We start from the raw sequence: 57,671 nt of genomic DNA, 5'->3' as shown, positions 1-57,671 counted from the left end.
CCATTCAATGTAGCAGCCGTATCCCGAAGTCGGATCATTGACAAACACATGCGTAACAGCACCGACGATCTTGCCTTTTTGAATGATAGGACTGCCGCTCATTCCTTGTACGATGCCACCTGTCTTTTCCAAAAGGCGTTTGTCCGTAACTTTGATAATCATCCCTTTGGTTGCAGGAAAATGCTGCTTGACCACGTTTGCGATCTCAATATCGAACTCTTCTACCTTTTGACCTTCCACGACAGTAAGAATTTTGGCTGGCCCTTCCTCTACCTGCTCAGCAAGAGCGATTGGTAACGGCTCCTGATAATAGCTGCGTTTGGGCTCGTCCTTCATTTTGCCGAAAATGCCAAAAGGGGTGTTTTTCGTTATATTTCCAAGAACTTCACTTTCGTTGTAGAAACGTGCAAATTTCTCCCCTGGGTTGCCACTTTGTCCTTTTTCAATCGATGTGACACTTGCTTGCACGATCTGGCCATCTCCTACGACAATGGCTTGACCAGTATCAACGTCGGAAATGACGTGCCCTAATGCCCCGTACGCTTTTGAATTTGGATCATAAAAGGTCAGTGTCCCTACTCCTGCCGCTGAATCCCGAATATAGAGACCCATACGGTATTCACTGTCTTTTTTATCTTTTGCCGGGTGCAAAGTGAGCGATAGCTTTTCCTTGCCACGAACGACAAGCAATTGAACGGAATGATTCTTTTTCCCCGTTTCGTTAATCAATTTCTTTACGTCGTTCATGTCATTGATGTACATGTCGTTCATTTTGATAATCATGTCACCGACGTGTATACCTGCCTGTTCACCTGGAGAAAACTTGTTTTTCCCATCGTCTACTAAATGATGACCGACAACCAAAACACCCGCTGTTTGCAGCTTCACCCCGATTGACTGTCCACCAGGGTACAACCGCAGATCTGGCAATACATTAACTTTTACAGCAGTCAGCGGAATGTTATGCCACTTCACCTGCAATTGGGCTTCCCCAGCCCTGCGCGGTTCTACAGACATAGGCCTGCTCAAATCAACGGATACCTCACGCGCCTCTGTCCCGTTAACGTGCAAAATATCAGGATTGCTATTGATTAGCGTGCCCATTACCGGCACAGAGACCCGCAGTTGCTCGTGGGACCCTTCCATCAAACGCAATTCACGGGGAAAGGAGGACAGATCGCGGAACGGGGTGGAACTCACGACAAGCGCCGTGATGAGGAGAAGGAGACTTCCCATCCATTTTCTTTTGTTTTGTCGGATCACCAGTAATCACTCCTACCGTTCCCTACCTACACCTACAAAACAAAACGGTCAGGTCCATTTTGTTTGACCGAAAGCGGTCATGAGGGACACCTCCACCTTGTGTACCTTTAATGTTGCCACCAGCCAAGCGGATTATGTCAGGAAAATAACCCACTCAAAACATTAGAAAACCAGCCTTCACAACCCCTTGACGAGACCACGTTGTTCTTCCTCCAATAAAAAAAGACCGCCAACCAAATTAACTGACGGTCTTTCGTTCACGGCCGAGGAGGATCATCTCGCGCGCATGTTCTTCTGTTTTTGCTGTGACCTCTGCCCCGCTTAGCATACGAGCCAGCTCTGATACCCGTTCATCATCAGACAAACGATTGACCCGCGTCTCTGTTTCATTCTCGCTCATTTCCTTTTTAATCAGAAAATGCGCATCTGCCATGGATGCGACTTGTGGCAAGTGAGTAATGCACAGGACCTGGCGCTGCCCAGCGACTCGGGCGAGCTTTTCTGCTATCGCTTGAGCTGCTCTTCCGCTTACACCCGTGTCGACTTCATCAAAAATAAGGGTCTCCACTTGATCCGTGCCTGCCAAAATCGTTTTAATGGCCAGCATGACGCGAGACAACTCCCCACCAGAAGCAATCTTCGCCAAGGGACGCAATGGTTCTCCCGGGTTAGGTGAGATTAAAAACTCAATCTGATCCATTCCATTCGCATCTACAAAGCGCTTGATTCCGTCGATTTCTACCCCATCATCATCCGGTGTCTGTCTAACGTCGATGGCAAAACGAGCCCTCTCCATGTGCAGTTCTTTTAGCTGCTGCTCGATTTCTTGTGCGAGCTTTCCTGCACATTCGGAACGAATAACCGACAGCTCCAATGCCTCCACTGCCAAATCGGCTGCCAGCTCCTGCAATTGCTTTTCCACCTGCTGGAGACGATCTTCGTAGTGATGCATGTCATCCAATTCATCCTGAATCGTGGCCGCGTACTCCAAAATATCGTCTACGCTTTTGCCATACTTGCGTTTTAGCGACTGGATTTGATCAAGGCGGCGCTCTACTTCTGCCAGCTGTTCCGGTTCAAAATCCATTTGGTACGATAATTGACGAAGGTTATGCACCACATCTTCTATCTGATAGTATGCCGATTGGACTATCTCCAAAATCGGAACGAGCTGTTCTTCGTAGTTCACACCACGCTCGAGCTCTCCCATCGCATGTCCCAACCAATCCATGCCCTTCTGGTCACCATGTAATGCGCGGTATGCATCTTGAATCGTTGAATAAACTTTTTCAATGTTCATCCACTTTTTCCGCTGCTGCATGAGCTTCTCGTCTTCACCAGGCGTAAGGGTTGCCGATTCAATTTCATCGAGCTGATATTGCAACAAATCGATACGCTGTACCAGCTCTCGATCGTTGCGGGCCATACGCTCCAGATCTTGCTTTGTTTTGCGGTACGCCGTATACAGGGTACTGTACTCTTGTTTCGCAGCTCCTAACGCACTTTCCCCGTACGCGTCAAGCCAATTGATATGCTTGTCAGACTGCATCAGCATATGCGTATCGTGTTGTCCATGTACCGTAACCAGCCATGGCCCTAACTCACGCAGCATTGCGAGAGTCACGAGCTGTCCATTGATTCGAATGATACTCTTCCCTTGGTTCGAGATATCTCGGCGTACCACGAGCATTCCATCTTGCTCAATCTGGACGCCGACATTCTTGCAAACGTCAAGTCCAGGGTGACCAGGCGGCAATTCAAACAGTCCTTCCACTTCTGCACGAGGCTCACCATATCGGACAAAATCAGCCGACGCCCGGCCCCCTAACAACAGTCCCAGTGCATCGATAATGATGGATTTACCGGCACCAGTCTCCCCTGTCAGGATGTTTAAGCCTTTTTGGAATGAAACCGTCACTGATTTGATGATGGCAAAATTTCGGATCGAGAGTTCCACTAGCATCGCGAGCGACCACCTTCTACAACATTTCCATTAAGCGTTTTGTCACTTCATTGGTATTCTCTTTGGAACGGCAAATAATCAGGATGGTGTTGTCGCCACTGATTGTCCCCATAATTTCTTCCCAGGGAAGGTTGTCAATCAGTTCAGCTACCGCATTCGCATGTCCCGAAAGTGTCTTCAGTACAATAAAATGATCGGCCTGGTCAATGCTAGTAAAGGAATCCACAAGCATGCGTTTCAGCTTTTGCAGTGGATTGAATTTTTGTTCAGCAGGCATTGAATACTTATATCGTCCATCAGGGAGCGGCACTTTTACCAAATGTAGTTCCTTGATGTCTCGGGATACAGTCGCTTGCGTCACGTTAAAGCCAGCAGTCCGCAAGCGGTCCACCAGATCATCCTGTGTTTCCACCTCTTGATTACTGATGATATCCCGAATACGAATATGTCGTTGCCCTTTGTTCATATGGATTACTCCCATTCCCCTTGTAATTTCGTTCGTATCGCTTCGAAAAAGCCACCTTTTTTCCACTTAATCAGCGGAGTAACACACGGTGACTTTTTAATGTAAATCTGATCGCCGCCCTCGAGTCGATAGCCAAACTGACCGTCAATGGACAGTCCCATCTCCTGATGAATGGCATCCACTTCGACCCGGATCGTTTGATTGCCTGACAATACCATTGGTCGAGCCGTCAAGGAATGAGGAGCCACTGGTGTCAGTAATAGCATGTCCACATTGGGAGCCACTATCGGACCGCCTGCAGAAAGTGAGTATGCCGTTGATCCTGTCGGCGTGGAGACAATGACACCATCTCCACTGAACGTCGCGACGTACTCATCATCCAAAAAGACTGCACATTGAATGATCCGGCAAAATGACCCTTTGGCAATCCCTATATCATTCATGGCCGTGTATGTCCCCAGTGTGATTCCTTTTCGCACCAAACAAGCTTCCAGCATCGCTCTCTTTTCAATGTCGTACTTTCCTGAAAGGAGATTGTCGACAGCCTGAGGCAGATGCTCCGGTTCCGCTTCCGACAAAAAGCCCAACGTGCCTAAATTGATTCCAAAGATCGGGATAGAGTGACCGGCAAGCTGGCGAGCAATTCTGAGTAGCGTGCCATCGCCTCCCAATACACAAACCAAATCCGCTTGGTTCCCCATCTCTTCTACAGATGTGCCCAGTTCTGGATGCCCTACATCTAATGCGATATGATCATCCAGGAATACTTGCGCCCCTCTGTCCTCCAGTAAATACAACAGTTCCCGTGCAACGATACGTGCTTCGGGTTTTCCTTTGTTCGCTATGATTCCAATTTTCTTCACGTGGTCCACCCCAAAACTGGTTGGTTGGAAATCCTTCTTGAACAACCTCATATACAAGTATACAACTTCACATGCATAAATAAAAAGCCTCGATTGTGACAAAACTCCCGAGGCTTTGGTTTTTTATCCTATTTCAAATTCGCATGAGCAGACGCAACTACCTCTGTTACGCATTTCAGCCAAGCTTCCGAATCCATGCCGCTTTCACTTTTTTGGACATGCATAACAAATTCAATGTTTCCTTCTCCCCCTGTAATGGGAGAGTAATCCAAGCCCTTTAGCGCGAAACCCAATCCACTGGCAAATTGACCGATGTCAGTCAGTACGCTTTCGTGTACGTCTGGATCACGAACGATTCCATTCTTTCCGACTCTATCCTTGCCAGCTTCAAATTGAGGCTTGATCAGAGCGACGACGTCACCGCCATCCGTCAGAAAACGGTACAGCACTGGCAAGATCAATCGCAACGAAATAAACGATACGTCAATCGATGCGGCGTTTGGCCGTTCATGTTCAAACGCATCCGGGTCCATATGACGGAAATTCGTCCGTTCCATGACGACCACTCGTTCATCCTGTCGCAAGCTCCACGCGAGTTGTCCGTACCCGACATCAATGGCGTATACAAGCCGCGCACCGTTTTGTAGCGCACAGTCCGTAAATCCGCCAGTGGACGCCCCGATGTCCATCATGACACGATCCTTCATGTCGATTTCAAAGACACGTAATGCCTTTTCCAGCTTGAGGCCACCCCGACTCACATACGGGTGTACCTCGCCCTTCACCGTAATCGCAACATCCTCGGCAAATTTGGTTCCCGGCTTGTCACAGCGGTCGCCAGCTACCTGCACAAGACCTGCCATTACGGCTGCTTTTGCTTTTTCTCTGGTCTCATAATGGCCTCTTTCGACCAAGAGAACATCAATCCGTTCTTTTCTTACACTCATGCTTCCACTACGCCCTTCGAAATTGGCATCAAGGATCGGACACGAGCAGCGATATGATCAGCTGTGAGCCCTACCTCTTGCCGCTGTTCCTTCACACTTCCATGCTCAACAAAATAATCTGGTACCGCGACAACCTGTACATTCATGCCGTGATAGCCTGCACGACTGTAGCATTCAATGACAGCGCTGCCGAAGCCGCCCATTTCACTGCCTTCTTCAACCGTAATGATATCGTAGCCTTCCTTTGCCAGACGGAATAGAAGCTCTTCGTCCAACGGCTTGCAAAAACGTGCATTGACCAGCATCGGTTTGATTCCTTCTTCTTGAAGCTGATTGACCGCCGCCTCAGCAATTTCGAATACGTGACCGAACGAGAGAATCGCCACGTGTTTGCCTTCGCGTACAATCTCCGCTTTTCCGATTGGGAGCACTTGCAGTTCTTCATCCATATTGACGCCACGAGTCGGCAATCGCGGATAACGATAAGAGATCGGACCGCCTTTATATTCCACTGCTGTCTTCATCATGTGACGCAGCTCATTTTCGTCCTTCGGTGCCATGATGACCATATTCGGAATGATTCGCATGAATGCCACATCGTACATCCCTTGGTGTGTCTCCCCGTCTGCTCCGACGAGTCCAGCACGGTCAACGGCGAAAATCACATGGAGCTTTTGGCGTGCGACATCGTGGATTAACTGATCATAGGCTCTTTGCAAGAAGGTCGAATAAATCGCAAAGACCGGCTTCAAGCCTTGTGTCGCTAATCCTGCCGCAAATGTACATGCGTGCTGCTCTGCAATCCCAACGTCAAACAGTCTGTCAGGATACTTCTGTCCAAATGGGATCAAGCCTGAACCCGCTGGCATCGCAGGAGTCACAGCCACAATGGAATGGTCTTCATCCGCAAGCTTCATCATGGTATCAGCAAAAACGGATGTATACGTTGGTGCAGATTTCGGTGTATCACCTGATTCGATTTTATACGTACCGATTCCGTGCCACTTGACCGAGTCAGCCTCAGCTGGCGCATAGCCAAGTCCTTTTTTCGTGATAGCATGGATCAATACAGGTCCTTTTGTATGCTTGGCCGTTTTCAATGTATCGAGCAACAGCTCCATGTTATGTCCGTCAATCGGACCAATATACGTAAAGCCGAGTTCTTCGAAAAGAACGCCAGATACGAGCAGGTACTTCATGCTGTCCTTGAAGCGCTCAGCCATATGAGCCAATTTGCCCCCTACAGCCGGTATCGATTTCAACAAGCCTTCAACTTCATCCTTCGCCCACTGATAGTTCTCCGTCGAGCGAATTTTCCCCAAGTAGTTGTGCAAAGCACCAACGTTTGGCGCAATAGACATCTCGTTATCATTTAGCACAACGATGACATTCTTGCGCTCATGACCGATGTGGTTCAAGGCTTCTAAAGCCATACCGCCTGTCAGCGCACCGTCACCAATCACAGCAACGACATGGTTCTTTTCCTTTTTCAAATCCCGCGCAGTCGCCATCCCCATTGCGGCAGACAACGAAGTACTGCTATGCCCGGTTTCCCAGACGTCATGCGGGCTTTCCACCATTTTAGGGAACCCGCACAGACCTTTGTACTGGCGCAAGGTCGGAAACATCTCCCGGCGTCCTGTCAGCATCTTATGTACGTAGGCTTGATGTCCGACATCCCAAATCAGCTTGTCTTTTGGACTGTCAAAAACGTAATGCAGAGCTAGCGTCAGCTCGACAACTCCCAGATTCGGCGCGAGATGTCCGCCTGTTTTCGAGAGCGTTTCGATTAGAAACTGACGGATCTCGGATGCCAATGTATGTAACTGCGGTTGCGTGCACTTTTTCAAGTCTTGAGGATCATTTATAGTAGTAAGCAGCATTGGTATTCCTCACTTTCCACTGTTCGTTCTCCGGCGATTGTGCATGCTGCATATCAATCAAGCCACTAGAAAACCCGGCTTTCCTTATTGCTATAGCCGATTCCGCTTATTTTCAGCTTGATTCATTATAACGGTTTCTTAATAAAAACACCACTTTTGATCAACATATACGAATATGAAGGCGATATCTTGTATTTTCTGGTAAGATAATTTTGAATACATACTCCGAACAAAAGAGGTGACGTCCGTGAAGTTCTCACAAATTCAGTATGAGCGCATGGATATGAACGAAGTTGAAGGACAATTCACGCAATTGTTGGAAGCGTTTCAACATGCTTCAAGCTTCTCCGAGCAAGATACAATCATGACTCAATTGAACAAACTGAGACAAGAAGTGGAATCTGCGCGGTATGTCGCACAAATCCGCCACACGATCAATACAGAAGATTCCTTCTACAAGGCGGAGCAGGACTACTGGGATGAAGCCACTCCTGTATATACCGGCATCGTTTCCCGCTATTATCAGGCGATCGTCGATTCTTCCTTCCGCGCTGAATTGGAGCAAAAATGGGGAGCACAGCTGTTTCGCATCGCGGAGAGCACACTCCGTACATTTTCGCCAGAAGTCATTTCTGATTTGCAGGAAGAAAACCGTTTGGCCAGTCAATATGTCGCACTGAAAGCTTCAGCCAAAATCATGTTTGAAGGAGAAGAGCGAAACCTTTCAGAGATGGTTCCTTTTACAATTGCGAAAGATAGAGACATGCGCAAACGTGCGAATGAAGCGAAGTATGATTATATGCGGCAACATACGGACGAATTTGATCGCATCTACGATCAGCTCGTCAAGGTACGCACACGCATCGCCAAAAAACTCGGCTTCAATAGCTTTGTGGAGCTAGCTTATGCACGTTTGAACCGTACCGACTACAATGCAGAAATGGTAGCCATTTTCCGCCAGCAAGTGCTTGAACACATCGTTCCAGTAGCATCAAAGCTCGTCGAACGTCAGCAACAACGCATTGGTGTCGATACACTTGAGTATTACGATCTTTCCTTTGATTTTGCTACAGGGAATCCAAGCCCGAAAGGCCCACCGGAATGGATTGTGGAAAACGGGAAAAAGATGTATGCCGAATTGTCACTTGAAACGGACGAATTTTACAACTTCATGCTGGATAATGACTGTTTAGATTTATTGAGCAAAAAAGGGAAGGCAACTGGCGGCTACTGTGAATACATCAGCCAATACAGGCTCCCCTTTATTTTCGCTAACTTTAATGGTACGTCCGATGATATCGACGTACTTACACACGAGGCAGGACATGCGTTTCAGGTGTATGTAAGCCGAGATTTTGAGGTGCCTGAATATCATTTCCCAACCTATGAGGCGTGTGAAATACATTCGATGAGCATGGAGTTTTTGACGTGGCCATGGATGGAGCATTTTTTCAAGGAAGATACCGACAAATACAAATTCTCACATCTGAGCAGCGGACTCCAGTTCATACCGTATGGCGTATCTGTTGATGAGTTCCAGCATGTTGTCTACGAGAATCCAGATATGACCCCTGCGGAGCGTAAACAGGCTTGGCGTGAAATTGAGCGCAAGTACCTACCGCATCGCAATTACGCACAAAATGCGTATCTTGAGGAGGGCGGGTTCTGGCAGCAGCAAACCCATATTTTCCAAAGCCCCTTCTATTACATCGACTACACACTGGCCCAGATTTGCGCGTTCCAATTTTGGAAACGATCTCAATCTGAACCAAAACAAGCTTGGGAGGATTATTTGACGCTTTGTCGCGAAGGCGGAAGTAAATCGTTCCTCGAGCTGGTACAAGTGGCGAAGCTCTATTCTCCATTTGAGGACGACTGCATTCCATCGGTGATTGGCGAGATTGAACAATTCTTAAATAGCATTGACGATAAAAGCTTGTAATCGGTAGGTATGCAAAAAAGCTGGCAGTTCCCGTACGGGTTGCCAGCTTTCCCTTATTTATTGCGATCACGCACGTAGTCTGCCAACGGACTGAGTGCAGAGTTCTCGATTCCAGCATCCGCAAGCGCTGCTTTTGCCTCGGTAATCAATTCGTCAAGACGCGCCTTCGATTCGGCTAGACCAAGAAGTGATGGGTACGTTGCCTTTTCCCGATCCGCATCGCTGCCAACTGCTTTTCCCAGCGCTTGGGCATCCCCTTCCACATTCAAGATGTCATCCTGAATTTGAAAAGCAAGACCTATGCAAACACCATAGCGTGTCAATGCTTCCATTTGGCCTTCGGATGCTTCTGCGAGGTAGCCTCCTCCGCGCAAGGCTCCGATCAAGAGATCACCTGTTTTGTGACGATGGATAAATTCGAGCTGATCCAGATTAAGGCGCTTGCTCTCCCCTTCAATATCAGCCATCTGTCCGCCGACCATGCCAGTTGCTCCTGCACGTTTTCCCAGCTCCGCAATTAGGTTCACGGTAGTAGCCGCTGAAACATCGGTGCGATCCATGTAAGCTTCTGCAATGTATGCAAACGCACGCGTCAGCAAGGCATCTCCTGCGAGAATGGCTGTTGCTTCACCGAATACTTTGTGATTAGTCGGTTTACCGCGACGAAGATCATCGTCGTCCATCGCAGGGAGATCATCGTGAATCAAGGAGTACGTATGTATCATTTCCAGGGCAACTGCAAATGCCACGCCCCGTTCAATCGGCTTATCCAATGCTTCGAGGACCGCCAACACCAGCATAGGACGCAACCTTTTTCCGCCTGCCATGAGCGAATACTTCATGGATTCGTACAAGTTTTCCGGAACTCCTTGCTGCTCAAGGGCTGGCAGGAGTCTTTGTTCTATATAAGCGGTCTTTTCCACCAAATAACTCTCGAATGTATGCACGCCGATCATGATTCTCCTTCCACGCGAAACGCCTTCTGCTTTACCTGTCCGTCTTCTTCCACCAACTGGGTAATCTTCGCTTCGATTGCATCCAGCTTTTGACCACAAATTCTGGAAAGAGTTACTCCTTCCTGATATAAGGTAATCGCTTCTTCGAGGGGAATATCTCCTTCTTCAAGTCGATTGACGACTTCTTCCAGGCGCTTCATCGCGTCCTCGAACTGCATATCAGTCTCTTGTTCTGTTTTCTTGCGAGCCACTCTGCTTCTCCTCCTCCCGAATCACTTTTTCCACACGTGCTGTCGCACTGCCATCACTTAATCGTACCATGATCTCATCGCCAGGAGCAAACTGTTCCACTGATTTCACGAGCCTGTCATGGGTGTATACGAGTGAGAATCCACGCTGCATGACCTTCAGTGGACTCAATGCTTCCAATGTAGCTATACGAGCTGCGAATGCCATTCTTTTTTGATTGAGGCGCCCCAGCATCCGTTCGTCCAAGGTGGCGCGGAGCTTAAACAGATTTTTTCTTTTATCTCCAATTTGATCAGCAAAGCGATAGCGCTTGATCTGTTCATCTAATCGCGTATAGCGTTCGCGTCTTCTGTCCAGTAAATGCTTCATGGATTGACGCATCCGCAAGTGTGCCCGATCCAATCGTTCTGCGGCTTCCTCCAGCCTCCGCTCCGGTTGGCGCATCGCATACGAATTGCTCAAACGTGTCAAACGGTTTCTCTGCTCTGTCATGGTACCACGTAATGCTCGATGCATCCGTATCTCGAGCTGCCGCACTCTTTCGACCCATTCCAAATAATGCGGTACAGCCAATTCAGCTGCGGCTGTCGGCGTAGCTGCCCGTACATCTGCTACGAAGTCGGCGATCGTCACATCCGTCTCGTGTCCTACAGCGGAGATGACGGGAATGAGTGAAGTAGCGATTGCCCTCGCGACGTTTTCATCATTAAACGCCCAGAGCTCCTCGATGGAACCTCCACCACGCCCTACAATGAGAACATCAATGTCAGGCTGATCGTTCATGATCCGAATAGCGGAGACAATCGATGCAGGTGCATCCGCACCTTGGACAACGGCTGGTGAAAGTACGATTTCTGCTTGCGGATACCGTCTGCGAATCGTCGTGCAAATATCTCGGATGGCAGCTCCTGTCGGAGAAGTGACGACACCGACACGTTTGGGAAAACGCGGGAGCATCCGCTTTCTCTCTGCTGCAAACAACCCTTCTTGCGCCAATTTTTCTTTCAGCTGCTCGAATGCTAAATAAAGCGAGCCAAGACCGTCTGGCTGCATCTCTTTGGCGTAGAACTGATACGCGCCATCCCGTTCGTATGCAGAAATAGACCCTCGCACAATCGCTTTTGCTCCATCTTTGGGCAAGAAACGCAGGAAGCGATTATAACTCGCAAACATGACGACTTTGATGCGTGACTGCTTGTCCTTTAGCGTGAAATACATATGACCGCTGGAATGGTGGGTAAAATTGGAGATTTCTCCTCTCACCCATATATCTTGCAGGTGGGGTTCCTTTTCCAGCACCAGCTTAATATAACGATTAAGATCACTGACAGATAAAATATCTTGTAATGCCATGCGGCCCCTCCTTTACAAAAACTTGGCTTTGCCGTGCATGCAACAAGGACTATGCAAAAGAATGGATAAAGCTTATGCCTTATCCATTCTATAATAAGTTGCCGATTTTCTTCTATTGTTTTGCTTGCTTTTTCGCCGCCGCAACAGTATTTTTCAGCAGCATCGTAATCGTCATCGGGCCGACACCGCCTGGAACTGGTGTGATAAAGCTAGCCACTTCTTTGACCTCGTCGAACTTGACATCTCCAACCAGCTTACCCGTTTCAATGCGATTCACACCAACATCAATGACGACAGCGCCCGGTTTAACATGCTCCTTGCCGATCATATGAGCCCTACCAGTTGCAACCACGAGGATGTCCGCCTTTTGGGTGTATTCCTCGAGATTTTGCGTGCGAGAATGACACATAGTTACCGTAGCATTTTCCTGTTGCAACAGCAAGGATACCGGCTTACCAACGATGTTGCTGCGTCCGATAACCACTGCGTGTTTGCCTGCCATCTGGGTGCCTGTGCGCTTGATCAATTCAATAATTCCATGCGGTGTGCAAGGAAGCATCGTATCATTTCCCAATACCATGTTCCCTATGCTAATCGGATGGAAACCGTCCACATCTTTTTCAGGAGCAATGGCTTCAATGACCGCATGCTCTGAAATATGAGCAGGAAGAGGAAGCTGAACCAAAATCCCATTAACGTTCGGATTTTCGTTCAACTGTTGAATGATAACCAACAACTCTTCCTCTGTGATGTCAGCGTCCTTCCGAATGATGTCGGATGAAATACCGACTTCCTCGCAGCCTTTTGCCTTACCCCGTACATAAGAGTGAGAAGCTGGGTCGTCTCCTACAATGACAACAGTCAAACCCGGTACGACCCCTTGTTTTTTCAATTCAGCTACTTCGTTCGCCAATTCGGCCCGAATACTCTGTGCGACTTCTTTTCCCTGGAGAATGGTTGCAGCCATGGAGAAAATGCCTCCTTTATCAACGTCGATACGTTAAGTGTACCGATTTCTCCCCCAGCTGTAAAGGCGAATTATAAAAAGTTCTTATTTATTTAATGTTCGCCTTTCGCTTCATCCAACCCAACATTGCGACTCCATAGGCATTATCACCGGAGTAAACAGGGTCACAGAAGTACAGCTTCGCCTTCACGGCAGGGTGTTCCAGGCGTTTGATCAGCCGCTCACGAATGTAATAATTAGCAGCTACTCCTCCGACAATCAAGATGTCCTTCGGGTAGCCTTGCTCTACTGCATGGCGCAAGGACTTCCCTAGTGCATTGGCAATACATTGCTCTGTCGCTCGCGCAATCTCAGCAGGGCTCGTACTCCCCTTCTCCACTTCCCGTAAAAGCGATGCTTCTGGACCAGAAAAACTAAAGGAAAGTCCGTCAACTGCCGAAGAAACCCGAAACTCACCTGTTGCTCCCTTTGCTAACTGCTCCAATGCAGGACCTGCAGGAAAGGACAGACCAAGTGCCACACCAATCCGATCGACCAGTTGACCTGCGTGCAGATCGATCGTCCCACCGATTTTCTCAATGGTATAACCGGCTGCATGACGGTCGCACAACAGCAACTCGCTGGTACCTCCAGACAAGTGCACAGCCAAAAAGCGGTCTTCTGTCGGACGCACCTCAGCAGTGTATTCCCCTGCCGCGATATGTCCCTCTTGATGAGTCGTCAAGTGCAGGGGAACTCGCAAATAAGTCGCCAGCGATTTCGCCAAGCCCTCTCCAACTTTAAATACGGGCATATACGATCCGTCTTGCGGGCGAGGCTTCTCGCTCACACAAATCGCTGCAATCTCGTAGTCCTTCCACTTCATCTCTTCACTTAATTCCGGCAGGTTCATCACATGCTGAAAGACGGCTTCGGATTGTTGCAGTCCGCGCTTGCCCTCCTTTACTTTCAAAAGGCGTTTTGCTTCTGCGACAATTCGGCCGTCTTCCTCAGCCAAGCACAGTGATGTCCGGTAATTGCTCGTGTCGATTCCCAACATTACCTTACTCATGCTTGTATCTCCTACCTATTACGCCTGCTTGGTTTCACGTGATTGCAAGAAGCTCGACAACACACCGTTAATGTACCGGTGGGACTGCTCGTCGCTAAAGAGCTTCGCGACCTCAATCGCTTCGTTCATCACGACTTTGTCAGGTGTGTCTTGCTCAAACATGATCTCGTAAAAAGCCAGACGAAGAATAGCGCGATCTACATTGGCGATGCGTTCCAATTGCCATCCACGCAGATACTTCTTGATCTCTGCATCAATCTCAGTCAAGTTTTTCAATACACCATCGAGGAGATAACGCAAATACTGTGCATTTTCCTCGGATTCTTCCATGACGAGGGCAACCGCATCTGTTAGCGGAACCTCTGCCATATCAATTTGGAAAAGACATTGAACTGCTTTTTCTCGTGCTGTTCTTCGTTTCATACCATTCATTCACCTACTAATTAAAATGAGCTCGGACTTTTCTTCTTTCACCGAAACTTGCCTGGCAAAATCTTGTCGAGTATTTCACGCAAGTCTTCTTTATGATCGAGCTTTCGTCCAATATAATAACCGGTCCCGACAAACACAACAAAAACCAGTGTATCCCAAAATCCCACGAGAAGGTAGATGATGCCTAAAAAAAGTCCGGCAAAAACCCCCATTAGCTTCCCCTTGTGTTCCCACATTAACTCCCGCATCATTTACTTCACCTTCTATTCCACCCGTTTACGAGACGAGTAGTTTTCCTGCTGAGCTACTTCCGTCACGACAATGGTCACCTCAGAAATGACAACACCAGCAATCCCCTCGACTTGCTCCTTCACGTCAGCTTGTAGCTTCTGTGTCAGTTCAGGCAATGGCGTTTCTCCATCTACCGAAACACGCAGGGTGATAATATTGCCGCTCTCGAGTGCTTTGACTGTCGTTTTCATATCGCGCACGCCTTTTACTCGGCGGGCGGCACGCTCTGCAATGGTCTGGATCGTCTGAATCGTAATGTTGACCTCACCCAAATCACTGCGCTGACGGATTCCCCGTTCTACTTTAGGCTTGTTAGAGCGGAAAGAACTGAAAAAGAAGCGAAGGCTGACTACGAGGAAAATGATCGCGACAATGAGATAGGTGATGTTCGTACCCGCCAGCATCTGATCCACATATGGACGGAAAAATTCTTGCGAGATCAATCCGCTGGTCGCTGCTATCGCGATGCAGGACAAAACAATGAGCGCAAAGCTATAAATCGTCAAGATAAAGCGGTCAAACAAGTTCACAAGCACCTCTCCTTTCAGCCATGTTTGAAAAAGGAGACAAACACGGCACGCTCCAGAAAACTCCATGAATTTATGCTCTACGCCTAAACAAAAATCACGTTTTCAAATGAGGAAAATGCCCCCTGTTCGTAGGGGGCATCCATCCGCTGCTTGTTAGCGCACGCGCTGGTGTTCTTCAACCGGTACTGGAGCCGGTACTTTTTCTTCTGCTTTCAATTCAACATCAACGATATGTACGTTTACTTCCACTACCGAAAGACCTGTCATGCTCTCAATCGCATTGCGTACACTATCTTGAATATTTCGAGCGACTTCCGGGATGCGATGTCCGTATTTGACAATGATCGAAACATCCACCGCCGCTTCGCGGGAGCCAACCTCTACACGCACACCACGTGCTATATTTTTACGGCCTAATCGTTCAGCTATTTCTCCTACGAAACCGCCGCTCATTTGCGCTACACCTTCTACTTCGGACGCCGCCATGCCGGCGATCACTTCCAACACTTCGGGAGCGATCTGGACTTTACCAAGTTCTGTTCTATCTAAGTCTGGAGTAAACTCTTCCATGCTTCGCACCTCCCTCTAATTTGTAATTCATTATACCAAGCACACCGTATTTTTACAAATCAGCCCTACTTACTCTTCATCCAGGTTCAAGTCGTAGGTTTCCAAGAATTTCGTATCGAAATTCCCGCTGACAAATACTTCGTGCTCTAATACCTTCAAATGGAATGGGATCGTTGTCGTAATACCTTCTACGACGAATTCACCCAACGCACGCTTCATACGGTCAATTGCTTCGTTACGATCCTTGCCCCACACGATCAGCTTGGCGATCATCGAGTCGTAGTATGGTGGAATGGAATATCCCGCATACGCTGCACTGTCTACGCGCACACCAAAGCCGCCTGGCGCCAAATATTCCGTGATACGACCTGGCGAAGGCATGAAGTTTTTCGCAGGATTCTCAGCATTAATGCGGCATTCAATAGCCCAGCCATCCAATACGATATCCTCTTGCGTAAAGGACAATGGTTGGCCTGCCGCTACGGTCAGCTGCTCCTTGATCAGGTCAAAGCCAGTCACCAGCTCGGTCACAGGATGCTCTACCTGAATACGCGTATTCATTTCCATGAAGTAGAACTTTCCATGTTTGTCCAACAAAAACTCGACAGTTCCCGCACCGTGATAGGAAACGGCTTTTGCCGCCGCAACAGCAGCATCCCCCATTTGTCGGCGCAGCTCTTCACTCAATGCTGGAGATGGCGCTTCCTCGATCAGCTTTTGGTGACGGCGTTGGATGGAGCAGTCGCGCTCACCCAGGTATACGGCATTGCCATGCTTGTCAGCCATGATTTGAATTTCCACATGGCGCGGGCCTTCTACGAACTTCTCCAAGTAAACACCTGGATTGCCAAAAGCCGTTTTCGCTTCGTTTTGCGCCTGACGGATCGCTTTTTCCAAATCTTCATCGTCAACGGCTACGCGCATACCGCGTCCGCCGCCACCCGCCGTCGCTTTGACCATGACAGGATAGCCAATCTCGTTTGCGGTAACGACAGCGTCAGCCACATCTTCGATCAGCCCTTCCGTACCTGGTACAGTAGGTACACCTGCCGTCTTCATCGTATCCTTCGCTGTGGACTTGTCCCCCATCTTCACAATGGCTTCTGGGTCTGGACCGATAAAGGTAATGTTACATGCGGCACAAATCTCGGCAAAATCGGCGTTTTCTGCCAAGAAGCCATAACCAGGATGGATGGCGTCTGCCCCTACCTTGGTCGCTACACTCATGATGTTTGCTATATTCAAATAGCTTTCCTTGGATGCCTTGGGACCAATACAGTAGGCTTCGTCGGCCAGCTTCACATGAAGCGCTTCACGATCCGCTTCGGAGTAGACGGCGACCGTACGAATGCCCAACTCGCGGCATGCACGGATAATACGCACGGCAATCTCCCCGCGATTGGCAATCAATACTTTTTGAAACATTCCGCTCTCCCCCACCTTATTCTGGCTTCACCAAAAACAATGCTTGGCCATACTCAACCAATTGGCCGTCTTCTACGAGCACTTTCACGATCTCTCCGCTTACTTCTGCTTCGATTTCGTTAAAGAGTTTCATGGCTTCCACGATGCAAACAACTTTGCTCGCATTCACTTTGTCACCAGCTTGTACGTAAGCCGGCTTGCCTGGTTCTGGTGCGCTATAGAAAGTTCCTACCATTGGAGATACAATCTTGTGGAGATTAGCGTCATCCGCCGCTTGTACAGCTGCTGCTTTCGGAGCTTCTGCTGCGACTGGCGCTGCCGCGACAACTGGCTGAGCCGGGATATGTGCTACGGGTGCTGCAACAGGAGCTTGAACCGCTGGTTGCGTGACGACAATCGTTTCCGTACCATTGGATTTTTTCAAAGACACCTTGGCACCTTCTGTTTCCAAGTTAAATTCTTGAATGGATGATTGATCAATTAACTTAATAATTTCACGGATTTCATGCATTTTCATTACGAACAAGCACTCCTTCTTTTCTTTCAATAGAGGTTCGTGAAGTCCAGTATGTATCCTTTTGGCAAACCATAAATCCATGGTAGCCTGTTGCCTAAACCACGTCAAGAAAGGATTTCCCCGCTTCTTTTCTAACAGAAGCGAGAAAATCCTTACCATCATGCCCCATTCTCCTATCCGTTATAACGAGAAAGTGCCGTAGCTTGATTAGGATGCCTTGTATTGTACGTTAATGTTTGTCGCCGGGATATTCAGGTGTTGCTTCACGTTGGCAATGATTTCCACTACCTCGTTTGCGCTCAATTTATCTTTTTGTACAATGACTGTCGCAATGTCATTTTGGACAGTAACGACCGCATCCTGATAGCCGCTCGCCTTGAGCATTTCTTCAGCAGTCATCGTAGCACTTTCCATATTGGACAGTTCTTCAAACTTGGCCATCGCTTCAGCGACTGCCTGCGGAGAGGACTCCGTGCTGTTTACGATTGCTAGCTGTTCGTCTTTTTGTTGCGCCAGCATGGCTTCGCGTTTCATTTTGAAACCTTGGAAGATTTCACTCGCCGTTTCTGCTACTGGGACGACCGTGTTCGATGTGGCTGGTTTTGCTTCTGGTGCAGTAGGAGTTTTCGCTCCTTGTGTGCCAGTTTTTCCTTCTACAGGGTTTGCTTTTGGAGCTTGATCGACAGGCGTTGCTTGTGGGGCGTGATCAACTTGCTTGGATTCAACCACCACACCGGAAATTTGCTCTTGCTTCTGGACAGCGTGCTCTTGTCCTGATGTTGGGACCTGATCTTGCGGTCCCTTCACCAAGTAATATCCAGAGAGCACAACCATGACAGCAAGCATTGTCAACAACCAAACCGTTTGCTTTCGCAGAATCATTCGCCATTACCTCCTACCCTTTTTTGGGCAAAATGGATATTTTATAAGCGGGAACATCCAAAACCTTTTGAACGGCTTCAGTGATCCACGCTTTAACCTGGATGTTATCGGCCCCTTTCGCTACTACCAGGACCCCGCGGACTTTCGGCTTCAACGTCTTCACAATAACAGGGGCATCTTGCTTGCCGCCTTGCACGATGACGACCTGCTCATCTCGTGACTGATCATTTTGATTGCGGGTTGCCTTTTCTTTGTCCATTTCCTGATTGGTTGAGGAACGAATGTTGCGATTTTTTTCTACAACCAGCTCTGGTGTTGATTCCAGATTGACCATGACCTGTACTTCACCGACACCGACAACAGAAGCGAGGATCTCGCGAAGCTGTGTCTCGTAAATGTTTTCATACTCTGCAATGATATCTGTAGTCGGTGATCCCCCCAACACCTGGGAAGTTGCATCGCCTCCAGGAGAACCCTGGGCCTCACTCCCTATATCTCCAAATCCGAGTGGCTGGTCTTTTTCCACTCTGAGAAAGTCCGTCAGAATCATGATGGCTACGCCAATTCCCAATATGACGATGAAATAATGCAGCGGCTTTAGCTTTTGGTTTTTCCCCTTGCTCCCCACCACGATTTTCTTTTCTTCCTGCATCGTCTCGCCTTGTTTCTTCATGAGCAGACTTTTCAGCTTTTCCCACAATTGGTTCATTGTTTTCACCTCGCTTCACTGACTGTATCCGCTACTGTTTCTCTCTTTCTCTCGATTCGTCTTTGATGACGACCTGGCTCTTCGAAAGCCCCCACTCTTTGGCGACATCGTTTGTGATTTGCGCGTAAAGTGGATTGTCATAATGAGCTGTTGCTGCCATATCTGCTTTGGGATCAGGTTGCATTTCAATGGGTTTGCCGATCGTAATCTCAACAGGCTGGACAGGCTGGACAGGCTGGACAGGCTTAATCGGTTCAATCGTGCTCTGCCCTTTTTGCTCTTCCTTGTTCGCGTCACTGACTACCAGCTCGATTCGTTCAAGGATTGGCTGTTCCGGATTTTGCTGATTGACGGTAATCGTGACATCATCGACAGTTACGCCGTACTGCTCTTTGACACTGGCTTTTACCGAGGACGCTACCTGTGACTGAACGTAAGCCGTCATCTGTTGGTTTTGTTGACCAAGCAGCTTGTCAGTGATGCGTTTCCATTCTGCCGAAGCAGGCTTGTTCAGCTCTTGTTGGTATCGATCCAGACGAAAGGCCAGATCTTCCTGCGAGAGACTGAACAGACTGAACACGGGAGAAATGATCGTCAGCAAGAGAATCAAGCCCATCACCATTTTTACGTAGCGTTGCAGTGTCGTATTGGGCAGGATCAGATCGAGGAAGGCAGCCAAAAGGACGAGCAGGATAATTTTTTTCAACCACAGGGTTAACCACGTCATTTCATCACCTACCGAACCATCATGGAGATGTTGCCCGCCGCAATCATGATCGTAATCGCTAGAAAGAACATCAAGCCGACCGTTGCCAAAGCAGCGAAGACGAACAATAGACTTTTCCCAATCGTACCTAGCGCACTGATGATTGGGCTGTTTCCAAGCGGTTGGAGTACGGCAGATGACAGATTGTAAATCAGAGCCAGTACCAGTATCTTCAAAGCCGGAAACGCGCATAGCATGATCAGGATCAAAACACCCGCCAAGCCCACGGCATTTTTGACCAGTAACGAGGCATTGAGTACAGTATCTGCCGCATCGGAGAACACACGACCTACTATCGGGATGAAATTGCCCGTGATGTATTTCGCTGTTCGGAGAGTGACCCCGTCCGCAACGGCTGAAGTCGCTCCTTGTATGGAAATGATGGCGAGAAAGATTGTCAGAAATGAACCAAGGACACCCATTGCAATATTGCGTAGCAAGGTCGCTAACTGCGTGACTTTGTACCTCTCTGAAAACAGGCTGACGATAGAGAGCATCGCAGAGAGGAACAGAAGCGGGAACACGACGTAAGAGATCATCATGCCGCTTGTGTTGATCATGAAGATAATCAGCGGGTGAAACATTGTGGCGGATGCCAGATTGCCTACCGAAGCGAGCAGCGCGATGACGAGCGGGATCATGGCCAGCATGAAATCAGACATGTTCGCGATTGCGTCTTTTGCATAGGTAATGGCAACATGAAAGCTGTTGATCGCAAGTACCATCAAGACGAGATACGTAATCGAGTACGCCACTGTCGATACCGCATTGCGTTCAAAGGCGTTCTGCATCGTTTCGAGAATCATCGCGAAGACCGTAATGATAATGATGGAGCTGAGCAGCTTGCCATTCATCAAAATCTCATGAAAGATGAACTTGCCCATTCCTTGCAGGACTCCTGAAATACTGAAGTCACCTTGCTGCATGAGGATTTGGATAAAGCCTTCCGATTTCAAATCGGGCAAGTACCCTTTATAGTCGCGCAACAACTGTTTCCAATACTGTTCGACTCGGTCTAGCTGCAAGTGATCGACCTGTTGTTGCACGATTTGATTAATCGGACCGGCTGCGGGTGCCACAGCGGGTGTCGCAGTAGCTGACACAGCAACTGGAAACAAGGCAAGGAGCAGGAACCAGAACAGGATCAGCTTGCAAGTGTGTGCCATGGACATCCCACCTCCCTTATGCCGGCAACAAGTCGATCACTGTTTCGATAATGATTTGGATGATTGGTACAGCCATCACCAGGATGAGGACTTTTCCAGCGAGCTCGATTTTCGAAGCAATCGCACCTTGTCCAGCATCTCGGGTCATCTGTGCACCGAATTCAGCGATGTAGGCAATTCCGATGATTTTTAGAATCGTTTCCAGAAACACAAGGTTCAAATCTGCTTGAACCGCCAATCTTTCCAAAATCCGAATAACCTCTGCTATTTTTCCGACGAGAAAGTAAAAGATGATGACCCCGCTCGCGATCGCCAGCAAAAAGGCGAACATCGGCTTCTGTTCCTTAATGACTAGCGCGAGAATCGTAGCCACCAGTCCTAGTCCGACAATTTGTACAATCTCCATCTGGAGCCCCTCCTCAGTTGAACAGGAAGACGCGTTTTACCTCGGAGAACAAGTCACCGATGTAATGGGACACCATGTACAGGACAATGATGAATCCGACCAGAGTTGCCCAATGCGCAATATCTTCCTTGCCCGCCTGCTTCAGGACCGTATGCAGGATGGCTGTAATGAAACCTACTGCTCCTATCTGGAAAACAGGTGTCAAATCAAAATCCACTGTGAACACCTCGCCTTTAGAACATCAGGATGACGACCAAGAGTCCACCTAAAAAGCCCAAACTCTTGTACATTTTTTCGTACTTTTCCTGTTCCGCACGAGCCTCCTCTTCCAGCCCTCGCAGGTGGGTGACAGCTAGGCGCAAATGCTTTTGCTGGTCTTCCCGATCGGATGATCCGAGTACCTGACCTAGACTCTCAAGCACCTCTCGCTCTTGTCTGCGCAAGGCGGTTTGGGTCCAGAGTCTATTCATTGCTTGTTGCAAGGCTTCCTCAGCCGAATGCGCCTTTTCTGTCTGTAGGAATTCCGCGGCCATAAGAAATACTTTCCCTACCTCTTCGGAAACGCGATGACCGACCTTCACAAACGCTCGCTGTAATGGAGTCATCCCGAACACGATTTCCGTTTCGAGCATTTGTAGAGCAACGAGCAGAGCCCGAAGCTGGACGGGACGATTCGCGTAATACTTGCCGATCTGCCAACCAACCATCGACGCCGAAAACAGAATGAGTACGGCTCCCATCAGCTTGACCATGCAGCCTTCTCCCTTTCAACCAGGTTCATGCTTTGATCGTAGATGGCCTGGATCGTTCCGACACCTTTTGCGCGGCTGAGTACGATATAGCGCGAAAAGGCACCATATCGAATCAGCTTGCCTAGCATAGGGCGTTCGGCTACTTCCTTGACGCTCGCTCCATGCGCCGAGCAAATGACGGCTACACCCGCATGAATCGCTTCCCAAACTGCGTCGCCATCTTCCGCTCTTCCTACCTCGTCCACAATCAGTACATCAGGAGACATGGAGCGAATCAGCATCATCATCCCGACAGCTTTTGGGCAAGCGTCCAGCACATCCGTTCGCGGACCGACATCTCGTTGAGGAACTCCTTGCAAGCATCCCGCCAACTCAGAACGCTCGTCCACAATTCCTACCTTGCGACTTGAAGACCACTCGCTCCCGTAGCTGATGGTTCGTGCGATATCACGCAACAAGGTTGTCTTCCCGCATTGGGGTGGGGAGATGAGCAGCGTGTTTTGCAATTTGCCATCCTCAAACAAATACGACATGACCTTTTTGGCCGCGCCCTTTTTCTCGCGGGCAATCCGGATGTTGAAGCTGGTCACATCTCTGATTCCCTTCACTTCTCCTTTGTCCAGCACCACTTTCCCCGCAATGCCAATGCGATGACCGCCAACTACCGTGATGTAACCCCTTTTCAACTCTTCTTCCAAGGCATAAAGAGAATGCTGGCTGACCTGGTTTAAGAGTTTTGCTGCCTCTTCTGCTGAAAATAGCCATCCTTGTGCAGGTATCGAGGTGATTTGCCCCGACGATGTCACATAGCTGGATTGTTGGCCAAACCGGACTTCTAGCGGCTGGTTTTGCCGAAGCCGAATCTCTTCCAGATTCTCTCTTACCGCGATAGGAAGGGCCGTCAAAATCGTTCGTAAAGTTGCTGGCAATATCGTCAAGATCTCATTCATCAGGTACCCTCCTTTTTGCAGCCTTCTGCCTTTGTCCACTTTGACTTACCTCCATCCTATGCAGAGGTGGACGAGATTTATGCAAAAAAAATAGCTTGCTCTCGTGCTAGAAAGACGAGTGCAAGCTTTTCCTATTGGAATCATCAATTATCCGATTTCTTGTTATCCACCGGCTCTATTACATAGTGTCTGAAACCTTCCTCATCTTTGCCCTCGTGCAGATAGATTTCTTTCTGGCAGCTAGGGCATGCAAACTCGTAAGTCGTATCGAGATGGGGATCTACTTGTGCTTCGTATTGCTGTGCGTCTTCATCATCATCCAAATCGTAGAAAGTCGCGTACTCGTCGTCATCATCCTCACAATCGACAACCGTTTCATACAAGTCATCATCATCTTCAAAAAGGTAGAGCTCAATGTCCTCTAAGTCTTCATCCAAGGCCTCCACATAATCCTCCGCCTCTTCCACTCGCGCGTGAAGCTCTCGTAGCTGACCCTGCACCTCATTTAGAATCTCAATCATCTCTACCATAATTTTTCCTTCGGGGCTTTTCTCCCCCACTTCCAATCCATCTGCCAATCCTTGCAAGTATGCGATTCGATTCGCCAATGATTCTGGCATCCACATTCCCTCCCATCCAATCTCTCCCACTTATCGTTCCCCAACGTGATGCCATTTACGAATGGAAGGAAATGGGTAATTATTTACGGACACCAATCAAGATGCACGAGATCCCCACCAGAATCCAGGCTATTTTGGCGAAGCTAACCCGATCCGACATGCCTAACAAACCGATTGTAGTAGTGGTGATCAAGATAATTGGCCCAACAATCGCAAGCCCTGAATTAATGAGCAGAGCTTTTTCGACCTGGTTCACTTTCAAAATGAGCAAAGCTGCAATGATCTCGATACTGCCTGAAAAGACCCTAAGTGCTGCCATACCCATAATCGCTTTTTCCAACATACCGTCTCGTCCTCCCCTCCTTTCACTCTATGCCTGTACCACATCATTTCAGCACTTTTTGAATCATCTCTATAGGCTATTGCCCTCACTCCTCCCCTTCACTGGGCATACACTGAACCATACGCCTAGAAGAAATGAGGAACTTGCCGATGGTAGAGTGTGATCAATCGTTTTTACCTGATAGCTGGGCAAACCCGTCCGGGCAAATACGAGAGAAGCCCCGTGTGAAGGGCTTAACCATGGTCATTGACAAAGGCCTTGGACTTACTGCATATTCCGACTTGTTCGCGCTGGCTGCTCCCTATATCGATCTATACAAACTCGGTTTTGGCACCCTTGCTCTGTACCCCCCCGAAATACTCAACCAAAAACTGACCCTTGCAAAGAAATTTGGTGTACACATCATGCCAGGAGGAACTTTTTTTGAAATCGCCATTCGCCACAATTCAATTGCAGATTATATGAAGCTGATTCGCTCTCTCGGTTTTTCTGCGGTGGAAATATCCGATGGAACGTTCCCTTTATCCTTTGCACAGCGCCAGGAAGCCATCAATTACGCGTTAGACAACGATCTGGTGGTCTACACAGAGGTCGGAAAAAAAGCTGCCGACTATCGCACTTGTCGAGAGGAATTGCTGGAGACGCTTAGCTTTGACCTGCACAATGGGGCCAGTCACGTGATTGTGGAAGCGAGAGAAAGTGGTACCGTCGGCGTGTGTGACGGGGATGGCAAGATTGACGATTCCTTCGTTTTAGACATTGTCGCGGCGGCCAAAGAAAAGGCCTCCCGTCTGATCTGGGAAGCACCACAAAAGGATCAACAGGTCTGCTTCATCAAGGCCATTGGCAGCGAAGTGAACCTCGGAAATATTGCCTATACGGATGTATTCTCTCTGGAGACGCTACGGCGCGGATTGCGCGGCGATACAGCCCTAATCATGGATAGAGGGAGGTGTTTTCCGTGCGAATAGAGGTGGTGCCGACCGTGGAAGAAATTCGTTTTGAACAGATCAGCAATCATGTAGTCATCGTCATCGATGTGCTTCGTGCCTCCAGTACGATTGTCACCGCATTAGGTAATGGATTTCGCAGCGTCATCCCGGTCGAAACCATTGGGCAAGCGAACTCCCTACGCACGAGCGACTGTATTTTGGCCGGGGAACGCCACTGCAAAAAAATCCCCGAATTCGACTGCAATAACTCACCAACCGAAATCGCAGGTTTGGGGAAAACGGGTAGCCAGCTTATTCTCACCACGACGAACGGGACTCGTGCGATCCAAAAAGCAGAACGCGCCACTGCTCTCTTGATCGGCTGCTTCTTGAATGCCACCGCATGCATGCGGCACGCTCTTTCGTATCATCTCGACATAACTCTGTACTGTGCAGGTACCCGGTCGGAATTCGCTCTGGAAGACGGTCTGGCTGCCGGCTTGATGATTGCACAGGCACAGCAATCGTTACCGAGCATCCAAATCTGTGATCTGGGTGAAGTGCTAAAGGCGAGCTACCTTTATTACGCGGGAAAACTGAGCGAGCTGCTACCCCACACGACAACAGGAAAAAGGCTCATCCAGCACCATCTAGCAAGCGACATACGGTACTGTGCTCAAGTGGATCAGTATCAAATCGTCCCCTACATCAAGGAGAAACGCATACTCCCACACCTTGTCTCATAATGTGAAAAGAGAACAGGGACAGGGGTTTTGATGCCAATGATGTCTGGAGAAGTAATGCTGGTCATCCTAATCGTTATCGGTCTTATTGGGCGCTCACCGATTATTGCGACTGCCGCAAGTATATTATTGGTGTTGAAGCTAACGGCACTGGAGCGTTTTTTCCCAACAGTAGAACGGCGCGGATTGGAGCTCGGGCTGCTCTTTTTGACCATTTCCGTACTGGTTCCATTCGCCAGCGAAAAAATATCATGGAAAGACGTCACGCCTCTTTTCACTACGGTTGTCGGCTTAACCGCACTGGCTGGTGGGGCCATTGCCACCTGGATGAATGGAAAAGGACTCGATTTGCTACGCTCGGAGCCACATATGATCGTCGGTCTAGTGATTGGCTCGATTATTGGCATTGTGTTTTTTCGGGGTATTCCCGTCGGGCCTTTGATGGCTGCTGGTATTACGGCGTTTGTGTTGAAGCTGTGGGAATGGTTTGGAAGCAGATAAAAACGAAATCCCCCTCTTTTACATCCAGGAGGGGGATTTGTCTATCTTGTTTTAGCGTTTGGTGTTATTGGACGTGTCAAACGGAACTTCCCAATTGAGGTCTTGGTATTGGCGTTGTTGAATAGCGTGTGACAGCTTTAGCTCTTTTGGCTGTTTTTCAAGGTCGCGGATGAAGAATGTTCCTGTAACATGTACTCTTCCGTCCTTGCCTCTTGTATAGGTTGTTCCTTGAAGCTTTACATTGTAAGTTTGTTTGGACTCATCCTGTGCCGACCATTCAGTCGTGTAGACGATTCCTTCTGGCAGTATAGCCGAGAACGAAATCAGAGCACCTTTTCCAAAATAGGTCTCATCCCCGATTTTTTCTTCGTCCTCCGTTGTTTTTAAGGTAAAGCCCGTTAAGGTATAGGTACTGTCACTGTTCGTCACGGCCACCTTATCCTTTAACAAGGTATCCACCGGGATGGATGCCTGAAATTTCGATGGCTCATACAGGTACAGGGAGTGCATTTTTAATTTGTACGTTTGATCCTTTGCTAGTGGAGTTATCCCGTTCCATTTCGTAACTCCTTTCCCGTCATTATGCACTTTTCCTCTGTACGAATGATTTACGTTGTTCTTTCGAATTTGGTTAAGCTCTTCATGCAAGGCATCGTCCCAGCCTGCTACTACATTCCCTTTTTCATCGTATATTTGGAACGCTACGCCCATGTCGATGAAATACCTCTCCTTCCTCTGGGCTTCTGTAAACATACCTGTTTTTGGTTCTTTTACAATCCAGCCATTTTGCTCTTTCCATTTTTGGATTTGTTCTTCTCTTTCTTTTGTCCAGACTGTTTCCAACTCTAGCAAACTGGTACTCGGAACCGTCATGATGTTTTGGAAATTGATTTTTATTCCTTGCGGTGTCGTGTACGTTTGCCCGATCTCTGTATGGTTTGCTACTTCCCTCGTCTTTTTCATATCAATGGGAAATTCAACCTTCCAGTTTCCTTCTTTCCCACCCAGAATCGTTGCTTCGACACCGACGATGATCTCATCCGGCAATGTCTTGCTATCTTTCAGGAATCGGAAAATATCATGGCTGACGACAAGATACTCTCCTTCCTCACCGTAGGTATAGCCCCCTCCCCCAGGATTCAGGTCTTCACCTGACTTGGTTTTGTAAGTAAGGGACAATCCGTCTTTTTCCACATCAAACGGGATACGCTTGCCATTTTGATCCACGATATTTGCAATGATCGCCATCCGCACTGGATCCGCAACAACTTCTTTTACAACCAGTGTAATTCCTTGATCCGTCACCTTTTTATTGATTTCCTGAACATAACCCTTCTCAGCTGCCTGCTTCATTCCTTGGTCGATACCTTGTATAGATTGTATGACACTGTTTACGTAGCTCGCAAAAGTCGGAGACACCATGGACCCAAACGTAATGATTGCTGTGACACTCGCCACAGCTAACGCTGTTTTCTTCAAAATGTTTACACTCCTTTTTTTCCAGTTTGGTTTTGGCTTTGGCAATTGCACTTGCTCTAACGCCGTCATCACCCGGGAAGTAAAATCTGTGGGCAACGCGCTTGGAACGTGCAGGCTCGGGAACCCCTCGTTGCTATCCTCTTCCTCCATCATCAGCCTCTGACAGAGCAAGCAGTCTTCGACATGTCGTTCCAGCAGTCTAGCATCACCTTCAGATAGCTCACCAGTCAAATACCTGCGCAACTCTTCAGTTTTGGAGCAATTCATAGATAGCAGCACCTCCTGACATTTCTTGCGCGATACTAGCCCGGAGCTTTTTCTTGGCGTGATGGATACGCATTTGTACAGTTGTAACCGGAACATGCAAAATTTCGCTAATCTCTTTGTAGCTCATCTGTTCCAAGTATTTCAGCATAAACACAACGCGGTATTCTTCCCCCAACGCCATGATTTGCTGCTGCAAGGTATCTTGCTTTTCTTTTTCCAAATACGCTTTTTCGGGTGTATCAGATTCAATCAGTCTAGTCTCTTCCAAAGGTGTTTTGGCGTAGTGCTTGTTCTTGCGCCAGGCGTCTATACACAAGTTAGACGCAATCCGATACAGCCAGGCCAAGAAAGCATCTGTCGGCTTATATTTATCGAGTTGACAGTACGCTTTGATGAAGGCCTCTTGTGTCAGGTCTTGAGCATCCTGCTGCTGTCCCGTCATTCGATAAAGATAGCTGTATAACCGTTCTTTGTACTTGTCAACCAGGTGCGCGTAGGCATCCCGATTCCCTTTTTGTACCTGTTGTATGAGCAACCAATCATCCTGCAAAGGAAATCCTCCCATTTCAAAAAAGTTCGCTGCGCAGCGTTCGTTTTGGCAGGTTCATATGGATTAACGGATCATTTTGTATTTTCTTTCCAAAAAGGAATGCATTTTTTTAAAAAAGTTTGAGTCAACATGGTGGAGGAGAAGAAAAAGCACAGTGCTCTTCGACTCTGACACGCCAGCAAAGGGGGAATCACTGGCCGTCTACACTTAAAAAAGGGGACCGTCGAGCCAAAGCCACCCTACGGGCGGATGTTTCTCGAAGAAGAAGTGTTCGACAAGCGGTCCCCTTTTTTAAGTTCCGACTGGGTAGGCGTTGTCAAGGTTGAACTACTCCCCTAGAAATAGACAGTATTTAAAAAGAGCCTGTTGCAAATTAAGCAGCAATGAGATGATTTCTGGTTTCATCAGGAGTCATCTTTTTTAATGTCCACTGATAACGCTCTGAATTGTAATAGGTTACATATTCGTTGACGCGTTGACGCAACTCTTGAAGTGAAACACAGTCCTTATATTCGAGTTCGTCTTTCATATGACCGAAGAACGATTCCATTGAAGCGTTGTCCCAGCAGTTACCTTTGCGAGACATCGACTGCTTAAAACCAGCCTCAGCAATAAGGCGCCTCGTTGTAAGATGAGTGTAGTGCATTCCTTGATCCGAATGAAAAATAGCATCAGGATGGACGTTACCGTCCAATCGTTTGATTAATAAGTCTAGTGTCCGTTTCACTAGTGATAACTCCAATGTCGAAGACAGATAGTGTGCCAAAATCTGTTTGGTCGCCCCATCTTTTACGCAAGACAAATATGCCCATTGACCAGTACCATAGCGCAAATAAGTAATGTCAGTAAGTAGAACCTTCTCGGGTATACCTTGATCAAACTGACGTTTAAGTAGGTTTGGGCATGTGCGGTGTTCCTGAGTAGCCTTGGCCATTTTTCGATACGGATTCGCTTTCCGAATAAGAGTGACTAGCTTAAACTTTTGCATAAGACGACGAATCTTTTTATGATTCATCACGACACCGTTCATTCGCTCCAATCTCATTTTAATGACCAGCACTCCTGCTCTCCCTTTTCGAGTTTCGAAATGCTCCTTGATGAGCAGGAAGTCTCGTTCGTCGGCTTCTTCTCGAATTTGTCGCTGTTCCTCAGCACTACACCAGCGATAATAGCCACTTGAGCTCACTTCAGCAATCTGGCATAGATAACGGGTTACACGCTTCAAGCCATGTTTACGAAGAACTATGCTAATAAGCTGAAAGCGCTCGGGAGACGATAACGTCTTATTGGTTTGTCTTTCGAGCGCTTCTAGCTTTTTTAAAAGTTCGTTCTCTGCTTCCAGAAGCCTAATTCGTGCTTCAGCACGTCTCAGTTTTTCTTTTGCTGATAATTCTCCCTCTGACTTTCTACCGGTGCTCCCCTTGCCTCTGCGCTCCTCAATTAATCCAGCTTCACCAAAAGTCGTACATACTTTTCTCCATCGATGTAAGCATTTTTTTGGTGTATGACGACCCATTATTTCTAAGGGGAAACCTGCCTGAAGAAATATCTCAATCGGCGTTTGTCCCTCTCGATATGCCTGTACAGCGGTAAATTTGAACATAGGAGAATACGTGATGTTTTTCCCTGTTACTCGAAGTACATTTTGATTTTTTTCTAACATATGTATCTCATGTTCCGTAAAACTTATTCTGTTTTTACTCATCTAACATATCCCCACTCATTTCTCGTTAATGATGATTAAAACACAAAAAACCGTTAGACGGTCACTTTTTTCAAAGTGTCCATCTAACGGGTAGTAGTTCAGGTCTACGAGCCCTGTGCTTTTTCTTCTCGCCAGCTTCGGTGATCGAGCGTCTATAAAACATAAGAAAACCGCCCTGAATAAGGCGGTCGGGTTCCATCCATCACTTCCATGAATGGTAAATATGTTCCGCGTACTTCGTAATGGCTTCATCGTAAGCTGGATATGGATATTCGAGACTTTCTGCCACCGCTTTGGAGTATTTTTGAAATAGCTCATAGCAAGTGAATAACGATTCCCACATGTCTTCGTAGCCATTTTGGCGATAAGTGGATAGTAACGCTTCCCAATCTTTCTTTTGGAAGATAGCGATCGATGAATTTGTAGTTTTTCCCGACACTAAAGGTAAATCCTTTCTCACATCCGATTTGCCAAGCCATCATGCGGAGCAAATTTGGTCGGGCAATTTCGTTGAGATGGTCAATCGCAAACAGAATTTCTTTTCTCGCCAAACCTTTGACAACATAAGTAGAGACCATCCAAAATTCATTGCAGCAGTCATCAAACTCTCTGGCACTTGGCTTCCGGGTCCAATATTGGCGATCGGTAGGGAGCACCTCGTGTGTGATTAGCTCGTCTTTATCCAGCAAAATCTCAACCAGACCGTCGCTATCTGCAAAATACTGCTCTGTCTCGTCTACCGGAATCAGCGTCAGATCCACTTTATTTCCATCCTCCAATAGCATGAGATAGGAAAACCAATTCCCTAACTCGGACGGAAAAAGCTCCATATCTTCCGGTTTTTGCATCATGATCCGATTCCCAAAAGCATCGAGCCATTGATCATTTTCCTTGAAAGAAGCCATCTCAGTCACAAAATACGAAATATCATAATCCTGGAAAGGATCAGCGGGTATATTTTTGTTCGTGCGTGACCCTTCCAAGGTTACCAAGCGGATTCGATCATCCTTCCTAGCGAAATCAATCAGCATGTTCATCATTTCTTGTTCCGTTCTCAAAGCCATGCCCCTCCACATCACTATTTCTCTGTACTACTAAATGTAGTGGAAATGCATAATTTTTACAATCCCGCATCAATTGGCGAAGCAAATAAAAAAAGCTGCACCCATTTGGGCACAGCTTTTTCTTGCAATCCGTACTTTTACGCGCGGGAAACGTATGCTTCCGTACGAGTATCGATGATCAGACGCTCTCCTTCTTCTACGAAGAGAGGAACGTTTACTACGAAACCAGTTTCCAAGGTTGCTTTCTTTGTTACGTTAGAAGCAGTGTCACCTTTTACACCTGGCTCACATTCAGTTACAACGAGTTCAACCGTATTCGGCAATTGAATACCGATTGTTTCTCCGTTGTACTGCATGATTTGCACGTTCATGTTTTCCTTGAGGAAACGCAGTTCACGCTCGATTTGGTTGCGAGTGAACGTCATTTGCTCATATGTTTCCGTATTCATGAAAGTGTAATCGTCTCCACTCGCATACAGGTATTGCATCGTGCTGGATTCGATGCGGGCAGGGTTAACTTTTTCACCGCCGCGGAAGGTCATTTCTGTCGTGTTGCCGCTACGCAGATTGCGCAGTTTGGAGCGAACGAATGCCGCACCTTTACCTGGTTTTACGTGTTGGAATTCTAGCACGGTAAAAATATTGCCATCCACTTCGATTGTCAAACCGGTACGAAAATCGTTTACAGAGATCATGGTAGTCCTCCCAAATCAATCAATAACAGAATAAGTATAAATTACACAGGCAAAATGAGCAACTCTTTCGTAGACTTGTTCAGGTTCTCATGGCCATCAGCTGTAATCCACACATCGTCTTCGATCCGAACGCCCCCAAGTCCTGATACATAAATGCCTGGCTCCATCGTTACGAGCATACCTGGCTCCAATACGAAGGTGCTTACAGTCGACAGCCCCGGCAGCTCGTGAACTTCCAATCCGAGACCATGACCTGCGCTATGTCCATAGGCATCCCCATAGCCTGCTGCTGTGATGAGATCTCTTGTTGCTGCGTCAGCGTCTTTTGCGGATACACCTGGCTTCAGTGCTTCTAAACCTGCCAGCTGGGCACGCAGAACGATATCGTAGATTTCACGCATTTTCGGATCTGGCTCTCCCACAGACAATGTGCGTGTAATATCGGAATGATAGCCCTGATAAGCAGCACCAAAGTCGAGTGTAACCATTTCCCCTGCCTGAATCACTTTCTCGGACGCACGCCCATGTGGCAGAGCGCCGCGCACACCTGACGCTACGATGATATCAAAAGCTGAGCCTGTCGCACCTTGCTTGCGCATGAAGTATTCCAATTCCAAGGCAACATCGGATTCACGCACACCTGGCTTGATGTAGCTTTGAATATGCGTAAATGCTGCTTCCGCGATACGAACCGCTTCACGAATGATAACCATCTCGGATTCGTCTTTAAACATGCGAATTTTTTCAAGCAGACCGCTTGTTGGCACCAGCTCTACTCCGTCGATTCCTTTGTTCCATTCCTGATACGTGCTAAAGGACACGCTGCTCTCAAACGCCAATCGCTTGATCCCTTTTTCTTGCAAAAGCTTTGCCATCGCTTCCACAGCTTTTCTTTCGTTATTGACCACTGTAAATTCAGGTGCTTGTTCTTGCGCTTGTTCCACATAGCGGAAATCAGTGACGAGAAACGCTTCTGTTTCCGTGACAATTACCCATCCCGTTGATCCAGTGAAACCGCTCAAGTAGAAGCGATTCTCTGTTTTTTCGGTAATAAACGCCTCTGCTCCCACTTGTATAAGTGCCTCGCGCAATTTATGCAGACGTTGTTTCATGGCAGCCTTTTCCCCTTTTTGAAAGCTTTTATTTTTTTTCGATTTTACGGACGAGCGCTCTTAACGCCCATTCATATCCATCGATCCCCAACCCGACAACTTGTCCAATCGTAACAGGTGCGATGACTGAGTGATGGCGAAATGGTTCCCGTGTATGAATATTGGAAATATGTACTTCAATCGTCGGAAGAGCCACACTGGCCAAAGCGTCCCGGATCGCATAGCTGTAATGGGTGAATGCGCCTGGATTGATCAGGATACCGTCATGGACACCTCTCGCTTGATGAATCGCGTCGATGAGGACACCTTCATGATTCGATTGGAGATGCTCAAGCTTTCCGCCCAACTCATCCATGACAACCGTCAGGATTGTCACCACATCCTCCAGCGTTTCCCTTCCGTAAACATCCGGCTCCCTTGTCCCCAATAAATTCAGGTTGGGCCCGTTCAATAACAAGACGGAAGTCATCGACCATCCCTCTCCCTATAAAAGTTTTTTTATTAATGAAACATTTTACCACAAGCCGCTCTGAATCCAAAGTAGACATTCGCCAAAGCAACATTTCGAACATTGTTACATCCATTTTGACAAGGAACGGAGAAATCCTCCTACCTTGTGTACTCATTCCATGCATGATTCTCGTCTGATTGCTCGAGCATGATTGTCATCCCAATGAACAAGCCAAACGTCAAATACCAAGCGCCTTCCGTACTTAAGGTGGCAACCTCCCAATTTCCGATATGAAAGAAGAATCCCGCTATCCCTAACATGACCGCCCCGTAGACGAGCCCCAACCACCACGCACGGATACGGCTAAATAGCAAGCTGAACACAAATGAAGCAACGACTGCTTCAACGAACAGCACGATACCACCAAGGCACACGCTCGCAAACGTATTTTCGTTCTCGATACTGATAAAGGGGCGTGCAAATGCTCCCACTCCGTACGGGGTCATGTGCAAAAAGTGAGCCATCAATCGAACGAGCCCCCAAATAATCGTTCCCCAGAATGCCACCTCCAAAATCTTCGAGAAGGAGACTCTTTTACTCCCTTGCCTGCCTTCTTCTGTATGGGAAATGCGTGCTTGCTTGTGCCTTCGTCCTGTCTTACTTATTTCCATTTCCATCACCTCTGTTCTCTAGTATGCTCTTCCTCTAAGCTTTTCACTTCCGCTTTACATTTGTTGGAAAAACACGAACTCCTTGTAGCTTCAAGTCACCATTTCCGTTAATATAGTGGTAAGGATGGTGATTGAATTGGCGCAACAAAACGTACCTAGCTACGGCGGTCAGGCCGTCATCGAAGGTGTTATGTTCGGTGGCAAAACCACGACCGTTACAGCTGTTCGCAAAAAAAATCATGAAATTGAGTATTTTGAATCCCCAAGGTCCGAATATAAATGGATTACTACGCTAAAAAAGATTCCGTTTTTGCGTGGGATTGTTGGTTTGGTCGAAGCCAGCGCCAATGGGGCCAAACATCTCAACTTCGCCTCTGAACAATACAGTAAGGAGTCTGGAGAAGAAGCTTCTGAAAGTCCATCGAAACTCACTATGATTTTAGGTGTTGCTGTTGTCGGGGTACTTTCCTTCCTGTTCGGGAAATTCGTCTTTACACTCGTTCCCGTTTTCCTGGCAGACTTTTTACTCGGAAAATGGGTACCGGATGGCGTTCCTCAAACGTTGGCTGAAGGCGGATTTAAAATTTTGCTCCTCCTCGGCTACATTACTGCTATTGCACAAACGCCGTTGATTAAAAGGCTTTTTCAATACCATGGAGCCGAGCATAAAGTGATTAACGCGTTCGAATCCGGGGTAGAATTAACAGTAGCCAATGTGCAAAAATTTTCCGCTCTGCATTATCGTTGCGGGAGCAGTTTTCTCATTTTTTCAGTGTTCGTCGGTGTTGTGATTTACTCCCTGTTTAGTTATGACTCCCTGACGGAGAGGGTCGTACAACGCATTGTTCTTTTGCCACTGGTAATCGGCGTCTCTTATGAGGTTTTGCAGTGGACAAACAAGCTCCGTGATGTACCCGTCCTACGTTACCTTGGTTATCCAGGATTGTGGTTGCAAAAGATCACAACTCGTGAACCAGATGACAGCCAAGTCGAGGTAGCCATCGCTTCCTTCCAAAAGATGCGGGAGCTTGATCAGAAGCACGTGCAGGAAAGAATGGTTACGACCGGATAACGTGAGGCATTTTTATTCCCATAGAGGTGAAGCCCTATGTTACGCCGCATTCCACCAGTGATTCTGATCGTGATTGTATTGGCGATTTACGGATTTTTGGTCACCCTCTTCAATGATCCTATCAGTACGATTGTCATCTTGGGATTATCCGTTGTCCTTTTCTTGGTCGTGCGCAACTATTTACAAACCGGCTCCTTCTTTTCACAAGGCGCTGGAGCAGGCAAACCTAGACAACCAAAGGTCAAGGTGAAGCAAAAGACCTCCATCGCTCGGCAAGCAGTGAAAAAGCAGTCGACTCCTTCTCGAAAAGATCATCCGTTTCGTGTGATCGAAGGCAGCAAAGGGAAGCAAAAAGAGAAACAAGACCAAAAATCGCAAAATAATATCTCCCACTAAAAAAAACAGGTTGCCTGAATCGGCGACCTGTTTTTTTGTTAGACCAGCATTTTCGGTGAATGATTGCGAAACACTTTGACGTAATCTTCAAAATCCCATTGTGCCAAAAATTTGTGAGCCGCTGCCTCCCCTGACGCAAACAATTGATGCCGGATTTCTTTTGACAGCTGAAATTGAGTGGTTCTCACCCCTAATGTATGGATGAAAATCGTCCGAACGGCTTTTGCCTTTTCCACATACAGGCGATCATGAGCATCCAGCATAGTCGCCAGCAATCCCCTGGAGAAGGAAAAAAGACCTTTGATTCTAGTCGCTTCTCTCTTGTCTTGATCATCAGTCAGACGAAAACCAATCGTCGGCCACCGCGGAGTCCCCGGTACATCAAATAACCAAACGGGGTAGTTGCTCAATAATGCGCCATCGACGATGTAATGCACATGTCCAGCACTTTTCAGCTTTGCAGGCTGAAAAAAGAACGGAATGGAGGAAGACATACGAACAGCTCGTGCCACAGGGAAATGATCGGGTTCTACACCATACCGTGCCAAATCATCGGGAAGGATAAGCATTTTTCCGTTTGTGACATCAGATGCGACAACCTTCAGCTTACCGGGAGGAAGATCTCCGAATGTTCGTACCCCTTTTCGTAATAACAACTCCTCTATGAACAACTCGATTCGATCTGCTCGATAAATCCCTTCCCGCACGACTAGTTCATAGATTGGTCCGATGAGAGGGAGCCTAACCACCCCTGAGCGTTTGAGAAAGTGAAGGTAATCCAGCTCTTCAAAGATCGGTTTCAACTCATGGCTGGAATAGCCTGCGCCGAGCAAAGCTGCAACAATGGAGCCTGCCGAGGTACCTGCGAGTCTTTCCCATGTGTATCCATTCTCCTCCATGACTCGCAAGGCACCGATAAAAGCGATTCCTTTTACGCCGCCACCTTCAAAGACTGCATCTGCTTTCACCTTGTGTTCCCCTCCCTAAAATTCCTCCCCATTTTCCATGTATAAGACGACAGCTCTTCCTTTACCACAAAGAAAAAAACGCAAGCCTGATCGGCTTGCGCTATAATACGATAACGAGATAGACTATTCCTCTTTTTGCTCATCTAACAAACGAATGTTACGAAGCTCTTCTATACGCTTTGGATCTGCCTCGAAGTACTGAACCAGATACTCCAGACATGTAATCGATTCCCAGCTCAGGTGATGCTCGATTCCTTCCACATCCTGATAAATATGCTCTTCATCTAAGCCAATGATCCGCATAAATTCTTCTAGAAGAGTGTGACGGTCCACTAGGCGTTTTCCGATTTTCTTCCCTTTTGGCGTCAAGACAAGCCCACGGTATTTTTCGTAAACGAGATACTTGTCTTTGTCTAGTTTCTGAACCATTTTCGTGACCGAAGAGGGATGTACTTCCAACGCTTCAGCAATATCGGAGACACGAGCATAGCCCTTTTCTTCAATTAAGTTGTAAATGCGTTCCAAATAGTCTTCCATACTCGGCGTCGGCGGCATTGTGAACCCCTCATTTCCAAACCGTTATTTCATCTTGCCAAAAAAGGCACGTAGAAATATGATACCGCGTAATGAGAAGCATTTGCAAGAGAAAAGTACCTATCGTAGCTGTTTTTCTGTTGTTGGATTCATCATTTGGACATATTGCACGAGTTGTTGACCCAACTGCTCCATGCGCGCCTGCAATCGCTCATCCTTGAGCTTGCCTTCTGGTGTAAAGGCATTGTAAGCACTTGGGATGGAAGGGCTAGATGGCAACGGCCATGCATGCAAATTGCGCATGATTAACTGCAAGGTGTTGACCGTGTTCGTAGCACCCATGCTTCCACCAGCGACACCAATGATGGCAACCTGCTTGTCACGCAAAATGCGCCCTTCCAGGAAGTCAATGGCGTTTTTCAAAGCACCTGTCATTGTGCCATGGTATTCAGGCGAACCGATCACAAGTCCATCTGCTTCAGAAACCGCTTTGACAAATCGATGGACAATATCAGGGTACGTACTGGTATCATCACGATCATCGTACAGCGGCAGCTTCCAGTCCGCCAAATGAATCATTTCAACTTCGGCACCTGCAACCTTTGCGGCTTCAAGAACAATATGAATCGCTTGTTTTGTCGTAGAATTGGCATTCATGCTTCCGGCTATTCCTACAATTTTCATGGTTTCACCCCATCGATAATCTAAATACTGGTATGTTCTTCATTATATTCCATTAAGTATATTTTGTAAACATTTATGTTTATTTAATATCATCTGTTCTGAACAAGCCTGCTTGCTTCATACACTTGTACCAAGTTGCAAGTGAGGATGATGCCTATGGACAAAGTCGCTTGGCATATCGCCGTGCTTTTTGCAGGGTCTACGTTAGGTGGATTCTACTTGGGCGGATATGAATGGTTACGCTTTTTTACTTATTTCGGTTCCTGGGGGACAATAGGCATTGCCCTTGCGGCTCTTGGCCTCGGCTGGTTCGGCGTCCAGCTATTAACTTTTTGCCATCGCAAGCAAATTCGCTCCCTGTACGAGCTGTACTACGTATTGTTTGGCGAAGCGTTCGCTTCTAGCCTATCTGCCATCACCCACATTCTGCTATTGGGGTATACAGGAGTCATGCTTGGCCAACAGGCAGATTTCCTCTTGGAGGAGTTCTCTCCCCTATGGTTCATCCTTCTGACCATTGTAGCCATCTTCTTTATCTTAAATCGTTGGAGATGGATTGTCACTGCAACAGCCATATCTCTATCCACCGGTTTATTATTGTTCGGATTGATTTTCAGCGCACAATCCCATGTACCCATACCGAGCTTGGGTTATCAACTGAATGTGAACTGGCTGATTCACGCCGTATTTTTCCTAGCCTTGCATTTTCTCATCGGCTTGGCCACGACTTTACCACTGGCAGTACGTGCGTCCCATGAGCGAACGGTTCGGATGGGCGCAATGATCGGAGCTGGAATCTTCCTTTTGTTCGCGCTGTTAGGTCAAGCTATCCTTCTTGCCCACTGGCATGATTCCCACGCTTCTGTACTGCCCATCAAACAAATTTTAGTTCAAATGATGCCAGGTGGCGATTGGCTTCTCGCTATCCTCTCATTTGTGCATGGCGGAGTCATCGTCGCCGCCCTACTCTATTCGTTGTCCCATCCAATAGCGACACGTCAACATCTGCAAATGCTTCCGCTGATTGTCGCCATGCTGCTTACCGTATTTGTATTCTCTCTTCTCACACTCGTTGTTCCATGGAGTATGTCTGCAATCGCCAGTGCAGCGACCTATTGCGGCATGTTCTTAATGGGCTGGTACGTTTGGAAGCAACCGAATTGACCTGATCGTTTCCTCGTAGCTCCTGTGGTCAAGACAGAGTCTTGGCCACTTTTTTTCGCACTATAGGAGCCAATTCACTATTCCGACCACGACCAAGAACACAAGGATAAACACCAAAATATTCAACGGACTCATCGTCACGTAGGCCTCCTCTATCCATGGTTTCTCTCCCTCATTTTACCACAAATGAAAAACGTCCCCCGAAGGAGACGTTTACTGCAGGGCCTCACTTTCCGCTCTTAGCTGTCCCCCATTTGGAGATCCCATCGGATAAGCTGGCGTTGCTTGTTCTGTCATTTTGTGAATCGCTGAAAGGACCGCCTTCGTCGCCTTTGCAATTTGTTCCCAATCCATTTGTGCGATAGAGTCATCTGTTGCTTGTCCCGTCTCTGCACTCGTCACAAGTGCCGTAGGAATACCTGCGGCTGCTAAAGAGCTTGCGGCGCCGATTTGTTCACGCGTCCCAGCCTTATCGCTTGGAGACACCCCCGCTGCTCTTAGGAGTTGGATTGGTAGATTTTCCTTACCCAGCGGATTGGTTGCAACGAGCTCTGTCTTTTGGCTGCCCACCCCCTCGAGATAGAAAGCTGCTATCATGGCTTGTCGCTCTTTGGCTGATAAGGCATTCGCATAAGCAATTGGGCCTCTGCTTCCCGAGGAAACCGCACCAAAGCTGACGAACCTCACTTCCGTATCAATCGGCTTGTCAGCCATATTACGCGCTATCTCAAGCAAGGCAGCTACACCGGAGCCATTGTGATTTGCCCCAGCTGTTAACCCGGAGGAATCATGGTGAGCAGAAACCATGACGACCTGCCCGGTGTCATTCTGATTTGGCTTTCGGCTTGCCACGATATTATACGAGGTTTGCTTGGTCGTTACAGCTCCTTCTACCTTGACGGTTCCCTTCACGGGCCGTTTGTCCATGATGCGTTTTTGGAGCTTGGTGCCATCCGCCTTGGACAAAGCGATTACAGGAACAGCGATATCCAAAGGTTCGCCCAGTGAAGCATTCCAGCCTTCCTCCCGATCATTCCAGATGATCAGTCCAACAGCTCCGGCTGCCGCTGCCTGGCGTACTTTTTCTCCAAACGGAATCTCGCCTCGCTTGACCAAGGCAATCTTTCCCCTGGACGCATCATTTGCAAAATCAACCGCCCTACCCAAGCCTGCATCCACCACTTCTGCTGTCGCGGCTCCATTGATCCCAAAAGAAAATCCACTTACTGTCCATTTTTGACCCGGCCATTCTTCCATCGTCAGTGATAGAGTAGTTGGCTTTCGGTACGTATAATAAGAAAAAGGATCGAGCTTTGTCTTAAACCCGTAAGAGCGAAGTGTATTTTCCACATAGACAGCTGCCGCAAATTCCGTTTCAGTAGCAGGTGGACGGGCTGTTCTTGCCAATTGCTCGACATGGCTGTACAAGCGTTCACTATCGATCCAATCTTGAGCTTCCTCTGCATGAACACGATGGGAAGGAAAAGGTATCGGCAATATCGTTCCACAGACAAGCAGGGCACATAGCGCGTAATGACGGACAGATCGCATGGCATTCTCCCTTTCCTTCGCTCTTTGCTCTTTATTATGGGCGTTCACGACAAATCGAGTCTAGTCAGAATAGTTAGTCAAATAACTTCATCCTGCGCCATCCCTGGACAGCTTTCGCTTTGTTCTGCCCAAAACGTCGATTTTTCGCGTGACTTCCCTCCATATGAAATCTTAATAGAATGGGGCTTTATTCCGTAAAATTATTGATAAAGAAAAGGTGACTTTCAAATTGACCGATGTCCTTGCCTTTTGCTAAGGTGGAATCAACAAAAAACCGTTTGAAAGAAACGGAATGGAATCCATTGAGGGGGAAGTACCATGCTCTATGTAGGTGGGAAATGGGTAGAAGAAGGGCAAGTCGCAGTTCATCCAGAGGACCGCGGTTATAACTTTGGGGATGGCATCTATGAGGTAGTACGCATTTATAAGGGGCGCATGTATCAATGGGATGGACATCTAACCCGATTGTTTCGAAGTGCCAAAGAAATAAAAATGGAGCTTCCATGGAGCGCAGAGGAGCTGACAGACTTAGCGAATCAGCTGATCACTAAAAACAACATCACGGAGAATGACGACGCCAACCTTTACTTACAAGTATCTCGTGGCACCGCTCCGCGTGTACATGATATTCCGTCTGGGATCAAGCCTGTGATTATGGGCTTTGTCCGTCGCAAGGACCGCCCTGTCGCTGATATGAAGAAAGGCTTGAGAGCTCATCTTGTCGAAGATATCCGCTGGCTGCGTTGCGATATCAAAACGCTCAATCTGCTAGGGGCTGTTTTGGTCAAACAATACGCAAAGGATGCAGGTGCCCAAGAATCGATTTTGCACCGCAACGGCGTCATCACAGAGTGCAGCGCTTCCAATTTGTTCGTCGTAAAAAATGGCGAGCTGTATACGCATCAGGCTGACAACTTGATCCTGCACGGAATTACTCGCCAAGTGGTCATTGATTTGGCTCGGAACAATGGCATCACTGTCCATGAAGAACCATTCGACATCGCTTTCTTAAAGCAAGCCGATGAAGTCTTCCTCACTAGCACCACCGCGGAAGTCATGCCGCTCATCTCGGTAGATGGCGTCGCTGTCGGCAACGGAAACCCAGGACCTGTCGTGCTTACGCTACAAGACTTGTTTGAACAGCATATCAACACAAGTGTACTCGTGTAATGATAATAACGTTTTAGTCTGGAGTTATTGATCTAACGCGGTTTTTCAAATATATATTCGGCAGCCTTCGCAAAATAAGTTTAAGACTGGTGCAATAAAAGAAACAGCGGCGGACTAAGATGTGAAAAATAAAGTCTTAGACTACCGCTGCTGTTTCGGCCTATGAATGAACTAACGTCTTCGTTAGTTCTTCTTTTTTTGGCAAAGGCCATTTTTTAGCCTTTACAGGGATGTTCAATTGAATGGCCGAAAATATTCATTTACTTTAAAAGCAGTGATTTAATTACTGGCACTATTTCCAATGGTTCCGTCGTTGTTTCGTATCTTCCGTATACATGACCGTTCCGTTCGATCAAAAACTTTGTGAAATTCCACTTGATCTCAACACCAGCGTATATGTCAGGATACTTTTCTTGCAGAAAGCTCTGCATCCATTGACCGTCCGAGGTCTGAGTATCGAAACCTTGAAATGGCGCTTGCTCTGTTAAAAATTGAAATAATGGATGAGCAGTCTGACCTCTAACCTCCATCTTCTCAAATAACGGAAAGGTCACTCCAAAGTTGCTCTCACAATATTCCCGCACTTCCGAGTTGTTCCCTGGCTCTTTCTCGTTGAATTGGTTACAAGGAAACCCAAGTATTTCAAACCCCTGCTCATGGTAACTTTCGTAAAGCTTTTGAAGACCAGCGAATTGACGAGAATAGCTGCACCTACTGGCAGTGTTGACTATAAGGAGAACTTTCCCTCGGTAAGCTGACAATTCAACAAGCTTTCCATTAATTGAGGTGACTTGAAAATCATAAATCGACATGATATCGTTCCTCCCCTATTATGTTGCCTCTGCAAAACCGAAATTTAGACGTCCGCAGTTTAATTACATAATAAGGCCACGTCCTCTATTGGCCTAATATATAGTATTAATAACGTTAATAGGAATAAACTATATCATCCAAATCATTCGGTGCCTTGAAATACTAGGACTGGACTTTTCAGTGAACAACGACGCCCATGCTAGGCGCACCAAAAAACAGCCGATATTGCCGCGAGAGCAAATCGGCTGTTACGTCATTTATTGGCGGGACACCTTGACGAGCTCCCCTGCCAGTTCGGCTTCTTCCCCGATGACTTTGCCGGTTAGAGCATCGATCCAACCAATGGTAAGACGGATGGGCAATTATTTGTGTCACATATCATTCTAATATCCCCATATAATCCCATACTTTTATTTAAAAACACGCCCTCGTGTTAATCGACGAGGACGTGTTGGTAACCACTCTATGTTGTGAACATTTGTTTGGTTTACTCAAAATCAAGCCAGCCCTACATCTTCTTGGTACGATTGAGGACTGATATTTCACGAAGGTCAGATCATTTATTACTGTTGAGAGCTACATTCCAATCAACTTGACGCATGGGACTGTGCCTAGAGGCGAGCAGCTTGGTGTAGAAACTTCGATTTTCTTTAGCAGTTTGGAAAGACGTATCCGGAATTAAAAAATCAATTCCTGCCACAAAACCGGCAATATATTCACTCCATCCGGAATACGCTTGTTGTGCCAGTCTAGCAGCACTCAACATATATTCGATTGCCTGATCCTTTTGCAAGTAACCCAGTTTCAAACCAGCTCTGGATAAAAGGACACACCAAGCATAGTCATGAGCAGCAATCCCCTCTGAAGGTAGACATCTCGAATAGTAATCGACAAGAATCAACTGAGATTTCGATTGATGGTCCTCGGGCAACGCTTGAATGTATGCCGTTCGTTCTGATTCGGAAAAAGTAAATAAGAAATGACGGAGACGATTGAATTCTTCCCTCTTCCCTTCCGATATGAGCCATTTTATTGTATCAACTAGTGCGGTCTTATCTGTAATCTGTTTTTCCTTAAGAAGAAATAGGCACGTTCGTCTACTTAAATTTTCATGATATAACGCATAATAGTAGGCTCCACTTTTGCTAAAGCAAACAGACGAAAGAGCTCGCAGAAATAATCTGTGACCCTTCTGATTATATGTAAGAACGGTGGGTGCCATCGGTTCCTCCTTATTAGAAACGGACCGTTTTGTAGGTTCTGACAAACAGTCGAAGCAAAAATGCATAGAGAACTAGTAACAATACGGAATAAATCACTGCTTTAACGGGGACTTCATTCGTTAACGGGGACTTCATTCGTGACATTATGTACAACAATTAGTTTATCGACAACAAATTTGGAATCTTTGTATTTGGCTCCAAAGTCTGTAATCTGCAAAACTTCCCATACATACTCAGGTAACTCTTGCGGCATTTTCACGATTGTTCCTGGCGAATCAATGAAATTACTTTTTTGTATCTGCACTGCTTGATTGGCATCTGAGACCAATAAAACGATTGATGAGTTATCAAGCTTAGCAACATAAAACCATCCTGTGGGGAGAATGCTTCGAGCCCAATTACGTTGCTTACTGTAGGAAGAATTATATCGAGTACTGATAGCACCGGTTTGGGCTTTTGCTTGATACTCTGTTATTCCTAGAAAATGAACACTGGGAAGCTTTATTTGGGCGATATCAGAATAATCCAGTTGATTCAGCACCTCAGTGGAAGATAGTTCTACAGGATGAATCCTATTTTTTAGATAGGAAATAGGTGTTAATCCGGTATCATTGATGAAAGAATTAGATAACAAAACATGTAGAAAAAGAATGAAGGATTGAGTGAATACGACACCTACTTTGGGCAACTGCATCCAAAACAGTTTCACACTGCCAAAAAAATTTGGCTTCCCAAGCTTTTTATACAATCTCTTTATGACAGATCTTCTGGTGAAAAAGGGCCTCCGCTTGGCCCGCTCCACCATCTCAGAACGGATATGTGCAAGGCTGGTTATGGCATCAATATCATTCGGAAAACTCTCCAATATCTTCAAGTAGTTCTCCTCTGCCTTCTCTAACTCACCAAGTTGAATGAGGCATTTCCCCAACAGACGCAGGGTACCCATATTGGCAGGCATACGTGAGAGGATGTACAGACATTCGTCTTTTGCTTCTACGAATTGATGGGTTTCATACCATATCCGAGATCGAATCAGATACCAATCGATGTCATCTGGATCAATACGGATTCCGTGTTCCATTGCAGCAAGAGCAGACTCCTTTTCACCCATTCGAAGAAAGTATTCACCCTGTAGCCGAAGCAAGTCAGGATCATCTGAATACATCGCATATGCTTCATCAAGCGATTGACCTGCCAGTTCCAGATTGCTTTCCTTAAGTGCCTGATATGCCGTCTCCCGCTTGTTCAGAAATACATCGTAGTCTAAATCGGCTGCATGCTGTATAAAGGTATAACGAAGAGCAGGTTCATCCAATTGTCTACAATAAAAATGGTAAAACTCTTCGGTGAAATGCTCCATTCGATCATCCGGATCTTCTGTTGCTAGTTCACGCCAACGAAAACAGTATTCGATGGATTCCCAAACTCTTTTAGGGAGAAACCGATGTTCATGCAAGAAATCCAATAAGGTTACTTCTACTATTTCTTTGAGCCTTATATTCCAGACAATATCGTTATTTAATAGCTTTGACCATTGTTCATGGCTGATACGAGAAGAGAAATCAGAATACACCTCTTCAACTTGTTCCATGAATTCATCTACTGGGTCAATCTCTTCTGGTCGGTCTATCGTTTCAACTGTTAGCTCGACCGTGTTGGGAGGATTGGGCCAGATATGGATGTTGTTTTCATCGCTGAACGACGGGCCAGTTTCTTTGATGGCACCCTTTTTCGCAGCCTTCACTGCATAGTCATATGCTTCTCTTAGCCTTTGATAGCCTTCCGGATCATCCTCTGGGTGGTGAACCTTCAGTTTTTGGGAGTAGGCTTTTTTAATCGATTGAATATCTTCTGTGGGTTCAATCCCCAGTACCTCCCACACACCCATTAGTAGTCGAACCACCCTTCTAAATGATCCAGTTGTTTTTTAAACGCTAAAGTTGCCTTTTTTATCAGTTGCTGATCTTGTGTGGCTAACACAGCTTCGAACTTTTCCAGTAAATATGCAATTTCTGTGCGTTTGTCCCCAAGGGATTCTTCAAACATCCGTTCACCCCGAGAAAGCAACAGTCTATTTTCGGCCCTGTCACGCGGATGGATTTTGATATCTCTCAATTCGTTAAGACGAGCTTCGATCTCCTCAGGTGACAGGCTTCCTGGGTTTTTCTCAATAATCATGTTCTTTTTCAAGCCAGTACTGACTATAGTAACTTCAACCTCCAAAATCCCATTAATATCATAGGTATAGCGTATATCTATAGACTGCTGGCCTGCGGGACCTTTTGGCACCTCTACTTTGAGTTCCCCCAGTTTGATGTTGTTCTCGACACGGCGGCTCTCCCCCTGGTATATTTCGGTGAGAATCGCAGTCTGATCATCATTGACGGTATACAGACGCTTTACTTTGCTCACCGGTATGGGCGTGTTACGTTCAATGATCGGCAGATAATGTCCATCCTCAAAGCCGCTTGCCGTTCTTTTCACAATATCGGTTCCAAGCGTATAAGGGCATACATCCGTCAGAATAATCTCTTTTAAGGCTTCGTTTCTCTCCTTGAGAGCAACTTGAATCGCAGCTCCAATCGCTACCGATTCATCTGGGTTGATTTGCGAGGAGGGCAAGCGTCCAAACATTTTGCTAACAGTCGACTTGATTATCGGCATTCTGGTGGCACCACCGATGAGAATGATAGCATCCAGCTCCTCAGGAGTAAGAGATGCGTCTCTCAATGCTCGCTCGATCGGGTGGCGCAAACGAAGCAAGAGCTGACTTGCAAGCTTCTCAAATTCATTTCGATCCAAGCTGATTTCATGTGTTTTGCCGTTTATGGTAAAGCTCATTTTTCCAATCAGATCTCGGCCAATCATCCGTTTACAAAGTTCCGCCTGTTTGACAATGGCAGAGTGTGCCTTGGCATCTAGAGCCTCAGAATCCATCCCTGTTTTTTCAACAAAATAGGCAACGAGTAGCTTGGTGAAGTCCTCGCCACCAAGATAGTTATCTCCTGCTATCGATTTGACCTCCATGACTCCTTCAAAAAACTCGAGTATAGAAACGTCAAAGGTTCCTCCACCCAAATCAAAGACCATGAATTTGGTATCGGACTTTTCCTGATGAAGTCCATACGCGATCGCAGCGGCAGTAGGTTCACTGATGAGCCTCTCTACTTTTAACCCGGCTAATTCGGCAGCACGCTTGGTTGCCTTTCGCTGAGAGTCATTAAAATAAGCCGGAACGCTAATCACCGCTTCCGTAACCTCATATCCAAAAAATGCTTCAGCATCTGCCTTCAAGGCTTTTAGGACAAAAGAGGAAAGCTCTTCAGGAGAAAATGAATACTGCCCCAACTTAAACAGCTTTTCTGTACCCATATACCGTTTGAAGGCTGCTGCAGTTACATGGGGATGGGTAATGAGACGCTCTTTTGCAATTTGGCCAACCAGAATTTCACCATTGTCATCGATGCTTACAACAGATGAAGTAAGGTGTTCTCCCAACGCATTCGGTATTAGCTCGGGACCGTTATCACACCAAAAAGCTACCAGACTATTCGAAGTTCCCAAATCAATACCTATCGTTGTCATAGAATATGAATACCCTCATTCCTCATGTAATGTATAACAACTCAACCGTTATTTAGTAATTATATTCAATAGTATTTATAGTATTAAAAATCGATCAAAAACAAAAGGTTTATAATATGGTTCCTGTCACTTTTCGACATTGAAGGACTATAACGATATTCTGTTGGTCGCGAAAAAAATTGGAATCGAAAATCCATTCCTCCCAACGAAAGGCACAGCTACTGACTATGTAATGTCTGTGGACGAAGAACCCGATACATTGAAAGTGACATTTCCACATTTTGTTATTCGTCAATCCATGAACGAAGTGTGGACTAAATCCAAAATAGTGCATTTTCTTCCATCCACTGTATTTGATCATCCTGCCCGTAAATTCGATTCTAGTACATTATTTTCACTGGACATACCCGTGTAATGAAAAAAAGCTCTCCCGGTATGCACATAAATCCGAGAGAGCTACTCTTTTTTAACGACGCAGATTCCATTCGTCTGTGGCATAGCGCGTACGCACAAGTTCTTCTGCCAAAGCGAGTTCTTCGTCCGTAAGCGTTGAGGGGATCAGCTCCACTTCCAGTCCAGATGCAAAGCCTTTCGAGAACGCCTCGATCGATTCTTGCAGACTGATTGGCCGAGGGCTTACTTCGTTGATCGTCACTGCTTTTTGTCGGAAGCTATCGATCATTCGTTGTTTTACCCGCTCCGATGGGAAATGCAAGAGTGAGAATAGCAAATCCACGTCCATATCAAGCAAGATAGAGCCGTGCTGAAGAATAACACCCTTTTGTCGGGTCTGCGCGCTTCCCGCTACTTTTTTCCCCTCTACCACGAGCTCATACCAGGAGGGAGAATCGAAGCAAGCGGATGAGCCTGGAGAATTGTACTTCTCCTTCTCCTCTTCACTTGCCAGGGAGACCATTTCCGCCGAGAGTCCAAGGTTTTGGAATCCGTGCAGCAGTCCCAAGCTGATGATTTTGTAGGCTTCCGTCACGCTCGAAGGCATTTTCGGATGGTCTTCGGATACGATGACACTGTATGTCAGCTCCTGATCGTGGAGAACAGCACGCCCTCCTGTCGCTCTGCGAACAAAGCCCAATCCTCTATTTTGAACTTCCTCCAGGTTGATTTCCTTGATGGCCTTCTGGAAATAACCAATTGACAGTGTCGCTGGGTCCCACGTGTAAAAACGAACGGTCGGGGGAACCTTCCCCTCACTGTGCAACTGCAAAATTGCTTCATCTACTGCCATATTCATTGCGGGTGACATGGCTTCCGTCACGATATAGCGCCACTGTTCCATCTATGTACCTCCTCATTCACAACGCCTTCATTGTACGCTTCTGGCACGAGGGACGGCAAGCCTCTGATGCGCTATTTTGAGCGAGCTGTTTCCTGTAAAATCGCCATGACCTGTGCCAATGCATCTGTTTTCTTCTCATTCTCTTCGTGCATTCGCTTCAAGATGGACTGCTTGTTCGTTTGCAAGTCAATCACTGCTTGATAAAAGCGATCATCCGTTAGCTCTTCTTCCAGCAGAACATGACACAAGCCCTGCCTTTCAAAGGACTGAGCATTTAAAATCTGATCACCCCGACTTGCTTCACGGGACAACGGTATCAAGAGCATCGGCTTTTGCAGGGCTAAAAACTCATAAATGGCATTGGAGCCAGCACGAGACACAACAAGATCTGCCATCGCGAGCAAATCAGGCAACTCCTCCTGAACATATTCGAATTGCTTGTAGCCTGTTACCTGAATCGTTTCATCCACTTGATTTTTGCCACAAATATGTACAATGGAAAAATGCTCTAGCAGATTAGCCAATGTGCGACGTACCGCCTCGTTGATTCGGCGCGCTCCCAAGCTTCCCCCCATGACAAGCAGGACAGGCTTTTTTGTGGTAAAGGAGCAGTACGCCAAGCCTGCTTCTTTTCGCCCCTGCTTCAACTCTTCTCGCACGACTGCGCCAACGTGAATCCCTATGTTTCTCGGTACTTTCGAAAGCGAATCCGGAAATGTAACGCACACCTTGTTAGAAAAAGGGACAGCCAGTTTGTTTGCGAGACCGGGTGTCAGATCAGATTCATGGATGACAACGGGAAGACGGTTTAGCCACCCCCCAAATACGACCGGTACGGAAACGAAGCCGCCTTTGGAAAAAATCACATCCGGCTTCCATTTGCCGAGAAAGCGAAAAGCTTGCCAAATGCCTTTGAGGACTCGCAGCGGGTCACTCATGTTTTTCCAATCAAAGTAACGTCGCAGTTTTCCTGAAGAAATGCCAATATAGCGGACATCCGGATGGTTGGCAACTAGCTCACGTTCGATTCCTGTCACTGAACCAATGTAGGCGACTTCCCAGCCCAGCTTGATAAAATGGGGAATGAGCGCAAGATTCACAGTAACATGGCCTGCCGAACCACCACCGGTGAAAACTATCCTTCTCTTCATTCGGTTCGAACCCTCCCTACCTCTTCTCCCCCATGATAGCATCAATCAGAAAGAAAAGCCGCCCGTAACAACAGGCGACTTTTCCTGGAATCTAGAATTATGCTTGCGGTTGATAACGCAGGATTGGCTTTCTCGCCGCTGTCGCTTCATCCAAACGTTTGACGACAGTGGTATGAGGTGCTTCCTGAACGATTTCTGGCGTTTCCTCACACTCGCGGGCAATTTGCAGCATGACGTCGATGAACTCATCGAGCGTTTCTTTTGTCTCGGTTTCGGTCGGTTCGATCATGAGGCACTCGTCGACGATCAATGGGAAGTAGATCGTTGGCGGGTGATAACCGAAGTCGAGCAAACGTTTTGCGATATCGAGCGTGCGTACGCCCAGCTTCTTCTGGTTCACTCCAGACAGAACGAACTCGTGTTTGCAGACGCGATCAAATGGCAGATGATAAGCCGTTGCCAGTCGACGCATCATGTAATTGGCGGAGAGCACCGCATTTTGGGAAACTTGCAGCAAGCCTTCTGGCCCCATCGTACGGATATAGCTGTATGCACGAACGAGAATACCGAAGTTTCCGTTGTAGCCTTTTACGCGTCCGATGGAAGCCGGACGATTGCTGTCCCAGTAGAAGCTTCCGTCTTCCTTCTTCGCTACGATTGGTGTAGGCAGGAATGGCTCGAGAATTTTTTTCACGCCGACCGGACCAGCACCTGGGCCACCGCCGCCGTGAGGTCCTGTAAACGTTTTGTGCAAGTTCAGATGCACTACGTCGAAGCCCATGTCTCCCGGACGGGCAATTCCCAAAATCGCGTTCGCATTCGCACCATCATAGTACAAGAGGCCGCCAGCTTCATGGACGATTTTCGCCATTTCCACGATATCTTCTTCAAACAATCCGAGAGTGTTCGGGTTCGTCAGCATCAAAGCAGCTGTGTCAGGTCCTACTGCATCGCGAAGCGCTTGAATGTCAACCAATCCACGCTCGTCAGATGCAATGGTTACGGTATCCAAACCAGCTACAGCAGCAGATGCCGGGTTCGTACCGTGTGCGGAGTTCGGCACGATTACTTTGGTACGATGCGCTTCCCCACGGCTCTCGTGGTAAGCACGGATCATCATCAAACCTGTCCACTCACCCGCAGCACCAGCAGCTGGTTGCAGGGTAACTGCGTCCATGCCTGTAATTTCACCTAGCTCTTCTTGCAGGTTGTACAACAGCTCCAAAGCGCCCTGTACAGTTTCTTCCGGTTGGTACGGATGTGTCTGCGCAAAGCCTGCGTAACGGGCAACGTCTTCGTTAATTTTCGGGTTGTATTTCATCGTGCAAGAACCAAGCGGATAGAAGCCATTGTCTACCCCGTGGTTGCGACGAGACAGTTCGGTATAGTGACGAACCAATTGCAGCTCAGATACCTCTGGCAGCTCAGCCGGTGTTTCGCGGATGAGGTGCTTTGGCAAAAGGCTTGCTACTTCTACTTCTGGAACATCCAATGCCGGCAAATTGTAGCCCACACGGCCTGGTTTGCTCATTTCAAAGATCAGTGCTTTCTCCTGGTCGTTACGCACGTGTGATCGCCTCCAATTCAGCCGCCAATGTGTCGATTTCTTCTTTGGTACGCAGCTCAGTTACTGCAAGCAAGGTATGATTCGCAAACTCTGGATAGTCGAGACCGAGATCGTAGCCCCCAATGATTCCAGCAGCCAGCAGGCCTTTGTTTACTTCTGCAACTGGTTTGTTCAGCTTCACCACAAACTCGTTGAAGAATGGAGAAGTGAATACGATCTCCAAGCCTTTTGCCTGCAGGGCATTCTTCGCGTAATGAGCTTTTTGCAGGTTCATCATTGCCATTTCTTGTACACCCTGCTTACCGAGTGCTGTCATGGCAATGGATGCAGCCAATGCGAGCAGCGCTTGGTTCGAGCAGATATTGGAAGTCGCTTTTTCACGACGAATATGTTGTTCACGCGCTTGCAGCGTCAATACGAAGCCGCGCTTGCCATTTTCGTCCTTTGTTTGACCGACGATACGACCTGGCATTTTGCGCATCAGTTTGGATGTGGTAGCAAAGTATCCGCAATGTGGTCCGCCAAAGGATGCTGGAATACCGAATGGCTGCATGTCGCCCACTACGATATCTGCGCCCAATTTGCCCGGCGCCTCCAGTACACCCAGTGCAAGCGGATTGGAGGATGTGATCAACAGTGCGCCTTTTCCGTGCGCAATTGGTTCAATCGCTCCCAGGTCCTCTACGTTTCCGAAGAAGTTCGGATACTGCACGACGATTGCTGCTGTATTTTGATCAACAAGCGCTTCCAGAGCCGCTGTATCCGTAACGCCATCGCTGTTGATACCTACTTCAACCAACTCAACGTTTTGTCCATACGCATATGTTTTCAAAACACCACGCGCTTCTGGATGTACAGCGCGGGAAACGATTACGCGCTTTTTGCCAGTGTGACCAGCAGCCATCATTGCTGCCTCTGCCAAAGAAGTTGCGCCGTCATACATCGAGGAGTTCGCTACCTCCATGCCAGTCAGCTCACATACCATCGTTTGGAACTCGAAAATAGCTTGCAGCTCACCTTGGCTGATCTCTGGCTGGTACGGTGTATAAGCGGTAAAGAATTCACCGCGAAGCAGCATGTGATTAACTGTGCTCGGCGTGTAATGTTGATAAACACCCGCACCTAGAAAGTTAATATGCGTGCTGAAATTTACGTTTTTATTCGCGAGGTGTGTAAAATACTTCACCAAATCTGGCTCGGAAAGTGCTTCTGGAATATTCAATGCACCTTTGAAGCGTACTTCTTCCGGAATATCAGCAAACAGTTCTTCTACACTTGAAATGCCGAGCGTTTCCAGCATTTCGCGCTTGTCCTGATCAGTTTGGGGCAGGTAGCGGTATTTCACGGACGTTGTCCTCCTCTAAAAGGATGTATGTGGTGTATCGTTTAGTTTTTTGGGCGTTTATAAAATGGAGCGGCAACAACTTCTGCTTTCAGACGTTTTCCGCGAATTTCTACTTCTACTGGTGTACCTAACGCAGCATGCTCGGTTTTTACGAGAGCGAGACCGACGTTTTTCTTCAAGGTTGGAGATTGTGTTCCCGTCGTCACTTCGCCAATGAGCTCTTCCCCCACATAGACAGGGTAATGCGTGCGCGGAATCCCACGATCGATCATTTCGATCCCTACGAGTTTGCGTGGGGCACCGTTTTCTTTTTGTGCCTTCAGCACTTCTTGACCGATGAACGGCACCTCTTTGTCTACCTTGACAGCAAAGCCAATGCCCGCTTCGATCGGAGTAATGTCTTTGCTGAGCTCTTGTCCGTAGAGTGGCAGCTTGGCTTCAAAACGAAGCGTATCGCGCGCACCGAGACCGCACGGCAACAGACCTTCTTCTTTTCCAGCATCCAGCAAGATGTCCCACAGCTCTGCTGCACGATCGGCATCCAAATAAATCTCGAAGCCATCTTCGCCAGTATAGCCAGTGCGGGAGACCAATGCCGGAATACCGCTCACTTGCACATCACGCTCAAAACGGAAAAAACCGATTTGAGACAAGTCTGTAGTCGTCAGCTTTTGCAGAATGGATTCTGCCAGAGGACCTTGAATGGCGATTTGTGCTGTTTGTGGCGAAATATTCTCAATCGTTACGCCTGGAATCAGATGTTCTTCTAGCCACGCATAGTCTTTGTCGATATTCCCCGCGTTGATGACGAGCAAGTAATGATCATCTGCATACTTGTAAACAAGCAGATCGTCTACCGTTCCCCCATCTGGGTAACAAAGCACACTGTACTGCGCCTGCCCGACTGCCAGCTTAGACACGTCATTCGTAGTCACACGCTGGAGATAAGTAAGAGCGTTTTCCCCTTTTACGTCCACCTCTCCCATATGGGAAACATCAAATAGACCAGCTTTTGTCCGAACGGCTTCATGCTCTTGACCAATGCTTGTAAACTGCACCGGCAGATCCCAACCACCGAAGTCGATGGTTTTCGCGCCATACTTTGCATAAGAATCAAATAGTGGCGTACGTTTCAAATTGGACATGTGGCACCTCCTGTGAACAATAAGAATCCAAAACAAAACAGAGGGGGAAAAACGGGTACACCAAAATAATGGTGCCCATTTATCCTCCTCTGTCCTTGGTACCTGAGAGTTACCTTGCGAATCAGGTGGGGGTATATCGCTCCCACTTGCAAGTTTCCCCTTTGGTGGCTCATATGAATGTGAGCTCTCTCCAGAGTTGCGTCCAGTAGAGGTACTTTTGCCTGAGAGATTCACCGTTACCGGCTTGCTCCTTCGGCGCTGCCAAACATTCCAGCAGTCTCTCCCTACTACCTTCATTCGCGGTTGTTTCATGGTCATACATAAGTTTTTGCTAACATTTCCATACTAGTGGATGTACTACCTCTTTATCCTACCATGAGAGTCCAAAGTTGAAAATATACAAATTAACAGTCAGATTCAGAAAAACTTAACAAAACACATTGACAATAGATAAATGTTCAGTTTTTTAGCATTAACCATGAAAGTTATGGCAGAGCTATGAAAAGGAGTATCTTATATGCCGAATGTTCCTATTTCATTTGATACGAGTTGGGTCAATTCGCTTACAGAACGAATGCAAGAAGATGGTCCTTGGGATAAGTGGGAGCTGTTCAAGCTCTCATTGGAAGCCGAGGAAGCGATGGCTGTTCACGATTTTGACCAGCTACAATGTCTGAAATATCTCCCACTCTTATCGCCATTTCCTCACCAGTTGGAGACAGCCAAACGCGTCCTGTTAGAGATGCGTGGTCGTGCCATTCTCGCAGATGAGGTCGGTTTAGGAAAGACGATCGAAGCAGGGTTGATCATGAAGGAGTATATGGTTCGCGGCTTGGCTAAAAAAATTCTCGTCCTGGTTCCGGCCTCTCTCGTGATTCAATGGACAAAAGAGCTTCATCAAAAATTCGGCATTGCAGCAGTAGCCCAAAAAAAGGAATATATGTGGCGGCAGCACGAAGTCGTTGTCGCATCCATAGATACAGCAAAACGAGATCCTCACAGGCGTCACGTACTCGACATCGATTACGACATGCTCATCATCGACGAGGCCCATAAACTCAAAAATAAACGGACACGCAACTATCAGTTCGTCAAAGAGATCCGCAAAAAATATTGCCTGCTCCTTACTGCCACTCCCATTCAAAACGAGATGGACGAGCTGTACAACCTCATCAATTTGTTAAAGCCAGGTCACCTTGGTCATACATCCACCTTCTCTACCAATTACGTAGAGGGCAAACGCCAATCCAAAAACAGCGAGAAATTGCGGGAAGAAATTGAAAAGGTCATGATTCGCAACAAACGAAGTGATGGCGGTATCCAATTCACCAGCCGTCGTGTTCAGTCGATCCCGATTGACCTAACCCCTGAGGAAATGAACTTGTACGAAGGGGTGACCCGCTTTGTCCGCGAGCAATACCAAACAGGATTTGGGGTTGGTGGCTTCAACTCTCTCGCACTGATTACCTTGCAGCGTGAGGTCTGCTCCAGTAAGGAAGCTGCGTTCATGACACTGTATAACATGCACCAGCGTACCGGTGAGGACTCTCCTTTGCGCACGCAAATTCTTGAGCTAGTAGAGATGATCAAACAAATAGAGACGCATTCCAAGGCCGCCAAAACAGTTGAGCTCATTCAACAAATCAACGACAAAGTGATCATTTTTACGGAGTACCGGGCAACACAAAACTATCTACAAAAGTATTTGCACGACCATGGGATCACTTCTGTCCCCTTCCGCGGTGGCTTTAAACGCAGCAAAAAGGACTGGATGACGGATCTTTTCCAAAATCGTGCACAAGTCCTGATCGCGACGGAAGCGGGCGGCGAAGGGATCAATTTGCAGTTCTGCAATCAAGTCATCAATTACGACATGCCTTGGAATCCCATGCGAGTGGAGCAACGAATCGGCCGCGTCCATCGGCTGGGACAAAAAAGGGATGTGCACATTTACAATTTATCGACAACAGGAACGATCGAGGAGCATATTCTCAAACTCCTGTATGAAAAAATCGACCTGTTTGAAATGGTCATCGGTGAACTCGATGATATTGTGGAACGCCTGAATCTAAACCACTCCTTGGAAGATAATCTGATTCAAATCATTATGGATTCTCGATCCTCCAAAGAAATGGCACTAAAGTTCGATAACATTGGACACGCCATTCGAGCAAGCAAAATAACAAAAGAAGACGTCCCGCTTTCTGAGGCGGCTGACCAATAATTCTTGTTGGAAACGAAAAAGAAATGAGGTCTCCTGATGCAGCAACAACAGGTCAGACAATTTGTCGAGCGCTATTTGGCGACTTTTTCTGCCCATATCGTCGAATCTCACCCGGATTATTTCACAGTCAAACTCCCTGTCGAGGTGGACAAAGATATCGGCAATCGCCCTTTTTACTGGAGCTGGGTGGATAAGATGAACTTGGCTTATCAGCCATTGGTGCTCACCTTTACTTTTCATCCGGATTGTACGCCTGAAGGATTGCGATCCGAGCATCTGCATTTAGGGGCTACCCGTATGCAACAAATTTTCGCTTCAACCAAAAAGCATGGCAGCTTTGTCTGTATGTACGAGCAACAAGGGGGGCTTTTAGGCAATGCCGGCAAGCGGCGGTCAACCCCTCTCGTTCCTTGGCTCGGGATGAACTTGAAGGTTTCTCTGCTCTGTGACAAGCGACGTGACATTTTATTGTACCTGGGGATTAATTTGCATCAGCCGCGATTGGTGACGGATTTCACTTCGTTTTTATTTTCACTTTCCTTGACCCCTGCGATCCCTGACTACTATTACACGTTGGATCGAAAGGTAACCATACAGGAAGCCCTCCAAATGGCGCAACAGGAAGTCGAACATACATTGGAACAAGAAGATCAGCAATGGGCAGAGGAAGCGCGCACACGTTTGAGCGAAGAATTGGCTATCTTGGAAGCGTACTATGAAGAATTGGCACGGCGCGAACCAGAAAAGGAGCAGTCAAAAGCAGACGAAACTGAAGAAGAAGCAGAGCAGACAGAAGCGCAGCCGTCACTCGAGCAAGAAGCCCTCCACCCTGAGCCTGATTCAACTGGACCAACTTCTGTCGAACAGCCCACATCTTTTGACGAATACCGGGCGTCTGGCGGACGAATCCTCGACTTTTTACGTACAAACGGAATCCAAACCACCCCACGGGCAGAGATTCATCAAGCAGAGTGGAAAAAGAGCACGCCAGATGAGGAGAGACAACGCCGAAAAGACGAGCTGGTATGGCAATACGAGCCGCGTATCGAGGTTTCGTTCATCAACGGTGGTTTGTTCTATTTATCTTCCGTTCCTCCGCTCATGCGGTCTTCGAAAGCAAAAAGCATGCGACATCTCCCCGCATCAGGGCGAATCATGTAAAAGATCAACGAGAAAATGTGAAACAGAAAAGACACGTTGCAACAAATCTTTTTGTCATAGCTGGTTACAATAGGAATAGGTTAAGCCTTTACAAAAGGTGGTGCATAGTTGTGACCAGACGATTTCTCCCTTTTATCGCTGCTCTTTTGTCTCTCATGCTGCTTTCCTCACTAGCATATGCGCAAGACG

The 57,671-nt window shown here is 47.3% G+C and carries 58 protein-coding genes, 1 pseudogene and 2 riboswitches (2 of these 61 running past the window's edge); of the genes and pseudogenes, 11 read left to right on the top strand and 48 right to left on the bottom strand.

The window, feature by feature from the left end; translation table 11 throughout:
* The 6 genes from spoIVB to dxs all read right to left on the bottom strand — a co-directional run.
* Positions 1 to 1,263, bottom strand: partial view of a SpoIVB peptidase gene (gene spoIVB / locus ACUUHJ_RS12900; RefSeq protein ID WP_289677603.1) — the 5' portion only. It extends 72 nt beyond the left edge of the window; only the first 1,263 of its 1,335 coding nucleotides appear in the window; the start codon lies at positions 1,261 to 1,263; the stop codon falls past the left edge of the window.
* A 238-nt stretch (positions 1,264 to 1,501) separates the two neighbouring features.
* Positions 1,502 to 3,226 carry a DNA repair protein RecN gene (gene recN / locus ACUUHJ_RS12895; protein WP_289677602.1) on the bottom strand — a complete coding sequence of 575 codons (1,725 nt, stop codon included), beginning with the start codon at positions 3,224 to 3,226 and terminating at the stop codon, positions 1,502 to 1,504.
* Between the two features lie 16 nt (positions 3,227 to 3,242).
* Positions 3,243 to 3,692, bottom strand: a complete 450-nt coding sequence (gene ahrC / locus ACUUHJ_RS12890; protein ID WP_289677601.1) for a transcriptional regulator AhrC/ArgR — start codon at positions 3,690 to 3,692, stop codon at positions 3,243 to 3,245.
* Between the two features lie 5 nt (positions 3,693 to 3,697).
* Positions 3,698 to 4,555 (bottom strand): NAD(+)/NADH kinase, encoded by an 858-nt coding sequence (locus ACUUHJ_RS12885; RefSeq protein ID WP_289677600.1) that lies wholly within the window; start codon positions 4,553 to 4,555, stop codon positions 3,698 to 3,700.
* Positions 4,556 to 4,683: 128 nt separating this feature from the next.
* Positions 4,684 to 5,502 (bottom strand): TlyA family RNA methyltransferase, encoded by an 819-nt coding sequence (locus ACUUHJ_RS12880; protein WP_289677599.1) that lies wholly within the window; start codon positions 5,500 to 5,502, stop codon positions 4,684 to 4,686.
* Positions 5,499 to 7,385 (bottom strand): 1-deoxy-D-xylulose-5-phosphate synthase, encoded by a 1,887-nt coding sequence (dxs, locus tag ACUUHJ_RS12875; RefSeq protein ID WP_289677598.1) that lies wholly within the window; start codon positions 7,383 to 7,385, stop codon positions 5,499 to 5,501. The genes ACUUHJ_RS12880 and dxs overlap by 4 nt, the downstream gene beginning before the upstream one ends.
* Before the next feature lie 247 nt (positions 7,386 to 7,632).
* Here dxs and ACUUHJ_RS12870 point away from each other — a divergent pair, with 247 nt between their 5' ends.
* Positions 7,633 to 9,327: a M3 family oligoendopeptidase gene (locus tag ACUUHJ_RS12870; protein WP_289677596.1), complete on the top strand. Its 1,695-nt coding sequence runs from the start codon at positions 7,633 to 7,635 to the stop codon at positions 9,325 to 9,327.
* Between the two features lie 53 nt (positions 9,328 to 9,380).
* On the opposite strand, the gene ACUUHJ_RS12865 is transcribed toward ACUUHJ_RS12870, so the two are convergent.
* The 21 genes from ACUUHJ_RS12865 to ACUUHJ_RS12765 form a co-directional block, all read right to left on the bottom strand.
* Positions 9,381 to 10,283, bottom strand: a complete 903-nt coding sequence (locus ACUUHJ_RS12865) for a polyprenyl synthetase family protein (protein ID WP_289677595.1) — start codon at positions 10,281 to 10,283, stop codon at positions 9,381 to 9,383.
* A complete protein-coding gene (xseB, locus tag ACUUHJ_RS12860; RefSeq protein ID WP_048032540.1) occupies positions 10,280 to 10,534 on the bottom strand; it encodes an exodeoxyribonuclease VII small subunit in 255 nt (84 codons plus the stop codon). Before xseB ends, ACUUHJ_RS12865 begins: the two co-directional genes overlap by 4 nt.
* Positions 10,503 to 11,885, bottom strand: coding sequence for an exodeoxyribonuclease VII large subunit (xseA, locus tag ACUUHJ_RS12855; RefSeq protein ID WP_289677592.1), 1,383 nt, complete (start codon positions 11,883 to 11,885; stop codon positions 10,503 to 10,505). Before xseA ends, xseB begins: the two co-directional genes overlap by 32 nt.
* Positions 11,886 to 11,997: 112 nt before the next feature.
* A complete protein-coding gene (folD, locus tag ACUUHJ_RS12850) occupies positions 11,998 to 12,852 on the bottom strand; it encodes a bifunctional methylenetetrahydrofolate dehydrogenase/methenyltetrahydrofolate cyclohydrolase FolD (RefSeq protein ID WP_289677591.1) in 855 nt (284 codons plus the stop codon).
* An 88-nt stretch (positions 12,853 to 12,940) separates the two neighbouring features.
* Positions 12,941 to 13,903 (bottom strand): tRNA (adenosine(37)-N6)-threonylcarbamoyltransferase complex transferase subunit TsaD, encoded by a 963-nt coding sequence (locus tag ACUUHJ_RS12845; protein WP_472299053.1) that lies wholly within the window; start codon positions 13,901 to 13,903, stop codon positions 12,941 to 12,943.
* Between the two features lie 18 nt (positions 13,904 to 13,921).
* Positions 13,922 to 14,326 carry a transcription antitermination factor NusB gene (gene nusB, locus ACUUHJ_RS12840; protein WP_026133982.1) on the bottom strand — a complete coding sequence of 135 codons (405 nt, stop codon included), beginning with the start codon at positions 14,324 to 14,326 and terminating at the stop codon, positions 13,922 to 13,924.
* Between the two features lie 47 nt (positions 14,327 to 14,373).
* Positions 14,374 to 14,586: a DUF2273 domain-containing protein gene (locus tag ACUUHJ_RS12835; RefSeq protein WP_012686029.1), complete on the bottom strand. Its 213-nt coding sequence runs from the start codon at positions 14,584 to 14,586 to the stop codon at positions 14,374 to 14,376.
* Positions 14,587 to 14,598: 12 nt separating this feature from the next.
* The gene (gene amaP, locus ACUUHJ_RS12830) at positions 14,599 to 15,156 is read right to left on the bottom strand and encodes an alkaline shock response membrane anchor protein AmaP (protein WP_472299051.1); all 558 of its coding nucleotides are present in this window, start codon (positions 15,154 to 15,156) and stop codon (positions 14,599 to 14,601) included.
* A gap of 153 nt (positions 15,157 to 15,309) precedes the next feature.
* The gene (locus tag ACUUHJ_RS12825) at positions 15,310 to 15,726 is read right to left on the bottom strand and encodes an Asp23/Gls24 family envelope stress response protein (RefSeq protein ID WP_012686027.1); all 417 of its coding nucleotides are present in this window, start codon (positions 15,724 to 15,726) and stop codon (positions 15,310 to 15,312) included.
* Between the two features lie 69 nt (positions 15,727 to 15,795).
* Positions 15,796 to 17,151: an acetyl-CoA carboxylase biotin carboxylase subunit gene (accC, locus tag ACUUHJ_RS12820; RefSeq protein ID WP_172137820.1), complete on the bottom strand. Its 1,356-nt coding sequence runs from the start codon at positions 17,149 to 17,151 to the stop codon at positions 15,796 to 15,798.
* Positions 17,152 to 17,167: 16 nt separating this feature from the next.
* Complete coding sequence (gene accB / locus ACUUHJ_RS12815) at positions 17,168 to 17,668, bottom strand: acetyl-CoA carboxylase biotin carboxyl carrier protein (RefSeq protein ID WP_012686025.1); 501 nt, start codon at positions 17,666 to 17,668, stop codon at positions 17,168 to 17,170.
* 207 nt (positions 17,669 to 17,875) lie between these two features.
* A complete protein-coding gene (locus tag ACUUHJ_RS12810; protein WP_142496230.1) occupies positions 17,876 to 18,550 on the bottom strand; it encodes a SpoIIIAH-like family protein in 675 nt (224 codons plus the stop codon).
* Positions 18,551 to 18,563: 13 nt separating this feature from the next.
* Complete coding sequence (gene spoIIIAG / locus ACUUHJ_RS12805) at positions 18,564 to 19,259, bottom strand: stage III sporulation protein AG (protein ID WP_289677587.1); 696 nt, start codon at positions 19,257 to 19,259, stop codon at positions 18,564 to 18,566.
* A gap of 31 nt (positions 19,260 to 19,290) precedes the next feature.
* Positions 19,291 to 19,986: a stage III sporulation protein AF gene (spoIIIAF, locus tag ACUUHJ_RS12800; protein ID WP_472299050.1), complete on the bottom strand. Its 696-nt coding sequence runs from the start codon at positions 19,984 to 19,986 to the stop codon at positions 19,291 to 19,293.
* Between the two features lie 8 nt (positions 19,987 to 19,994).
* Positions 19,995 to 21,191, bottom strand: coding sequence for a stage III sporulation protein AE (spoIIIAE, locus tag ACUUHJ_RS12795; protein WP_016739904.1), 1,197 nt, complete (start codon positions 21,189 to 21,191; stop codon positions 19,995 to 19,997).
* Positions 21,192 to 21,207: 16 nt separating this feature from the next.
* Positions 21,208 to 21,597 carry a stage III sporulation protein AD gene (gene spoIIIAD, locus ACUUHJ_RS12790; protein ID WP_005827266.1) on the bottom strand — a complete coding sequence of 130 codons (390 nt, stop codon included), beginning with the start codon at positions 21,595 to 21,597 and terminating at the stop codon, positions 21,208 to 21,210.
* A 13-nt stretch (positions 21,598 to 21,610) separates the two neighbouring features.
* Entirely contained in the window at positions 21,611 to 21,814 is a 204-nt protein-coding gene (spoIIIAC, locus tag ACUUHJ_RS12785; protein ID WP_007725726.1) for a stage III sporulation protein AC, read from the bottom strand.
* Positions 21,815 to 21,830: 16 nt separating this feature from the next.
* Entirely contained in the window at positions 21,831 to 22,349 is a 519-nt protein-coding gene (gene spoIIIAB, locus ACUUHJ_RS12780) for a stage III sporulation protein SpoIIIAB (RefSeq protein WP_289677583.1), read from the bottom strand.
* The gene (spoIIIAA, locus tag ACUUHJ_RS12775; RefSeq protein WP_087343770.1) at positions 22,337 to 23,299 is read right to left on the bottom strand and encodes a stage III sporulation protein AA; all 963 of its coding nucleotides are present in this window, start codon (positions 23,297 to 23,299) and stop codon (positions 22,337 to 22,339) included. Before spoIIIAA ends, spoIIIAB begins: the two co-directional genes overlap by 13 nt.
* 143 nt (positions 23,300 to 23,442) lie before the next feature.
* Positions 23,443 to 23,919: a CD1247 N-terminal domain-containing protein gene (locus tag ACUUHJ_RS12770; protein WP_472299049.1), complete on the bottom strand. Its 477-nt coding sequence runs from the start codon at positions 23,917 to 23,919 to the stop codon at positions 23,443 to 23,445.
* 79 nt (positions 23,920 to 23,998) lie between these two features.
* Complete coding sequence (locus ACUUHJ_RS12765) at positions 23,999 to 24,262, bottom strand: YqhV family protein (protein WP_007725730.1); 264 nt, start codon at positions 24,260 to 24,262, stop codon at positions 23,999 to 24,001.
* A gap of 149 nt (positions 24,263 to 24,411) precedes the next feature.
* Here ACUUHJ_RS12765 and comA point away from each other — a divergent pair, with 149 nt between their 5' ends.
* From comA to ACUUHJ_RS12750, 3 genes are read left to right on the top strand one after another with little or no spacing between them, the layout of a single operon-like run.
* Entirely contained in the window at positions 24,412 to 25,233 is an 822-nt protein-coding gene (comA, locus tag ACUUHJ_RS12760) for a phosphosulfolactate synthase (protein WP_472299048.1), read from the top strand.
* Positions 25,224 to 25,940, top strand: a complete 717-nt coding sequence (locus tag ACUUHJ_RS12755) for a 2-phosphosulfolactate phosphatase (protein WP_012686016.1) — start codon at positions 25,224 to 25,226, stop codon at positions 25,938 to 25,940. Before comA ends, ACUUHJ_RS12755 begins: the two co-directional genes overlap by 10 nt.
* A gap of 36 nt (positions 25,941 to 25,976) precedes the next feature.
* On the top strand, positions 25,977 to 26,438 hold the full coding sequence (locus ACUUHJ_RS12750) for a DUF441 domain-containing protein (RefSeq protein WP_012686015.1): 462 nt from the start codon (positions 25,977 to 25,979) through the stop codon (positions 26,436 to 26,438).
* 51 nt (positions 26,439 to 26,489) lie between these two features.
* On the opposite strand, the gene ACUUHJ_RS12745 is transcribed toward ACUUHJ_RS12750, so the two are convergent.
* The 8 genes and pseudogenes from ACUUHJ_RS12745 to ACUUHJ_RS12710 form a co-directional block, all read right to left on the bottom strand.
* Positions 26,490 to 28,184 (bottom strand): DUF4179 domain-containing protein, encoded by a 1,695-nt coding sequence (locus ACUUHJ_RS12745; protein WP_472299047.1) that lies wholly within the window; start codon positions 28,182 to 28,184, stop codon positions 26,490 to 26,492.
* Positions 28,165 to 28,734, bottom strand: coding sequence for an RNA polymerase sigma factor (locus tag ACUUHJ_RS12740; RefSeq protein ID WP_064199881.1), 570 nt, complete (start codon positions 28,732 to 28,734; stop codon positions 28,165 to 28,167). Before ACUUHJ_RS12740 ends, ACUUHJ_RS12745 begins: the two co-directional genes overlap by 20 nt.
* Positions 28,735 to 29,107: 373 nt before the next feature.
* Positions 29,108 to 30,397 (bottom strand): IS3 family transposase, encoded by a 1,290-nt coding sequence (locus ACUUHJ_RS12735; protein ID WP_289673973.1) that lies wholly within the window; start codon positions 30,395 to 30,397, stop codon positions 29,108 to 29,110.
* A gap of 244 nt (positions 30,398 to 30,641) precedes the next feature.
* Positions 30,642 to 31,497 (bottom strand): annotated as a pseudogene (gene ant(6), locus ACUUHJ_RS12730) (aminoglycoside 6-adenylyltransferase).
* A 143-nt stretch (positions 31,498 to 31,640) separates the two neighbouring features.
* Entirely contained in the window at positions 31,641 to 32,198 is a 558-nt protein-coding gene (efp, locus tag ACUUHJ_RS12725) for an elongation factor P (protein ID WP_472299046.1), read from the bottom strand.
* Between the two features lie 41 nt (positions 32,199 to 32,239).
* Complete coding sequence (locus tag ACUUHJ_RS12720) at positions 32,240 to 33,310, bottom strand: M24 family metallopeptidase (RefSeq protein WP_472299045.1); 1,071 nt, start codon at positions 33,308 to 33,310, stop codon at positions 32,240 to 32,242.
* 28 nt (positions 33,311 to 33,338) lie between these two features.
* Positions 33,339 to 33,779, bottom strand: a complete 441-nt coding sequence (aroQ, locus tag ACUUHJ_RS12715) for a type II 3-dehydroquinate dehydratase (protein ID WP_289677576.1) — start codon at positions 33,777 to 33,779, stop codon at positions 33,339 to 33,341.
* A gap of 140 nt (positions 33,780 to 33,919) precedes the next feature.
* Positions 33,920 to 34,432 (bottom strand): YqhR family membrane protein, encoded by a 513-nt coding sequence (locus ACUUHJ_RS12710; RefSeq protein WP_289677575.1) that lies wholly within the window; start codon positions 34,430 to 34,432, stop codon positions 33,920 to 33,922.
* A gap of 124 nt (positions 34,433 to 34,556) precedes the next feature.
* Between ACUUHJ_RS12710 and ACUUHJ_RS12705 the strand changes: the two genes are divergently transcribed.
* Entirely contained in the window at positions 34,557 to 35,504 is a 948-nt protein-coding gene (locus ACUUHJ_RS12705) for a DUF1385 domain-containing protein (protein WP_050763827.1), read from the top strand.
* Between the two features lie 36 nt (positions 35,505 to 35,540).
* The gene (locus ACUUHJ_RS12700) at positions 35,541 to 35,900 is read left to right on the top strand and encodes an ABC transporter C family protein (RefSeq protein WP_289677574.1); all 360 of its coding nucleotides are present in this window, start codon (positions 35,541 to 35,543) and stop codon (positions 35,898 to 35,900) included.
* 38 nt (positions 35,901 to 35,938) lie between these two features.
* Here ACUUHJ_RS12700 and ACUUHJ_RS12695 read toward each other — a convergent pair whose 3' ends face one another.
* The 3 genes from ACUUHJ_RS12695 to ACUUHJ_RS12685 all read right to left on the bottom strand — a co-directional run bounded on the left by ACUUHJ_RS12695 (position 35,939) and on the right by ACUUHJ_RS12685 (position 38,086).
* Positions 35,939 to 36,868 (bottom strand): patatin-like phospholipase family protein, encoded by a 930-nt coding sequence (locus ACUUHJ_RS12695; RefSeq protein WP_472299044.1) that lies wholly within the window; start codon positions 36,866 to 36,868, stop codon positions 35,939 to 35,941.
* 123 nt (positions 36,869 to 36,991) lie between these two features.
* Complete coding sequence (mntR, locus tag ACUUHJ_RS12690; RefSeq protein ID WP_016739887.1) at positions 36,992 to 37,423, bottom strand: transcriptional regulator MntR; 432 nt, start codon at positions 37,421 to 37,423, stop codon at positions 36,992 to 36,994.
* A gap of 99 nt (positions 37,424 to 37,522) precedes the next feature.
* Positions 37,523 to 38,086 (bottom strand): NADPH-dependent FMN reductase, encoded by a 564-nt coding sequence (locus ACUUHJ_RS12685; protein ID WP_472299043.1) that lies wholly within the window; start codon positions 38,084 to 38,086, stop codon positions 37,523 to 37,525.
* Between the two features lie 156 nt (positions 38,087 to 38,242).
* On the opposite strand from ACUUHJ_RS12685, the gene ACUUHJ_RS12680 reads away from it, so the two are divergent.
* Complete coding sequence (locus ACUUHJ_RS12680) at positions 38,243 to 39,250, top strand: hypothetical protein (protein ID WP_472299042.1); 1,008 nt, start codon at positions 38,243 to 38,245, stop codon at positions 39,248 to 39,250.
* Positions 39,251 to 39,463: 213 nt separating this feature from the next.
* Here ACUUHJ_RS12680 and ACUUHJ_RS12675 read toward each other — a convergent pair whose 3' ends face one another.
* Positions 39,464 to 40,801 (bottom strand): M28 family peptidase, encoded by a 1,338-nt coding sequence (locus ACUUHJ_RS12675; protein ID WP_472299041.1) that lies wholly within the window; start codon positions 40,799 to 40,801, stop codon positions 39,464 to 39,466.
* A 318-nt stretch (positions 40,802 to 41,119) separates the two neighbouring features.
* Between ACUUHJ_RS12675 and dat the strand changes: the two genes are divergently transcribed.
* On the top strand, positions 41,120 to 41,971 hold the full coding sequence (gene dat / locus ACUUHJ_RS12670; RefSeq protein ID WP_472299040.1) for a D-amino-acid transaminase: 852 nt from the start codon (positions 41,120 to 41,122) through the stop codon (positions 41,969 to 41,971).
* Between the two features lie 260 nt (positions 41,972 to 42,231).
* On the opposite strand, the gene ACUUHJ_RS12665 is transcribed toward dat, so the two are convergent.
* The 9 genes from ACUUHJ_RS12665 to gcvT all read right to left on the bottom strand — a co-directional run bounded on the left by ACUUHJ_RS12665 (position 42,232) and on the right by gcvT (position 54,097).
* Positions 42,232 to 42,783: a glutathione peroxidase gene (locus ACUUHJ_RS12665; RefSeq protein ID WP_221867161.1), complete on the bottom strand. Its 552-nt coding sequence runs from the start codon at positions 42,781 to 42,783 to the stop codon at positions 42,232 to 42,234.
* 557 nt (positions 42,784 to 43,340) lie between these two features.
* Entirely contained in the window at positions 43,341 to 44,006 is a 666-nt protein-coding gene (locus tag ACUUHJ_RS12660; RefSeq protein ID WP_472299039.1) for a DUF1266 domain-containing protein, read from the bottom strand.
* Positions 44,007 to 44,119: 113 nt separating this feature from the next.
* Entirely contained in the window at positions 44,120 to 45,895 is a 1,776-nt protein-coding gene (locus ACUUHJ_RS12655) for a J domain-containing protein (protein WP_472299038.1), read from the bottom strand.
* Positions 45,895 to 47,592: a molecular chaperone HscC gene (locus ACUUHJ_RS12650; protein ID WP_472299037.1), complete on the bottom strand. Its 1,698-nt coding sequence runs from the start codon at positions 47,590 to 47,592 to the stop codon at positions 45,895 to 45,897. Before ACUUHJ_RS12650 ends, ACUUHJ_RS12655 begins: the two co-directional genes overlap by 1 nt.
* A 466-nt stretch (positions 47,593 to 48,058) precedes the next feature.
* Entirely contained in the window at positions 48,059 to 48,889 is an 831-nt protein-coding gene (locus tag ACUUHJ_RS12645) for a lipoate--protein ligase family protein (protein ID WP_087343803.1), read from the bottom strand.
* Positions 48,890 to 48,960: 71 nt separating this feature from the next.
* Positions 48,961 to 50,040 (bottom strand): undecaprenyldiphospho-muramoylpentapeptide beta-N-acetylglucosaminyltransferase, encoded by a 1,080-nt coding sequence (locus ACUUHJ_RS12640; protein ID WP_472299036.1) that lies wholly within the window; start codon positions 50,038 to 50,040, stop codon positions 48,961 to 48,963.
* 97 nt (positions 50,041 to 50,137) lie between these two features.
* Positions 50,138 to 51,607, bottom strand: coding sequence for an aminomethyl-transferring glycine dehydrogenase subunit GcvPB (gene gcvPB / locus ACUUHJ_RS12635; RefSeq protein ID WP_173626051.1), 1,470 nt, complete (start codon positions 51,605 to 51,607; stop codon positions 50,138 to 50,140).
* Entirely contained in the window at positions 51,600 to 52,952 is a 1,353-nt protein-coding gene (gcvPA, locus tag ACUUHJ_RS12630) for an aminomethyl-transferring glycine dehydrogenase subunit GcvPA (RefSeq protein ID WP_472299035.1), read from the bottom strand. The genes gcvPB and gcvPA overlap by 8 nt, the downstream gene beginning before the upstream one ends.
* Before the next feature lie 41 nt (positions 52,953 to 52,993).
* The gene (gcvT, locus tag ACUUHJ_RS12625; protein WP_289677559.1) at positions 52,994 to 54,097 is read right to left on the bottom strand and encodes a glycine cleavage system aminomethyltransferase GcvT; all 1,104 of its coding nucleotides are present in this window, start codon (positions 54,095 to 54,097) and stop codon (positions 52,994 to 52,996) included.
* Positions 54,098 to 54,176: 79 nt separating this feature from the next.
* Positions 54,177 to 54,296: riboswitch (glycine riboswitch) on the bottom strand.
* Position 54,297: 1 nt separating this feature from the next.
* Positions 54,298 to 54,393: riboswitch (glycine riboswitch) on the bottom strand.
* A 221-nt stretch (positions 54,394 to 54,614) separates the two neighbouring features.
* Between gcvT and ACUUHJ_RS12620 the strand changes: the two genes are divergently transcribed.
* The 3 genes from ACUUHJ_RS12620 to ACUUHJ_RS12610 form a co-directional block, all read left to right on the top strand.
* Entirely contained in the window at positions 54,615 to 56,321 is a 1,707-nt protein-coding gene (locus ACUUHJ_RS12620; RefSeq protein WP_472299034.1) for a DEAD/DEAH box helicase, read from the top strand.
* Positions 56,322 to 56,357: 36 nt separating this feature from the next.
* Positions 56,358 to 57,482: a YqhG family protein gene (locus ACUUHJ_RS12615; protein ID WP_472299033.1), complete on the top strand. Its 1,125-nt coding sequence runs from the start codon at positions 56,358 to 56,360 to the stop codon at positions 57,480 to 57,482.
* Between the two features lie 110 nt (positions 57,483 to 57,592).
* Positions 57,593 to 57,671: the start of a hypothetical protein gene (locus tag ACUUHJ_RS12610; RefSeq protein WP_289677555.1), read on the top strand. The gene runs 779 nt beyond the window's last position; 79 of the gene's 858 nt are visible here — the first part of the coding sequence; the start codon lies at positions 57,593 to 57,595; its stop codon lies beyond the right edge, outside the window.

It is taken from the genome of Brevibacillus schisleri (genome assembly GCF_055685845.1).
This window is presented reverse-complemented; position numbering and strand designations above follow the sequence as displayed.

Bases quoted from the DNA above. Each gene is read 5' to 3' on its own strand.
- ACUUHJ_RS12835 (WP_012686029.1), bottom strand. From the start codon at position 14,586: ATGATGCGGGAGTTAATGTGGGAACACAAGGGGAAGCTAATGGGGGTT.
- ACUUHJ_RS12765 (WP_007725730.1), bottom strand. From the start codon at position 24,262: ATGTTGGAAAAAGCGATTATGGGTATGGCAGCACTTAGGGTCTTTTCA.
- spoIIIAG (WP_289677587.1), bottom strand. From the start codon at position 19,259: ATGAACCAATTGTGGGAAAAGCTGAAAAGTCTGCTCATGAAGAAACAA.
- ACUUHJ_RS12620 (WP_472299034.1), top strand. From the start codon at position 54,615: ATGCCGAATGTTCCTATTTCATTTGATACGAGTTGGGTCAATTCGCTT.
- dxs (WP_289677598.1), bottom strand. From the start codon at position 7,385: ATGCTGCTTACTACTATAAATGATCCTCAAGACTTGAAAAAGTGCACG.
- accC (WP_172137820.1), bottom strand. From the start codon at position 17,151: ATGTTTCAAAAAGTATTGATTGCCAATCGCGGGGAGATTGCCGTGCGT.
- ACUUHJ_RS12700 (WP_289677574.1), top strand. From the start codon at position 35,541: ATGTTACGCCGCATTCCACCAGTGATTCTGATCGTGATTGTATTGGCG.
- comA (WP_472299048.1), top strand. From the start codon at position 24,412: ATGGTAGAGTGTGATCAATCGTTTTTACCTGATAGCTGGGCAAACCCG.
- ahrC (WP_289677601.1), bottom strand. From the start codon at position 3,692: ATGAACAAAGGGCAACGACATATTCGTATTCGGGATATCATCAGTAAT.
- ACUUHJ_RS12650 (WP_472299037.1), bottom strand. From the start codon at position 47,592: ATGACAACGATAGGTATTGATTTGGGAACTTCGAATAGTCTGGTAGCT.
- ACUUHJ_RS12770 (WP_472299049.1), bottom strand. From the start codon at position 23,919: ATGCCAGAATCATTGGCGAATCGAATCGCATACTTGCAAGGATTGGCA.
- accB (WP_012686025.1), bottom strand. From the start codon at position 17,668: ATGAAAATGCATGAAATCCGTGAAATTATTAAGTTAATTGATCAATCA.
- ACUUHJ_RS12750 (WP_012686015.1), top strand. From the start codon at position 25,977: ATGATGTCTGGAGAAGTAATGCTGGTCATCCTAATCGTTATCGGTCTT.
- folD (WP_289677591.1), bottom strand. From the start codon at position 12,852: ATGGCTGCAACCATTCTCCAGGGAAAAGAAGTCGCACAGAGTATTCGG.
- ACUUHJ_RS12745 (WP_472299047.1), bottom strand. From the start codon at position 28,184: ATGAATTGCTCCAAAACTGAAGAGTTGCGCAGGTATTTGACTGGTGAG.
- spoIIIAE (WP_016739904.1), bottom strand. From the start codon at position 21,191: ATGGCACACACTTGCAAGCTGATCCTGTTCTGGTTCCTGCTCCTTGCC.
- ACUUHJ_RS12825 (WP_012686027.1), bottom strand. From the start codon at position 15,726: ATGGAAGAGTTTACTCCAGACTTAGATAGAACAGAACTTGGTAAAGTC.
- nusB (WP_026133982.1), bottom strand. From the start codon at position 14,326: ATGAAACGAAGAACAGCACGAGAAAAAGCAGTTCAATGTCTTTTCCAA.
- gcvT (WP_289677559.1), bottom strand. From the start codon at position 54,097: ATGTCCAATTTGAAACGTACGCCACTATTTGATTCTTATGCAAAGTAT.
- ACUUHJ_RS12645 (WP_087343803.1), bottom strand. From the start codon at position 48,889: ATGGAACAGTGGCGCTATATCGTGACGGAAGCCATGTCACCCGCAATG.
- ACUUHJ_RS12660 (WP_472299039.1), bottom strand. From the start codon at position 44,006: ATGGCACCCACCGTTCTTACATATAATCAGAAGGGTCACAGATTATTT.
- ACUUHJ_RS12865 (WP_289677595.1), bottom strand. From the start codon at position 10,283: ATGATCGGCGTGCATACATTCGAGAGTTATTTGGTGGAAAAGACCGCT.
- mntR (WP_016739887.1), bottom strand. From the start codon at position 37,423: ATGCCGCCGACGCCGAGTATGGAAGACTATTTGGAACGCATTTACAAC.
- aroQ (WP_289677576.1), bottom strand. From the start codon at position 33,779: ATGACTTCCGTCTTGTTATTGAACGGGCCCAACCTGAATTTATTGGGG.
- dat (WP_472299040.1), top strand. From the start codon at position 41,120: ATGCTCTATGTAGGTGGGAAATGGGTAGAAGAAGGGCAAGTCGCAGTT.
- ACUUHJ_RS12845 (WP_472299053.1), bottom strand. From the start codon at position 13,903: ATGAGTAAGGTAATGTTGGGAATCGACACGAGCAATTACCGGACATCA.
- ACUUHJ_RS12735 (WP_289673973.1), bottom strand. From the start codon at position 30,397: ATGTTAGAAAAAAATCAAAATGTACTTCGAGTAACAGGGAAAAACATC.
- ACUUHJ_RS12675 (WP_472299041.1), bottom strand. From the start codon at position 40,801: ATGCGATCTGTCCGTCATTACGCGCTATGTGCCCTGCTTGTCTGTGGA.
- efp (WP_472299046.1), bottom strand. From the start codon at position 32,198: ATGATCTCTGTAAACGATTTTCGTACCGGTTTGACAATCGAAGTGGAT.
- ACUUHJ_RS12880 (WP_289677599.1), bottom strand. From the start codon at position 5,502: ATGAGTGTAAGAAAAGAACGGATTGATGTTCTCTTGGTCGAAAGAGGC.
- xseA (WP_289677592.1), bottom strand. From the start codon at position 11,885: ATGGCATTACAAGATATTTTATCTGTCAGTGATCTTAATCGTTATATT.
- ACUUHJ_RS12655 (WP_472299038.1), bottom strand. From the start codon at position 45,895: ATGGGTGTGTGGGAGGTACTGGGGATTGAACCCACAGAAGATATTCAA.
- ACUUHJ_RS12710 (WP_289677575.1), bottom strand. From the start codon at position 34,432: ATGGAAATAAGTAAGACAGGACGAAGGCACAAGCAAGCACGCATTTCC.
- ACUUHJ_RS12705 (WP_050763827.1), top strand. From the start codon at position 34,557: ATGGTGATTGAATTGGCGCAACAAAACGTACCTAGCTACGGCGGTCAG.
- spoIIIAA (WP_087343770.1), bottom strand. From the start codon at position 23,299: ATGAATGAGATCTTGACGATATTGCCAGCAACTTTACGAACGATTTTG.
- spoIIIAD (WP_005827266.1), bottom strand. From the start codon at position 21,597: ATGGAGATTGTACAAATTGTCGGACTAGGACTGGTGGCTACGATTCTC.
- ACUUHJ_RS12640 (WP_472299036.1), bottom strand. From the start codon at position 50,040: ATGAAGAGAAGGATAGTTTTCACCGGTGGTGGTTCGGCAGGCCATGTT.
- ACUUHJ_RS12615 (WP_472299033.1), top strand. From the start codon at position 56,358: ATGCAGCAACAACAGGTCAGACAATTTGTCGAGCGCTATTTGGCGACT.
- ACUUHJ_RS12720 (WP_472299045.1), bottom strand. From the start codon at position 33,310: ATGAAACAACGTCTGCATAAATTGCGCGAGGCACTTATACAAGTGGGA.
- spoIIIAF (WP_472299050.1), bottom strand. From the start codon at position 19,986: ATGACGTGGTTAACCCTGTGGTTGAAAAAAATTATCCTGCTCGTCCTT.
- ACUUHJ_RS12680 (WP_472299042.1), top strand. From the start codon at position 38,243: ATGGACAAAGTCGCTTGGCATATCGCCGTGCTTTTTGCAGGGTCTACG.
- ACUUHJ_RS12685 (WP_472299043.1), bottom strand. From the start codon at position 38,086: ATGAAAATTGTAGGAATAGCCGGAAGCATGAATGCCAATTCTACGACA.
- ACUUHJ_RS12810 (WP_142496230.1), bottom strand. From the start codon at position 18,550: ATGATTCTGCGAAAGCAAACGGTTTGGTTGTTGACAATGCTTGCTGTC.
- spoIIIAB (WP_289677583.1), bottom strand. From the start codon at position 22,349: ATGGTCAAGCTGATGGGAGCCGTACTCATTCTGTTTTCGGCGTCGATG.
- ACUUHJ_RS12665 (WP_221867161.1), bottom strand. From the start codon at position 42,783: ATGTCGATTTATGATTTTCAAGTCACCTCAATTAATGGAAAGCTTGTT.
- recN (WP_289677602.1), bottom strand. From the start codon at position 3,226: ATGCTAGTGGAACTCTCGATCCGAAATTTTGCCATCATCAAATCAGTG.